Raw genomic sequence first — 55,778 nt, 5'->3', positions numbered from 1 at the left:
CGCACCACGGCGGCGATCCGTGCGTCGGCCTCGTCGAGGGCGTCCGCGGCGTGCCGGGTCAGCTCCCGTACGGTCTCGAACTCGCCCAGCACCTGCTCGGCGGCCGTACGGACCTCGCCCAACGGGCCGGCCAGCTCACCCAGTTCCGGATCGGCGAGCCAGTGATGGGCGTCGGCGGCCCGCACACAGGCGGCCACCAGCGCCCGGTACCCCTCGCTGGTCTCGATGCCGTCGGTGACCAGCCGGGCCACGGACAGACAGTCGGCGAGCCCGCGCACGAGGTCCGCGTTGCCGACCCGGGCGAACGCGCCGGTGCCGGTGCGCAGCGCGGCGGCGTGCGTGTCGGAGACGTACGGCGAGGTCCACCACTGCACCGGATGGGTGTGCGCCGGCTCCTCGCCCGCGTCGCGCAGCACGGCGAGCGCGCCGTCCTCGAACAGCGCCCAGCCCCGGCACGGCAGCGGGTTCGCGACCTCCTTGCGCAGGGTGTTGTACGACAGCAGCAGCGCGCGCCCGCCGGCCCGGGACCGGAAGGCGTACAGCACGTCCTCGCCGTTCGGCGCGCGGACCTCCCGCTCGAACTCCAGGCCGTCCACGTCGAGGTCGTACGTCTTGTGGGTCCCGCCCGCCAGGCAGTACCCGCCCGGGAAGACGATCCCCTGCTCCTCCGGCAGCCGCCGGCACGCCTGCCCGATCCCGTCGAGCCGGACGACGGTCCGGGACAGCGTGTCGAACACGAGGTACCGGTCGTCCTCCTCCTTGTACGGCCGCACCCGCAGCAGCACCAGCGCACCGACCCGCGCATGCCCGACCTCCGCGTCCGCGAGTGCCTGCAGCGGCTCCTGCACGGGTTCGGCGTACAGTTCCTCCCCTTCCGGGGTGCGCACGGTGAGGGAGCCGCCGACGGTGGTCACCCCCAGTCCCCCGGGTACGGCCACGTACTGGTCCCGGCCGAGGACGTGATCCTCGCGGGTGGTCTCCGTCCAGGTGACGTCCTGGGCCGGCGGGAAGACGTCGTCGCGGTCGCCGCGCGCGTCCAGGAACGTCACGCGGCCGTCCTCGGCGAGGCTCCAGCGCAGCACACGGACGTCGTCGGCCTTCTCGCCGGTGCGGAACACCGCCAGCAGCCGGCCGTCGACCCGGCGCAGCCGCAGCAGGCTCGCTCCGCGGTAGTAGCGGTGCAGCGCGCTGAACTCTTTGCCGAACGCCGGGTCGTCCAGGAGTCCGGGTACGGCGTCCTCGGGCAGCCGCGCCCCCTCACGGTCGTACAGCGCAAGTACGTCTGTGGCTCCGCCGGTTCCGCCGAAGAGCAGGGCGTTCCCTACGGCCACGATGTCGCTCGGGGCGCAGGGGTGCTCGGTGCGGAGGCGAGCGGTGCGCGCGAGGTCCAGCCGCGCCGAGCCGAACTCCTCGGCACGGCGGGCGTTGAGAGCGTCCGCCCTCCGGGCCAGGTCGGCGGCGTGCGCAGCCAGCCGGTCACGCAGCACCTCGTAGGTGCCGACGTCTACGGCACCATCGGTTGCCATGGCGGATGCGTTTCCCTTCGTGGGCTGTGCGGCTACGAGCTCGGGGCTGCGCGTCGTCTGCCGGGTGCGGGTGCGTCGTGGCCGGTCGCGCAGTTCCCCGCGCCCCTGGGGAACTGCAGCCGACCACGCCCGCATGCCGCCGTCAGTTCAGCGCACTGCCTCCGTTCAGGGCCGTCACCGGGGTGTCCGACAGGCCCAGTTCGCTCGCCCGGTCGAGGAGTTTCTGGAGCTGTCCCGTCTGCGGGCCGCCGTTCTTGATCTGCTTCATCAGCAGCGCCGACACCGTCAGGTTCCGCACGTCCGCCGAGCCGAGCGAGCCGAGGATGTGGGAGAGGTCGTCGGTGAAGCTGCCCGAGCCGTCCAGCCAGGGCTTCACCAGCTCCTGCGCGGTGCGGGAGTTGGCGACGAAGCCGTCCACGCCCTTGCCGAGGGAGATGGAGGACACCAGGCGGTCGAAGAAGACGGACTCCCCGCCGACGATGTCGATGTCGGCGTTCTCCAGCCCGGTCGCCAGCACCGTCGCCTGCGCCTCGGCCACCTGCCGCTGTGTCTCCAGGCCGGCCAGCCGGATCTCCTTCTCCGCCTGGAGACGGAGCCGGTACTCCTCGTGGCCCCGCGACGCCTCGTCCAGCGCGGCCATCGCGGCCGCCTTCTCGGTCAGACCGGCGGCCTCGGCCTTCAGCTTCTCGCCGATGGCGGTGGCTTCGGCGAGCGCCTTCGCCTTGGTCCCCTCGGCCTCGGCCAGGCCCTTGGCCCGTGCGCCCTCCGCCTCGGCCTTCAGCCGCGCCTCGGTGGCCTCCGCGGCCGCCCGCGCACCCTCGGCCTCCGCGAGGCCCTTCGCCCGTGCGCCCTCCGCCTCGGCGAGCGCCTTGGCCTGGGTGCCCTCGGCCTCGGCCCGCAGCCGTGCCTCGGTGGCCTCCGCCGCCGCGCGGCCGGCCTTCACGGTGACCTCGGCCTCCTTGTCGCGGACCTGGACGGCGGCGAGCCCCTCGGCGGCGGCCTCGGCCTGCACACCCTCGGCGAGCCGCAGCTTGGCCCGTGCGTCGAGGTCGGCGGTCTTGAGTCGGGCCTCGGCGAGGGTCAGTTCCTCGGCGGCGCGGTGCGTGGCGGCCTGCTCGGCGGCCTCGGCGGCCTTGATGTCCTTGACCAGCTTCTCCTGCGCCTCCGCCTCGGCGGCGATGACGAGCGCCTGCCGCTCGCGCTCCGCCTCCTCGACCACGCGCAGCTTCTTGATGGACTCCTCCTGCTCGGCGACCGTACGGTCCACCGCGACCCGTTCCCGGATGACCTCGGCGATCTCCCGCTTCTCCGCCTCGACCTCCTTCTCGGCGGCGATCTTCGTCAGCTGGGTCTCCCGCTCCCGCGCGATGACCTCCAGCAGGCGGTCCTTCTCGATGCGCTCGTTCTCGACGGCGATGACCCGCTCGCGGTTCTTCGCGGCGACGGCGATCTCCCGGGCCTGGTTCTCCCGCTGGACCCCCAAGTGCTCCTCGGTGCGCAGGAAGGCGCCCTGGGCGCGCAGCCGTTCCTCCTCCACCACGCGGGCGGTCTCGGCCTCCTCGCGGGCCCGGGAGGTCTCGATCTCCCGCTTCTGCTTGATCTCGGCGTCCGCCTGCCGGCGCTCCAGCTCCAGGATGGCCTCGCGGGCGTCGACGTCCTGGCGGGTGATCTCCTTCTGCTCGTTGCGGCGGGCCTCGTTGGTGCGCACGTGCTCGATCGCCGTCAGCTCGGTGATCTTGCGGATGCCCTCGGCGTCGAGGACGTTGGCCGGGTCCATCTGGGAGAGCGGGGTCTGCTCCAGGTAGTCGATCGCCGCGTCCTCGAGGTGGTAGCCGTTGAGGTCGATGCCGATCAACTCGATGATGTGGTAACGGAGTTCCTCACGCTTGGTGTACAGGTCGGTGAAGTCCATCTGCTTGCCGACGGTCTTCAGCGCCTCGGAGAACTTCGCGTGGAACAGTTCCTGCAGCGTGTCCTGGTGGCTGGCGCGCTCGGTGCCGACGGTCTGGGCGACCTTGATGACGTCCTCGACGGTCTTGTTGACCTTGACGAAGAACAGGATCCGGATGTCGGCGCGGATGTTGTCCCGGCAGATCAGACCGTCCCGGCCGGAGCGGCTGATCTCGATGGTCTTCACCGAGATGTCCATGACCTCGGCCTTGTGCACGATCGGCAGCACGACCTGTCCGGTGAAGGACACGTCGACCCGCCGCGTCTTCGACACGATCAGGGCCTGGCTCTGGTCCACCTTGCGGTACAGCCGGGAGAACGCGAGCACCGCGAGCACCACGACGACGAGGCAGACGGCGGCGAGCACGCCGAGGACTTCCATGACACACGTCCTTGCGTCAGACGATGAGGTACGGAGCCCCCCGGGATCGCGGTGCCGGACCGTGTACCGGACCCCCGTGCCGGTACTGACGTACCGGCCGTCCGCCGGCGTCCGGCACCGCGACCCTCCGTAGTGCTCCCCGCGGAAGATGGTGCGGCCAGGGCATACACCCGCGCATTGCCGGTGTCCGGCAGTGTTCACTAGGGTCTGGATGCCGGACAGGCGTTAGGAAAACGTCACCGGCACGTCAAGATCGCGGGAACACGGGGGACGGGGGCCGGTACCGGCATGGGGGACAAGCACGACATACACGATGCGCCCGAGCACTATCTGGACGGTTTCTCCCGGACACTGGCCGAGGTCTCGGCCACCGGCCGGCGGCTGACCAGGGAGGAGCTGAAGACCCGGCGGACCCTGGGCGAGCAGGCCGCCGAGGCCGGGCACGGACTGCGCGCGCTGATCGTGGCTCATCTGGCCGCCACCCGCGCCGCGTGGCCGGCCGTGCCCGGCTCGGCCGAGAGCAGCCTGGCCACGCTGGCAGCCGTCGAGCAGGCCGTCGACGCGTTCGCCGAGGGCTACGAACGTGCCCAGCGGCTCACCGTACGCCGTGAGGAGGCCGCACGCCGGGAGTTCATCGACGACCTGCTCTACGGCCGCAGCGACCTGGGCCGCCTCGCCGAGCGCGCCGAACGCTTCGGCCTGCACCTGTCCCGGGCGCACGCGGTGGCCGTCGCCGAGGGCCCGTCCGCCTACGTCGAGGGCAGCACCGTCGCCCGCCGGGTGGAGGCCGGCGTGCTCGCCCGCTTCGACTCCCGCAGCATCCTGCTCACCACCAAGAACGGCCGGCTGCTGTGTGTCGCGCCCGGCGACGAGGACGAGATCCTCCTCCACTTCGCCAAGCAGGCGTACGCGGCGACGGGCGCCGCCGGTGCAGCACCGCGGATCGCCATCGGCCGCCCGCAGCACGGCGCCGGCGGGGTGGTGCAGTCGTACGAGGAGGCCCTCGCCGCGCTGGAGATGGCCGGCCGGCTCGGCCTGGCCGGGCCGGTGCTGCGGGCTGCCGACCTGCTCGTCTACCCGGTGCTGGCCCGGGACCGGCAGGCGCTGGTCGACCTGGTGTCGCACACCCTCGGCCCGCTCACCCGGGCCCGCGGCGGTGCCGTGCCCCTGCTGGACACGCTCGCCGCCTACTTCGACTCCGGCTGCGTGGCCGCCGAGGCCGCCCGCCGGCTCTCCCTCAGCGTCCGCGCGCTCACCTACCGTCTGGAACGCATCCACAAACTCACCGGCGCGGATCCCGCCGAGCCGGCGCATCGCTACATGCTCCAGACGGCCGTGATCGGCGCCCGCCTCCTGGACTGGCCGAACCGACCGCTGTGACCGCCGTCGCGTTTCCGCGGGCGGGGGCTACTCCTCGTCGGTGGTGCGCACCGCGGTCGCCCGCCCCGGCTCCGGCGGCTCGGCCAGCTCGGTCCGGACCAGCAGGACGTCACCGATGAACAGGTCGTACACGACGATCCCGACCACACCGCCGATCAGCGGCCCGACGACCGGGATCCACCAGTAGCCGCTGTACACGCCGGACACGCTGCCCGGGAAGGCGAGGCTGCCCCAGCCCTCCGCGTAGGTGAGCAGGCGCGGCCCGAAGTCACGGGCCGGGTTGATGGCATAGCCCGCGTTGGCGCCGTAGGACATGCCGATGGCGGCGACGACGAAGCCCACGACCAGTGGTGCGAGGTTGGCCTTCACGGCCTGGTTGCGCACGTCGAGGACGGCGGCGATCAGCATCAGCAGGAACGCCGTACCGACGATCTGGTCGATCAGCGGCCCCCAGATGCCGCCGTGGAAGTACGCCGCCGGGAAGGTGGCGAAGATCGAGAAGGTGGCGTTCGTGTGCCCGTGGACCTTCGGCGCGGTCGAGGCGGCGTCATAGGCGTGGATCGCGTCGTGATAGACGAGGTACACCAGCGCCGCGCCGGTGAGCGCGCCGACCACCTGCGAGCACCAGTACGGCAGGACCTTGGCCCAGGAGAATCCGCGGCGTGCCGCCATGGCCAGGGTGACCGCCGGGTTCAGATGGGCACCGCTCACACCGCCGCCGACGTAGACACCGAAGACGACGCCGAACGCCCAGCCCCAGGTGATCAGCAGCCAGTCGCCGGCCGCCAGGAAGATCGTGGTGGGCGTCGCGGCACGGCCCGAACCGGGCAGTGCCGCGACCGCCATCGCGACCACACCGCAGCCGAAGGAGATGAGCACGAAGGTCCCGAGGAACTCGGCCAGACACTCGCCCAGCAGTCCGCCCCGGCTCCTGAGCCGGGACGGCTTGATGATCGCGGGGATTTCGACAGCCACGGTGGCCCCCTCGAAGAGAGCAATACGGCCAACATCACCATATTGGCGTACAACCCATGGCACCGCAGGGTGACCGTGGCCCGCCGGCGCAGGGACGACGGGTCAGGCGTCGAGATCGTCGGCGAAGTGCCGGAACCCGTGCCGGTCCCGGTGCATGCCCCACAGCGTCTCCGCCAGCACGGCCGGATCCTTGCGCGCGTGCCCGGGAGTGATCGCCCCCGGGATCACCAGCTGCCCGACATGGATCCCCTCGCGGGCCAGCCGCTCGTGCAGCAGATGGCCGTACGCGCTCTCCGCGGCGAAGGCGATGGACGTCCCGGCCCGTTCGGTGTGCGGTACGACGGCGGTTCCGCCGTTGACCAGGAGGATCGTCCCGCGCCCCAGCCGGCGCATCCCCGGCAGCACCTGCTGCACGGCGGCGACGGGTCCGTACACGGAGAACTCGATGGGCCCGACGAGCTCCCGGTGCCCGGTCTCCAGCACCGGCCGCATGAAGTCCCGGTGCGGCACCGGGCTGTACTGCAGCACCTCGATGGTCCCGACCTCGGCCGCCGCCCGCCCCAGAGCCGCGGCCAGCTCGTCCGGCCTGCGCACGTCGGCGACGAACCCCCGGGCCGTCACCCCGCTGCCGCCGAGGTCCCGCACCAGCGCGTCGAGCCGCTCCCGCTCCCGCGCGAAGAGGGCCACGGCGAACCCCTCCCGCCCGAACCGCCGCGCAACGGCGGCCCCGAGCCCCGGCCCGGCCCCCACAATGGCGATACTGCTCATGCCCGCATCCGTACCGCACCCACCGCCACCCCACACACGCCGGCTCCCCGCCATGACGACTCACCCGGTCTGCCCCTGCTGCGAGCAGGACTGGCTGGCGGGGCGCCTGGGCGTCCCGGGCGCCCCCTGGGCGGACCGCATGTGGGCGGACGTGATCGAGCCGGTGCGCCGGACGACCTCGACCTCGCCGACGGCGGCCCCCACCGAGGTCACCAAGTGATACGACTCCTCCAGGGAGTTGAGCGGCCGGTGCACCCCGTTCCCCTGGTCCGGCGGCCCGTCGCCCGGCTCACTCGCGACGGCGAGCCGCACCTCCCGCACCCCGCGCACCAGCCGAGCCGGCCCGGGCGAGGGCGCCGCTAGGCCGTCCGGGTGCATCCGTCACGCGGTCGGCCGCGCGTCGGGCGGCGCGTACGCCGTCCCGCGGCAAAGGATGACCAGTAGCCGACGTATGGCGTGCGCGGATCGCGACCATCAGGAGACAGACGACTTGTGAGCATCCTCAACGAACCCCATGGTGCCGCCGCGGCCGAGGACGCCTACGAGAGCGAGGTGCCGGTCCGGGGCAGGCAGCCCGGCAGTGTCGTGGTGAAGTGGCTGACGACCACCGACCACAAGACGATCGGCACGCTGTATCTGGCGACGTCCTTCGCGTTCTTCCTGATCGGTGGCGTGATGGCCCTGATCATGCGCGCCGAGCTGGCCAGGCCGGGCCTGCAGATCGTCTCGAACGAGCAGTTCAACCAGCTGTTCACCATGCACGGCACCGTGATGCTGCTGATGTTCGCGACGCCGCTGTTCGCCGGCTTCACCAACTGGATCATGCCGCTGCAGATCGGCGCGCCCGACGTGGCGTTCCCGCGGCTGAACATGTTCGCCTACTGGCTGTACCTGTTCGGCTCGCTCATCGCGGTGGGCGGCTTCCTCACCCCGCAGGGCGCGGCCTCCTTCGGCTGGTTCGCCTACTCACCGCTGACGGACGCGGTCCACTCGCCGGAACTCGGCGGCGACCTGTGGATCATGGGTCTGGCCTTCTCCGGCTTCGGCACCATCCTCGGCTCGGTCAACTTCATCACCACGATCATCTGCATGCGCGCTCCCGGCCTGACCATGTTCCGCATGCCGATCTTCTGCTGGAACGTGCTGCTGACCGCCGTCCTGGTCCTGCTGGTCTTCCCGATCCTGGCGGCCGCCCTGTTCGCGCTGGAGGCGGACCGCAAGTTCGGCGCCCACGTCTTCGACTCCGCCAACGGCGGAGCGTTGCTCTGGCAGCACCTCTTCTGGTTCTTCGGCCATCCCGAGGTGTACATCATCGCGCTGCCGTTCTTCGGCATCATCAGCGAGATCATCCCGGTGTTCTCCCGCAAGCCCATGTTCGGCTACATGGGCCTGATCGCCGCGACCATCTCCATCGCCGGCCTGTCCGCGACGGTGTGGGCCCACCACATGTACGTCACCGGCGGTGTGCTGCTGCCGTTCTTCTCCTTCATGACCTTCCTGATCGCCGTGCCCACCGGTGTGAAGTTCTTCAACTGGATCGGCACGATGTGGAAGGGCTCGCTGTCCTTCGAGACGCCGATGCTCTGGGCGGCGGGCTTCCTGGTCACGTTCCTCTTCGGCGGCCTGACGGGAGTCATCCTCGCCTCCCCGCCCATGGACTTCCACGTCTCCGACTCGTACTTCGTGGTGGCCCACTTCCACTACGTGGTCTTCGGCACGGTGGTCTTCGCGATGTTCGCGGGCTTCCACTTCTGGTGGCCGAAGTGGACCGGCAAGATGCTGGACGAACGCCTCGGCAAGATCACCTTCTGGACGCTGTTCATCGGCTTCCACACCACCTTCCTGGTCCAGCACTGGCTGGGCGCCGAGGGCATGCCGCGCCGCTACGCCGACTACCTGGCGGCCGACGGCTTCACCACCCTGAACACCGTCTCCACCATCGGCTCGTTCCTGCTCGGCCTGTCGATGCTGCCGTTCCTCTACAACGTCTGGAAGACGGCCAGGTACGGCAAACCGGTCGCCGTGGACGACCCCTGGGGCTACGGCCGCTCCCTGGAATGGGCGACCTCCTGCCCGCCCCCGAGGCACAACTTCGTCACCCTTCCGCGCATCCGCAGCGAGTCCCCGGCGTTCGACCTGCACCACCCCGACATCGCGATGCTGGAACACGAGCACCAGGTCCCGGCGCGGCCCGACCGGGGACGGGGGTGAGCGGCCTGCCGAGGCAGGGAGCCGACGACGCGCTCGCCAACGAGGTGGAGGGATACCTGCTCTGGCAGGCCCGCATCGCCGACGCGGAGCAGCGCGCACGGGAGTTCACCGGACCCCTGGAGTGGCTGACGACGGCCCAGCGCGAGGACATCGAACACCGCTACACCGCCGACGCCCTGGCCCGCTCCCGAGCCGACCTGGAACGCATCGCGGCCCGCTGCATGTCGCTGCGCGCCGAGTACGAACACCGCTACCAGGACCTGAAACGCCGCTGCCTCGCCGTGACCCTCGCGGTGTGCGCGGGCTGCATCACCGTGGCGACGCTGTTGCTGCTCCTGTGACCCGTCAGGCCATCCAGAAGAACACCGCCGTCATGCGCTTGTCCTCCAGTTCCTTGCCGCAGTAACCCGTCGCGCTGTGCACCAGGTTGGCGTTGTAGAGGAGGAGGCGGTTGTACTTGTGGGGGACGCGGACGTCCTCCTCGAAATGGTCGGCCGGGACGAACCTCGTGCCGAGGGCCTCGACGAGGTTGTTGTGCGGGGCCTGGACGATGTTGCCGCCGAGCCGGCCACCGGGCAGTGACTGGCGGTAGAAGGCGGTGCCGCAGTTCTTGGGGACACCGGGGTTCAGGTACAGCACGGCGGCGTACCGGCACAGAGCGCGGGAGTCGGTGTGCGGGCGGGGCTCGCTCTCGCCCTCGCCGACCACCTGGACGCAGTTGTGGTTGAGGGTGCCGCCGCCGGGCGCCTGCTGCACCCACAGCTTCTTCGCGCCGGTGGCCTGCTTCACCAGGGCCTCGACGCGGGCGAGTTCAGCGGGTTCCAGGCCGGGCATGGCGCGCAGGCCGGGCCAGGTCTCGGAGGTGTAGGGGTAGCCCTTGACCCAGTCGTCCTTGGCCAGGCACCGCTCCCGTACGGCGTCCACCTCGGGCAGGACGTCGTCGAAGACCCAGTAGTCGCGACCCTTGGTGGGCTTGCGGTACGGCAGGACGGGCAGGGCAGCGGGCATGCGGGGCGGTGGCTGTGGGGGCATGCGGCGAATCTATGCCAGCGTTTGGTCTCGCCTCTCCCGAGGAATGGTCAACTCTTCTTTACCTGCACCACAGATACAAATCTTTACCCGCCGCACCGATACGAACGGCCGCCCCATCCGTACTGCTGTGCGTCCGAACCGCCCGGCACCGTCACCCTGGGCGGGATCCACGACCGGGCAGGAGGCACGGTGCGCTTTTCGCGGAACGCGACGGGAACGCTCTTCGTGGGCGGTGCGATGGCCGTCACCCTGGTGTCACTCGCCTACCCGAGCATGCTCGGTCTGAGCAAGGTGACCACCGCGCAGGACCGCGTCATCGCCAACACCCAGTGGGGGCCGCTCACCGAGCAGGACCGGGACTTCGTGGTGAAGGTGCGAGCCGCCGGTCTGTGGGAGTACCCGGTGGGGCAGATGGGACTGCAGAAGGGCACCACACCGTCGGTCATCACGGCCAGCAAGCACCTGGTCGACGGGCACGCGGCGCTGGACACCACCTGCCGCAAGATCGCGCCGATGCTGAACATCACGCTGCCCAACCTGCCGAGCCCCCAACAGCAGGGCTTCGTCAGCCAGTTGAAGGCGGACAGCGGGAAGAAGTTCGACAGCGACTTCGCCAACATCCTGCGGATGACCCACGGCTCGATCTTCAACACGATCTCGAAGATCCGGTCCACCACCAAGAACTCGCTGGTGCGCGCCCTCGCCGACCAGGCCAACAACACCGTGCTGGACCATATGACGGTGATGGAGAAGACCGGTCTGGTCGACTTCGACCAGACACTCTTCCAGCAGACCACCCCGCCCAAGCTGCCCGCCTCCGACCTGACCCCGCCGCCCCCGGCCGCCGGCCAGCCGGAGGTGGTGCTCACCCCGCCGCCGAACGCCACGTCGACGCCCGTCGACCTCGGCGGGCTGACCGGCGGCAACGCCTCGCCGGGGCCGAGCCCGTCGGCGGGTTAGGCCGGCCGGACGGTGGTGTCCGGCGTCCAGGTCGGTGTCTCGCACCCTAAAGGCGCTCCACCGTCTCCAGGTACAGCTTCACATAGCGGTCCACGTCGACCCCCAACGCCACGTCCACCAGGGTCTGTTCGCGCCTGCCCTCGTGGATCTCGGACTCGCCGGGGCGGGGGCGGCGGTCGACGATCGTCTGGCCCCGGGTCGGGCCGGGGGCCAGGGACACCTCGACGGGCAGCAGGCGGGTGGTGATGCCCTGCGGGTCGGCGACCGCGCACACCGCGCCCGCGTCACCCAGGCCGCCCGCCTCCTCCGCCTCCGGGGCCTCGCCCTGTGCGGTCGGCCGGTGGGCGAGCAGTTCACCGGCCAGCCGGGTGCCGGGGTCGCTGCTGGTGCGCAGCCGGTGGACCTCCGGGGCGGGCACGACCACCTGCATGAAGACGTCGAGGCCGTACATCGTGACGGGCACCCCGGCCGTGAGCAGGATCGCCGCCGCCTCCGGGTCGTGCCAGACGTTGAACTCGGCGACCGGCGTGGCGTTCCCGACGGTCACCGCGCCGCCCATGAAGACGATCCGCTCGATGTTGCGGGTCACCTCCGGGTGGGTGCGCAGCAGCAGGGCGATGTTCGTCAGGGGCGCGGTGGGGATCAGGGTGACCGGGCGCGGCGAGGCCAGGATCTCGCGGCGCAGGAGTGCCACGGCGTCCAGCTCGGACGCCGTGCGCTGCGGCGCGGGAAGGCCCAGGTCGCCCATGCCGTCGGCGCCGTGCACATGCTGTGCCGGGCGGGCCGGTTCGATCAGCGGGCGTTCGGCGCCCCGGCCCACCGGGATGTCCGGGGCGCCCGCCTGCTCCAGCACGGTCAGGGTGTTGCGGACCACGCCGTCGACGTCCGTGTTGCCGGCCACGCAGGTGACCGCCCGCAGATCCAGGTCCGGGTGGCGCACGGCCAGCAGCAGGGCGAGGGCGTCGTCGACCCCGGTGTCGCAGTCGATGATCACGGGGATGGGCTGACCGGTCACGGCGGACTCCTTCCGTCAAGCCGACCTTAGTTCAGTTCCGACCTCGGCTCACGGCGGTCACTCCCACAGGGCGGTGCCGCGTGCGGCCACCCGCGCGGCGATCCGGGACAGCAGCTCCGGCACCGGCAGCTCGCCGGGCCGGCGGCCGTCCCGCAGCCGCACGGCGGCCAGGCCCGCCCCGGCCTCCCGGGCGCCGACCACCGCCTGGTACGGCACCAGACGCCCCGCGCGGATCCGGGCGCCGAGGGTGCCCTCGGCGGGGCCCAGGAGTTCGGCGCGCAGGCCCAGCTCCACGGCCTGGCGCACGATCGCCGCCGCCTGCTCCAGCTGCTCCTCGCCGACCGGCAGGACGGCCAGCTGCACCGGGGCCAGCCAGGCCGGGAAGGCTCCGGCGTGCGCCTCGATCAGGTGGGCGACGGCCCGCTCGACGCTGCCGATGATGCTGCGGTGCACCATGACCGGCCGGTGCCTGGCACCGTCCGCACCGATGTAGTGCAGGTCGAAGCGGGCCGGCTGGTGGAAGTCGATCTGCACGGTGGACAGGGTGGACTCGCGGCCGGCCGGGTCGGCGATCTGCACGTCGATCTTCGGGCCGTAGAAGGCGGCCTCGCCCTCCGCCTCCTCGTACGCCACGCCGGACGCGTCCAGGACCTCCCGCAGCAGTTCGGTGGCCCGGCGCCACAGCTCCGGATCGGCGACGTACTTCCCGCCCTCGCCGGGCAGGGACAGCCGGTGCCGTACGGCCTCGATGCCCAGGTCGGCATAGGCGCGGGCGATCAGCTCCAGCGCGCCGCGGGCCTCCTGAACCGCCTGGTCCAGGGTGCAGAAGATGTGCGCGTCGTTGAGCTGGATGGCGCGGACGCGGGTCAGACCGCCGAGGACGCCGGAGAGTTCGGCACGGTGCATGCCGCCCAGCTCGGCGATGCGCAGCGGCAGTTCCCGGTAGCTGTGGGAGCGGGAGCGGTAGATCAGGGCGTGGTGGGGGCAGAGGCTGGGCCGCAGTACGACCTCCTCGGACTCATGGGGGCCCAGTTTCATCGGCGGGTACATGTCGTCGCTGTAGTGGTCCCAGTGCCCGGAGATCTCGTACAGCTCCCGTTTCCCGAGCGCGGGCGAGTACACATGCCGGTACCCGGCCCGGCGTTCGGCCTCGCGGATGTACTCCTCCAGGGTGTGCCGTACAACCGCGCCGTCGGGCAGCCAGTACGGCAGGCCCGCGCCGATCAGCGGGTCGGTGTCGAACAGGCCGAGCTCGCGGCCGAGGCGGCGGTGGTCGGGAAGTGCGTCGTTCATGGGTGGATCTCCTCGCTGGGGGGAGGCGAACACCCACGGCACGCCGAAGCCCCGGGGCGCTCGCCCCGGGGCTTCGATGCTGGTCAGGTGTCAGCGCGCCGGGACGGTCTCCGGCGTCGTCGTGCTCTTCGGGCACGAGTGGTACTGCTGGGCGCGCTGCATACGGCGACCGTAACAGCCCCCGAAACCCAAGGTCGAGGCATTTTCCCCGCACCCTCACCCGTACGGCCCGGAGCGCTGGTGGGGCGGGCGGGGCGGTGGTGCCGTGAGAACAGGCACGCCAACAGGCACCACGGGCCCGCACCCCAGGAGGCACCTCAATGCCGTCGATGACCTCGTTGACCGCGTTGATCGAGGCGATACGCTCGCGCCCCCGCCTCCAGCTCACCCTGACAGCCGCCGGCCTCATCGCGATGGGCGCCTGCGCGGCCCTCGGCCTGAAGCACCCGGCGACCGCGCCCCAGCCCCTCCCCACGATCGACAAGCCGACCCCGATACCGCGTGCGTCCGGCCAGGGGAACGGCGCCACGCTCACCGACGAGCAGGCGCGGGCCGCGCTCATCACCCAGGCCGACCTCGGCGCCCCCTGGACGGCGACCCGCGGGGCGGCCACCTGGCGGGACGGCCTGCTGAAGGCGACCAGCACGGCGGCGGAGTGCGGGCGCCTGATGGACGTGCTCTACACCGACGAACTCCTCGGCGGCCCGCCCCGCGTCGCGATCGGCCTGGACGACGCCGACACCGACGCCCAGCTGCGCTACCAGATCGGCGCCCGCCGCCCCGCCGACGTGGACGCGGCGCTCGCCTGGCTGAAGACGATGCCGGCGCACTGCGCGCGGTTCACGGCCACCACGGATACCGGGATCACGGAGGACGTCCGGGTCAACGACGCCCCGCTGCCACAGGTCGGGGACGCGCGCCAGGGCCTGCGGATCAGCCTCGCCGCCACGAACGAACAGGGACAGCACGCCGTGCTCACCCTGGACGTGGCCGCCGTCCGGGTCGGCCCGGACGCCTTCGCCCTCACCAACGGCAGCCTGGGCGACGTACCGAACGACGCGACCCAGGCCGCCGTCCAGATCGGCGCCCTGCGCCTGACGGACATCCGCAAGCAGGGGCGGGCACAGGTGTGATCCGCGGGGCGTCACAGCGGCGGCTGGGCCGGCGCCGGGCCCAGGGTCGTGGTGCCCGGGGTCGTGCGGTGGCCGAGGCCGGTGCGGTAGGCGTCCAGGGCGGCGTCGATACGGCCCGTGCGGCGCAGCAGGTCGCCGAGGAGCCGGCACAGGTCGGCCAGGTCGCCGGCGGCGCCCGCGCGTTCCAGCAGGCTGAGTGCGCGGACGTAGTGCTCCTCGGCGGCCTCGGTGTCCCGGGCGTCCTCGGCGATGATGCCGAGCAGCCGGTGTGCCGCTGCGGCGTGGACCGCGCCGCGCTCGGAGGAGAAGTCGCCGAGGACGCCCTCCAGGAGTACGGCGGCCTCCTCCGGCTTGCCTCGGCGGTGCAGCACGTCGGCCAGTTCCACGGCGGCCTGGCTGCGGTACAGGGCGGCCCGGCTCTCCGAGAGCATGGTGTACGCCTGGCGCAACTCGGCCTCGGCGCGTTCCAGTTCGCCGTTCTGGGCGCAGACGTATCCGCGCATCCAGTGGCAGTTGGCCAGCTCGGTGCGCAGCCGCAGCCGGCGGTACAGCTCGGCCGCCTTGGCGAGGGATGCATCGGCCTCGGTGACCCGGCCCTCGGCGATCAGGGTGCGGGCCACCGAGCGGTGCATCCGGGCGATCAGCGCGGGATCGCCGGCCTGCGGCGCGAGCGCGAGGGCGAACTCGGCGGCCTGGGCGGCACGGGCGTGCGCGCCCATGTCCATGTACGGGCCGATGACGCTGGCGTAGAGCAGGAGCAGGGCGTCGGGGTCGTGCAGTCCTCCTCGGTTGAGCTCGTCGAGGGTGGATTCCAGGAGGTATACGGCGTACCTGAGTTCACCGGCGAGGTAGTGCGCGACCGCGCGACCCCGGACGGCAGGCACCCGCGCCGGCAGGGACTCGTCCGCCAGGTGCGCCTCGGCACGCTCGAAGAACTCCCGGGCCGCCGCCAACTCACCGGTCTCCAGGGCGCATTCGCCGAGGCCGAGCAGCGCGGTGACCTGCTCGCAGGCCAGCCCGTGGGTCTCCGTCTCCGCGAGCAGCGCCGCGTACCGGCCGGCGGCCTCCTCCGCCCTGCCGTCGGCGAGGACCCGCTGGGCCTCGGTGAGGCGTAGCCGCAGGTCGGTGGCGAGGTGGGCGGGCCGCCCGACGGCCAGCTCCTCGTACTCCACTCCGAGCCGGCCGGCGATGTGCCGCAGCGCCTCGTCGGAGGGCCGCACCCGGCCGGCCTCCACGGTGGAGATGTAGGCGGGTGTGTAGGCGGGCTCCGCCAACTGCCGCTGTGTCAGTCCGCGTTGGGTGCGCAGTTGCTGTACACGCTGTCCGATGACCGCAGGGTCGTCCCGTTCCCGCATTGCGCCGATCCCCCAACTCCCATGGTGCCTCTTGCCGTTGGACCCGTACAGCCCCTAGGTTAAACGGCGGATTAAGTCTGCTTAATAGGTCGCTGTTGTGTTGCGAGGTCACCGTGCCCGGACGTACATCCGCACCCTATGGAAACACCACCGCGCGCAGGGCCGTCGCCGCCGCGGTGATCGCGGCAACAGCCCTGATCCTCGCGGCGAACGCCGGCCCGGCCCGGGCGGCGGAGCCCGGACCGGGCGCACGGACACAGCAGGCGATCAGCACGTCCAGGTAGCCCAGGTCGCCCCGGGATGCCCGAGACACGCATCCGCCCTAAGCTCCTTACATGCCCCACTCATCCCATCGAGGGGCTCTCCGGCCCCGGTGGGACGACGTCATCGCGCTGTTGACCGCGGCAGTGCTGGCACTCTCCCTGTCCGTCTGGGCACCCGCACGGGCCGCAGCGCGGCCTCCTGGCGATTTCGTGGACTGCCGGGAGGCGAAGTGCGTGGCTCTCACGTTCGACGACTCGCCGAGCGCGCGCACCCCACAGCTCCTGCACATCCTGCACCGCTACCGCGTGCACGCCACGTTCTTCACCCTGGGCAAGCACCACGTCGTGAGATATCCGGGGACGGTCAGGAGGATGGCCGCGGAAGGCCACGAGCTGGAGACCCTCACCTGGTCCCACCGGATCCTCACCGGCATCAGCCCGGCCGACGTGCGCAAGGAGATCGTCCAGGGCCGCGACGCCGTGGCAAAGGTCATCGGCCGCCGACCGGTCCTGCTGCGCCCACCGCAGGGCCGCACCGATCCGGCCGTCACGGCGATCTGCCGGAAGCTCGGCACGGCGCAGGTCCTGTGGAGCGCCAGCGCGTCCGACTACCGGACGACCGACTCCGCACTGATCACCGCCCGGATCCTGGACCAGACCCGTCCCGGCGGGATCATCCTGCTGCACGACCTGGTGGACCCCACGAACCGCGGGTACAACGGAACGATTCCCGCGGTCCCCGGCATCATCTCCGCCCTCAGGGCCCGCGGCTACACCTTCGTCACGGTCACCCAGCTCCTCGCCCCGGCGAAGCCCCGGCCGGGCGAGATCTACAGGTAGCGCACGAACGCCGCGAAGGCCTCCGGCGTGAGGGTGAGCATGCCGTGCTCGGGGTTCTTGGAGTCGCGGACGGCTATGTGGGTGGGGAGGTCGGCGATTTCGATGCAATCGCCGCCGCTGCTGCTGCTGTAGCTGGACTTACGCCACGTCGCGCCGTTCAGCTGTCGGCTGGTCTCCATAGCGCTCCTCCATCACGTGGGCGATCAGTTCGGCAGAGTCCCGCACCGAGAGCGCGGCAGCCTGTAGCTGATCGTAGTAGAGCCAGCCGTTACCAACGCTCTCTGGATCGGCGGTCATGTGCCCCTGGACGAAGTCCTCCGTGTAGACGATGTCCGGATGGTCGTTGAAGCGCAGGAGGTTGAATGCCCCTGGCAGACCGGGGTGTTCGCCCGCTGAGTACGGCAGCACCTGGATCTTGAGCCGACGTTGATCGCGGAAGCTCAACAGATGCGCGAGTTGGCCCCGCATCACCTCCCGGCCACCCATCGGGCGGTGGAGCACCGCCTCGTCCAGCACCACCCACACCAACGGCGGCTTCGCCTTCTGCAGAAGGCGCTGCCGCTCCAGCCGAGCGGCGACCAACTCGTCGAGGCTCCCCGGCTCCGGAGCGCCGAGCACCGCACGCGCGTACCCCTCGGTCTGCAGCAGCCCGTACACGACCTGCGCTTGATACGTCGAGATGTACGTCGCCTTCGCCTCCATGTCGGCGTACGGCTGGAACCAGGTCGGCAACTGGCTCCGTAGAACCAGGCCCACCAGCCGCGAGAACAGCCCGTCCGTCATCAGCGCCGCGTCCACGCGCTCGGCGAACTCCCGCGTCGGCACCTTCAGGGCGGTCTCGATCTGACCGACCAACGAGCCCGTACAGAAGACGATGGCGCCCAACTCCTTCTGCGTCAGCCCCGCCGCCTCCCGCTTCCTGCGCAGCTCATAGCCGAAGTAGTCCAACGGCGAGGCACTCGGATCGAGTTCGCGAATGTTCACCATGTAGCCGAGAGTAACGGTTCGACTCCGCACAGGTGGGGGTGTCGGCGAAACCTCCGGAGGCCTACGCTCCCGCCATGACCTCTGCCGCCGCCCGTACCGCCCTGGACCTGACCTGCGACCTCCCGGTGCCGGACCTGGAGGACCTCTACCGCGACCTGCACCGCAACCCCGAGCTGTCCCTGCGCGAGCACCGCACCGCCGGGAGGCTCGCCGAGCGGCTGGAGCAGGCCGGGTTCGAGACCGCCGAGGGCGTCGGCGGCACCGGGGTCGTGGGCCGGGTGGCCAACGGCGACGGGCCGACCGTGCTGCTGCGGGCCGACATGGACGCGCTGCCGGTCCAGGAGGCCACCGGGCTGCCGTACGCCTCGCAGGCGGACGGGGTGATGCACGCGTGCGGGCACGATCTGCACGTCACCTGGCTGACCGGCGCCGCCGAGGCCCTGGCCGCCGGCCGGGAGACCTGGCGGGGCACCCTGCTGGTGGTGGGCCAGCCGGCCGAGGAGACCGGGCAGGGCGCGGCCCGGATGGTCGCGGACGGGCTGTACGAGCGGTTCGACCGGCCGGACGTGCTGCTCGGACAGCATGCCGCTCCGGGCCTGGCGGGCCTGTACCCGCACGCGCCGGGCCTGATCATGTCGGCGGCGACGGACGTGGACATCGTGGTGCACGGCCGGGGCGGGCACGGCTCGCGCCCGGAGGCGACCGTGGACCCGGTGGTGACCGCCGCCTACCTGGTCACCCGCCTCCAGACGGTCGTCTCCCGGGAGCTGGCCGCCGGCGAGTCCGCCGTGCTGACCGTGGGCCGGATCGAGGCCGGCACCCGGCACAACATCATCCCGTCCGAGGCCCGCATCTCGCTGAACCTGCGCAGCAAGTCCGAGGCGGTACGGCAGCGGATGCTGGCCGCGATCCGGCGCATCGCGCACGGCGAGTGCCTGGCCGCGGGCTGCCCGCGCGAGCCCGACATCACCATCGGCAACACCTTCCCGGTGACCGTGAACGACGCGCCCACCGACAGCGCGGTGGCCGCCGTGCACGGCGAGGTCTTCGGCGCGGGCACGGTGTTCGACCCGGGCCCGGCGATGGGCAGCGAGGACTTCCCCGCGCTGGCGCTCGACGGCGCCATCCCGTACTCGTACTGGTTCGTGACCACCACCCCGGCCGAGGTGTGGGACAAGGCCCCCGGGGACACCCTCCCGGAGAAGTTCGCGGCCGTACCGAGCAACCACAGCCCGCACTTCGCACCCGACCTGTCCGTGATCGCCCCCGGAGTCCGCACGCTCGTCTCGGGGGCCCTGGCGCTGTTGTCGGCGGCGTGATGGGGCCTATCGAGGCCTATCGAGGCCTACTGAGGCCTACTGAGCAGCCTGCAGCTGTCGCAGCTGCCGCTGGACGTTCTCCAGCGCACCCTGCCGGCGGCCCGGCACCCGCAGCCGCAACTCCGCGAGCGCGAGCCCGAGTTCACGGGCCCGCGCCGCGTCCGTGATCCGCCCCCACTGGTGGTGCGCCCGGTCCACGGCCGCCTCCACGGCAGGCGCGTCCACCGCCTGCCCGGCGGCCAGCCGCACTCCGGCCACGGCGAGCCAAGCCCGGCAACTACGCACCGCGTCCCCCGCGAACATCGCGAGATCGGCACGGACTTCGGCCCAGTGCAGCGCTTCGTCGGAGGCCGGCCCACAGGCACGCACGGCCAGTTGCTCCTGCTGAGCGGCGAGCACATCGGCATCACCGTGCCGCCCGTCCTGCACGGCCGCGCTGATGGCGGCGTGGGGGTCCTGGCCGATGACACCGGGGGCCCGCTCGACGGCGTCGGGGGCGTGGTTGGGGGCCGGCGGGAGCTGGGGTCTGGGGGCGGAGCCCCGAGGAACGGCCAGCACCAGGTCGCGGCCCGCACTGGAGTCGGCGATCCGCCCCAGCGCCTGCTCGTGCAACTGAAGAAGCGGCGGCCGGTACCCACTGCGCAACAACGTCGCCACGGCCTTCATGTACGCCGGCTCGGCCACCCCCCGCCGCCCGCCCACCGGCGCGACACGCCCGTAAACGGCGGCATTCGGACCGCAGTCCAGCCCCCGCTCGGCCACGTACCGCCACGCCTCCGCATCCGCATGCAGATCCACGACCAGCGCCGTGTCCACGGCGGAGCGCAACCGCAGCTCCTCCCGTATCCAGTGCCACGGCAGCGCCGTGTAGCGAACCGTCGCCGCGGTGGTGCGGGCCAGCGCCAGGTGCGGCAGCCGCTGCCGGCGGTCCAGTTGCAACTGACCGGCGATGTACAAGGTCAGCGGCCCGGGCGCGGCCGCCGCGGCGCGCAGCCGGGTCAGCACGGCCTGCGGCTCCAGCGGATCGGCGAGTTCGACGACGTTGGCGGTGTCGGTGCCGGACAGCACGGCCGGGGCGACGGCGGCCAGCACCGGCAGCACACCGGCCGCCTCCACCAGCCGCCCCCGGCCCAGCGGCGAGGCCGCGAGCAGCAGCACGGTTCCGGGCATCGGTCCTCCCCCTGTAGCCCCTGTCGGCCCTGCCGACCTGGCCGGCTCTCCACGCTCTCCAGCCAGCACCGTAACCGCTGCGCCTGCAAACGCGCGCCTCAGGAGAGGAGGAGGACGGCGTCAGGACCGCAAACGTCCCTCTTCGCCGTCTTCGCCCGCAGCCTCCCCCCGCATCCGCCGCACGGCGAACACCGTGGTGTCGTCGACCAGCCGGCCCCCGCTGTGCCGCAGGACGCCGTCGCGGACCAGCCGGACCAGCCGCCGGGGATCGGCGTTGTCCGGCCCCCCGCCGGCGACCGCGGGCGCGAGCTCCCGGATGAGCGGATAGAAGGTGCCCCGCCGGTCGCGGGCCTCGGTCACCCCGTCGGTGACCAGCAGCAGGGTCTCGTCGGCGGCGAGCGGCACCCGGTGCACGGGCGGCAGACCGCCCGCGAGGTCGCCGAAGCCGAGCGGCAGCCCGTCGCCGCTGGGCAGCTCACGGACTCCGCGCGGGCCGACGGCGAGCGGCGCCTCATGCCCGAAGTTGACGACGTCGATGCTCTCCGGCGCGTCCTCGGGGAAGCCGATCAGCACGGCGGTGGCGAACCGGTCGCCGTCCGTGCGGCCGAGCGCGGTGGTGTGCCGGCGGTGCCGCAGCATCCGGATCTCCAGGCGCTCGGCGACGGTCGCGAGGTCCTCCTCGTGGTAGCCGGCCTCACGGAAGGTGCCGAGCAGCGCGGCGGCGGTCTCCACCGCGCCGAGCCCCTTTCCCTGCACATCGCCGACGAAGAGGCGGGTGCCGTGCGGGCCGGGCTGGATGTCGTAGAAGTCGCCGCCGACCCGGGCCTCGACGTCGGCCGCCAGGTACACCCCGGCGTGCTCCAGCCCGCCCCAGCGCGCCGGCAGCGGGCGCAGCACGGTACGGCGGGTGGTCTCGGCGATGTCCTGGATGTGCAGGGTCTGCCGCTCCTTGCGCAGGCGTACGGCGCAGGCGAACACGGCCAGCAGGCCGCCGACGGCGACCAGGATGAAGTCGCCGAGTCCGGCCCGGTACTGGTCGGGCCAGGCGTTGTCGACGGCGACGTACGTCACCACCGCCAGCACGGCGAAGGCGCCCGTCGTCCACACCCCGCAGATCGCGGCGGCCGTGCCGGGGACCAGCACGATCCAGGTGACGATCCGGAACTGCTCGGTCGTGTTGAAGTCCAGCAGCACGATGCCGACGAGCAGCAGCAGAGGCGGCACCCAGGCGACGTTCCGGCCGCGCACGCGCAGCAGCTGGCGCCGCCGGCCGTACTCGATGTCCGTCACGGCGGACAGCCCTCCATGTCTCTCGGCGTTCCCAGCGAAACACGGGAGAGAAGCGGCCGCATCCGGGCACCCGTCACTCTCCTGGCCGACTTGCCAGGCCCTGTCCTCAGGTGTGCTCTGGAAGGCGGGGGCGAGGAGAGAGGAGTGCTCTCATGGCTCAAGCGGCACCCGCGCCCGGCGGCATCTCCCGCGCCGGCCGCAGGGAGATCGGAGCACGGGTTTCCGGTCGGCGCGCCCGTCCGCCCGACGTGTTCGACGCGCGCACCCATCGCATCGCCCACTTCGCCGGCCCGGTCGTCCTGGGCCTGATCTACGGCTACTGGGTCGCGGCCGACGCCCGCCAGGGCGGCGCCGTCACCGGCGGGAACCTGCTGCTCGGCTGGCTCAGCGCACTGGTGTTCGCGGTGGTGTCCATCGCCCTGCTGACGCTGGCCCCGCGGATGGCGAGGGAGTTGCACGCGCTGCTGTGGTCGGCGTTCGCCGGCATCGCGTTCGGCTTCCTGTACGTCCAGACGCCGCACTCGGTCTGGCGGTCCGTGATGATGTCGCTGGTCATCGCGGGATGCACCTTCGGCACGTTCTTCTACCGCTATTACACGCGCGAGGACGCGTTCGGGCGCCGCGTCCACTGACCGCGTGGTCCACCGGCCGCGCGCGCCGCGAGCGGGCGAGCGAGCGTGGGAGTGGGTCCCGGCGGGCCGGGACCCACGCCTCCCCCGTGTTCCCCACTTCCCTCACCCGGCCTTGCACCGGCCTCCTCCCCCCAACACCAGGAAACACCCGTTCGGGTGAACCCTCCACCGGAGGTCGAAGTGCCCAGGTCCACCAAGGGGTGCGGGTCTTCGCCCGAATGCACCCGCCCCGCTCGCGTCCGCGCCCCGCAGACCAAAGCCTGGAAGCGTGCCCCCACGCCTCAGGAGCGCCCTGTCGGCCGTACTGCTCGCCCTGTCCTGCCTCCTCGTGCCGTTCGGCGCGCTGGCGGCCTGGGCGGCGTACGGGCTCGCCGACACGGGCCGGTACGTCACCACGATGGCGCCGCTGGCCGCCGACCCGAGGGTCCGGGAAGCCGTCGCGGACACGGTCGGTGACGGCATCGTGCGCGCGGTGGACCAGCATCTGGACGTACGCCCGGCGGGTGGTTCCGTCCGCCCGTTCGTGCGGGACGCGGTGCGCTCCTTCACCCGGACCGAGGCCTTCCGGCTGGCCTGGGACACCGGCAACCGGGTCACCCACGACGCGGTGCTGCGCGCCCTGCGCGACGAGGAGGACGACGCGGCGGCCGGGCGGCCGGTCACCGTCGACTTCGCCCCCGTCACCGACCAGGTCAAGCGCCAGCTGGCCCGGGACCATGTGCCGCTCGCCGCACGCATCCCGGTGCAGCACACCGCGGTCTCCGTGCTCCCGGCGGGCGAACTGGCCTCCTTCCGGAAGGGGTTCCACGTGCTCGAAGTCGCCGGTTTCTGGCTGCCGGTGGCGGCCGTCGCGTTCGCGGCCACCGGGATCGCCCTCGCCGTCCGCCGCCGCCGCGCGGTCGCGGCGACCGCGCTGGGCACGGCCCTGGGCGGCGGCCTGCTGGTCCTGGCCGTGGCCGTCGGCCGCAACCTCACCCTGTCCGGCCTGCCCGCCGACGTACCCCATCCGGCCGTCGCCGCGGTCTACGACGCCCTGACCGCCACCCTGCGCACGGCCGCCTGGCTCCTGCTCGCCCTGGGCCTCACGGTGGCGCTGACCACATGGCTGACCCGCCGTCTGAACCGACGCCGCCCGACACGCCACCGCACCACACCGGTCACGACCACACAGGCCACGCCCCTTCCTCCGTCCCTGGGGATGAGCCGGGCACCCCGAGGGGCGCGGGGAACCGCGCGACCAACCACAACGCCCCGCAGCCGGGCGACGGCCGCGAACTCGGCAGGCTCCGCGCCTTCGCGGCCGCCGCCCCCCGTACGCCCACCATCCTGGCCGGCGACTTCAACGCCACCGAGGACCACGCGGCCTTCCGCCGCATCCTCGGCACCGGACTGACCGACGCCGCCGTCTCGCCGGACACGCCCGCGCCGCCAGCCGGCCCGCGCCCACCGCCTCGGTCGTCGGCACCCAGGTCGTGGACCTCGCCCTTCACCAGCGGGGACGAACCGGGCGGTCGGAACGGACCGGCGATAATGACCGCATGTCGCGAGAGTTCCCCATCGGCCTCACCCCTCCCGACTGGTTGGTCCGGAACCTCCGCCCCCAGCAGGCCCCCGTCAACAAGGCCGCCATGGCCCGCGCCGCCGTCGCCATGGCCCTGCCCCTCGCCGTCGGCCTCACCACCGGCTACCCGGCGTACGGCGCCCTGGCCTCCATGGGAGCCCTGTCCGGCGTCATCGGCGACACCGCCGACGCCTACCGCATGCGCATCCTCAACATCGCCGTCCCGCAGCTCTTCGGCGCGGTCGGGGTGACGCTGGGCGCGCTGGTGTACGGCCACGGCTGGTACGCGGTGGCTGCGGTGACCGGGATCGCCCTGCTCTCCGGCATGATCTCGACGATCGGCGCGGTGGCCTCGGTCTCGGGTCTGCTCCTGCTGCTGAACTGCGTGATCGGCGCGGGCCTCCCGCTGCCCCGCCCCTGGTGGCTGGCTCCCGCCCTGATGACCGGCGGCGGCCTGCTGGTCCTCCTCCTCGCCCTGCTGGCCTGGCCGTTGCGCTCGGGCGTGCCCGAACGCGCGGCGGTGGCGGCCGCCTACCGCACCGTCGCCAGGCTCCTCACCGTCTCCGGCACGGACCACACCGAGGAGTACGACGAGGCCCGCCGGATGGTCACCCAGTCCCTCAACCAGTCCTACGACCTGATCCTGGCCCGGCGCGCCCGCCACCACGGCCGCAGCCGTGAACTCACCCGTCTCCTCGCCCAGTTGAACGCCATCATCCCGGTGGTGGAGGCGGCCCCCGCGGCCCATCTGGCGGCCCGCCCCCTGCCGGCCCGGATCCCCGAGACCGTCCACCACCTGGCCCAGGCGGTCGAAACGGGCTACACGGGCCCGATAGCCCTGGACCTCCCGGTGCCGGCGACGGAGACGGCCCGCGCGGTGGACCACGCCCTGCGCCACGCGGCGGAGGTCGTCACGGCCCCCGACGTGGACCCCCGGGGCATCGACGACCGCCTGGGCCGCCCCGCGGCGCTGGGCATCCGCACGGCAAGGGCGGCCCGCAACGTCGTACTCTCGGCCAACTCCTGGCGCTACGGCCTGCGCCTCGCGGTCTGCATCGGCATCGCCCAGGCCCTGGTGTCGCTGATCCCCGTTCCCCGCTCCTACTGGGTGGCCCTGACGATCACCTTCGTCCTGAAGCCCGACTTCGGCTCGGTCTTCTCCCGCGCCCTGCTGCGCGCCCTCGGCACGGTGGCGGGCCTGGTGATCGCGGCGGTGGTGCTGGCGGAGGTCCCGCTGGGTTGGTGGGACGTGGTGGCGATGCTGGTCCTGGCCCCCTTGATCCCGGCACTGACGCCCCGGGGCTACGGCTACCAGACGGCAGCGATCACCCCGGTGATCCTCCTCCTCTCGGACATCCTGAACCACCAGGGCACGGCGTTGCTCCTGCCCCGCCTGACGGACTCGCTCCTCGGCTGTGCGATCGCCCTGACCGCCGGCTACCTCCTCTGGCCGGAGAGCTGGCGCACCAGGGTCGGCGACCGCCTGGCCGACGCGGTGGCGGACACGGCGCGGTACGTGGAGAAGGCGTTCGCCCCCGACTGCGACCCGGCCGCCCGCGCCCGCATGCGCCGCCGCCTCTACCGGGACCTGTCGGTGATCCGTACGGAGTTCCAGCGGGCCCTGACCGAACCACCGCCGACCGGCCGCCGCGCGGCCGCGTGGTGGCCGCTGGTCGTGGCGGTGGAACGTATCGTCGACGCGACGACGGCGGCGCGCGTCCGCGTACGACACGGGGCGGCGCCCCCGTCCGCGGCCGAGATCACCCAGGTGGTCCTGCAGCTCCGGGAGCTTTCGGAGGGCGTACGGGACGCGAAAACCCTGACCCCGGTCCGCACTGACCTCACCGGTCCAGCGGACAGTGTCCTGGAGCCGCTCCGCCAGGAGGTGGCGGCGGCCCGGTCGATCGCTTCCCCCCGCTGAGTGCTTCGCTAACCTTACGTGTCCGTCCTGGCCAGGGATCGACGTGGATCAACTCACGCGAAGGGTTGCACACATGGGCATTCTCACTCTCCTGCGGAACGCATTCAGCCGCTCCCGCAAGGGACGAGCCACCGAGGCAGAGGGTGCCGACCGCCTGCCGGCGCAACCGGAGACCCCCCAGCCCACGGCCGACGCCACCGTCCCCGAACCCCGCCGGTCCTCCCCCGGGGAACACGACCTGGTGGCGGCGGCCTTCAACAACGTAAAGGTCCCCCGCCCGGCGGAGGGCGAGCCGGATCAGCCCGAGACCACCGCGGAGCCGAAGCCCGAGTCCGAGCCGACGCCCACCAAGCCGGCCGAGGCCGAGAAGCAGCCCGAGCCGGAGCCCACGGAACCGGCCGAGGCCGAGAAGCAGCCCGAGGAGGCGGCCGAGGCCGAGAAGCAGCCCGAGCCGCAGGCCGAGGAGGCGGCTGGAGCTGAGGAGCAGGCCGAGCCGGAGCCCGCGAAAACGCCCGAGACCGAGAAGCAGCCCGAGCTTGAGGCCGCGGAAACGACCGAGCCAGAAGAGCAGCCCCAGCTTGCCGAGGCTGTAGAGACCCCAGAGGCCGAAAAGCAGCCCGAACCGCAGGCCATGGAGACAGCTGAGGCCGAAGACCAGCCCGAGCTGCCAGAGGCCGAAAAGCAGCCCGAGCCGCAGGTCGCGGAGGCGGCCGGAGCTGAGGAGCAGGCCGCGACCGACGAGACGACGGCCCCGCAGGCCGCCGACGGCGAGGACGCCCCACAGGGGCCACCCGCAGCCGACGACGAAAGCCGCACGGGTGGTGCGGGTGGGAACATCGACGCCGAAGGCGAAGCCGAGGCGGACGAACCGGCCCCCACGCCGGAGGCCGAGGCCGAGGCGGACGAACCGGCCCCCACGCCGGAGGCCGAGGCAGAGACGGAGGCCAAGACCACCCCCGCCACCACCCTCGCCAAGGTCAAGTCCCGCACCCCCTCCCTCGCCGCCGCCTACAAGGCAGCCACAGCCACCCTGAAGAAAACCGACCTCACCGGCACCCGCGCCAAGATCTACCTCGTGCTCGACCGCTCCGCGAGCATGCGCCCGTACTACAAGGACGGCTCCGCCCAGGCCCTCGCCGACCAGACCCTCGCCCTCGCCGCCCACCTGGACCCCGAGGCCACGGTCCACACCGTCTTCTTCTCCACGGAGATCGACGGCACCACCGACCTCACCCTCACCCCGGACCACGAGACCAAGATCGATGACGTCCACGCCGGCCTCGGCCGCATGGGCCGTACCAGCTACCACGCCGCCGTAGAGGCCGTACTCGCCCACTACGACGAGTACGAGAAGGACACCACCCCCGCCACCCCCGCCCTCGTCGTCTTCCAGACCGACGGCGCCCCGGACGCGAAGACCCCCGCCACCCAGGCCCTCACCGCGGCAGCGACCTCGCACCCCGCCGTCTTCTTCTCCTTCGTCGCCTTCGGTGAGCACGACAACAAGGCCTTCGACTACCTCCGCAAACTGAAGACCGACAACACATCGTTCTTCCACGCGGGCCCCACCCCCCGCGAGCTGACCGACACGGAGCTGTACGAGGGCATCCTCGCCACCTGGCGCCCGTAACCCGGACGACCCGCGACGCACAGTCACCCTCCGTGACGCCGGGCCGCCCGCTTCCCACCCTGCAAAACGGGAAGCGGGCGGCCCACCCATGTCGGCTACGATTTCAAGGTTCGAAACCGCAGAAAAGCAGCGACCTGGGAGCAGCCACGATGGCTCGACACCTCATCACCAGCGCCCTTCCGTACATCAACGGGATCAAGCACCTGGGCAACATGGTGGGGTCCATGCTCCCGGCCGACGTGTACTCCCGGTACCTCCGCCAGCGCGGCCACGACGTCCTGTACATCTGCGCCACCGACGAGCACGGCACCCCGGCCGAGCTGGCCGCCAAGGAGCAGGGCCTGCCGGTCGACCAGTTCTGCGCCCAGGCGCACGACGCGCAGAAGGCGGTCTACGACGGCTTCCACCTCGCCTTCGACTACTTCGGCCGCAGCTCCTCCGCGGAGAACCGCGACATCACCCAGCACTTCGCCCGCAAGCTGAACGAGAACGGCTTCATCGAGGAGCGGGCGATCCGCCAGGTCTACAGCCCCGCCGACGGCCGTTTCCTGCCCGACCGCTATGTCGAGGGCACGTGCCCGCACTGCGGCTACGACAAGGCCCGCGGCGACCAGTGCGAGAACTGCACCCGGGTGCTCGACCCGACCGACCTGATCAACCCGCGTTCGGCGATCTCCGGCTCCACGGACCTCGAGGTCCGCGAGACCAAGCACCTCTTCCTCCTCCAGTCCAAGCTGGAGAACGAGGTCCGCGAGTGGGTCGCCCGGCACGACAAGGACTGGCCGCAGCTCGCCTCCTCCATCGCCCACAAGTGGCTGACCGAGGGCCTGCACGACCGCGCGATCACCCGTGACCTGGACTGGGGCGTCCCGGTCCCGGCCGACACCTGGCCGGAGCTGGCCGCCGAGGGCAAGGTCTTCTACGTCTGGTTCGACGCGCCGATCGAGTACATCGGCGCGACGAAGGAGTGGGCCGACCAGGACCCGGAGAACCGCGACTGGAAGTCGTGGTGGTACGACGCCGACGAGAGCGTCCGCTACACGGAGTTCATGGCGAAGGACAACGTCCCCTTCCACACCGTCATGTTCCCGGCCACCGAGCTGGGCGTGCGCGAGCCGTGGAAGAAGGTCGACTACGTCAAGGCCTTCAACTGGCTGACGTACTACGGCGGGAAGTTCTCCACCAGCCAGAAGCGCGGTGTCTTCACCGACCAGGCCCTGGACATCCTCCCGGCCGACTACTGGCGCTACTTCCTGATCGCCAACGCCCCCGAGTCCGACGACTCGTCCTTCACCTGGGAGCACTTCACCGCCACGGTCAACAAGGACCTCGCCGACACCCTCGGCAACTTCGTCAACCGCGTGCTGTCCTTCTCGAAGAAGCGCTTCGGCGAGGAGGTCCCCGCGGGCGGCACCCCGGGCGAGGCCGAGACGAAGCTCGGCGAGCAGATCGCCGAACTCCTCGCCGAGTACGAGGGTCACATGGAGGCCATGCAGTTCCGCAAGGCCGCCGCGGCCCTGCGCGCCCTGTGGTCGGCGGGCAACTCCTACCTGGAGGAGAAGGCCCCCTGGCTGCAGATCAAGACCGACAAGGACGCCGCGGCCCTCACCCTGCGTACGGCGATGAACCTGATCCATCTGTACGCGGTGGTCTCCGAACCGCTGATCCCGGCGACGGCCGCCGCCATGCGCCAGGCCTTCTCCCTCCAGGACACTGCGTCTGATCAAAAGCGTGCGACCTGGATCACCGAGGCCGAGGCCAAGTCCCTCACCGCCGTCCCCGCCGGCACGCCCTTCACGGTCCCCCCGGTCCTCTTCGCCAAGCTGACGGACGAGGACCTGGCAGCGTACAAGGAGCGCTTCGGCGGCGAGCAGGGCTGACGACTCCGACAGCTTGGGCGGGCCCGGGAAGACGTTCGATGGTGCCCTTGACCTTGATGATCCGGGGCGTGGTGTCGGAGGCGGAGCCCAGGGCCTTCACCAGCTGAGCGCGGGTGGAGACGGTGACGGTGTGCGCGGCGTCGGCCTTCGAGCCGCCGGTGGTCCCGGTACCGGAGGCGGCCCAGCCGTCCTTGGCGGCGAGTGTCTGGTGGTAGAGGTCGGGGGCGGTCGCGTTCGCGTTCATCACGAACACCCCGGCACCGACGCCCGCGGCCACGACGGCGGCGGACACGGCGAGGATGCGCCGCTTGCGGAGGGACCGGCGGTGGGAGGAAGCAGCCACGGAGGAGTCCTTGAAAGTGTGCTGTACATGCCTTACGACTCCTCAGTGGCCGCCGCGGAGAAGGAAGTTGCCGCCTCACGGTGAGAATTTCGGCTCAGGCGGCGTAGCGCAGGACGAGCGCGCCGACCACCGGTGCGGCGTAGACGAGGGGGAACGGGATGTGCGAGTACCAGCGGGCCCGCGTCACGGTGACGGCGGCCCCGAGGAAGTAGACCACCAGCCCGGTCCCGGCCAGCACCCCGATCACCGGCACGAACAGCCCGACCACCAGCCCCACGGCCCCGGCGGCCTTGGCCACGCCGAGCAGGGTCCACCACGACTGCGGCACCCGGTAGTCGGTGAGCGCCTTGACGATCCACTGGGCCCGCAGCAGCAGCACGGCCCCGGAGAAACCGGCCATCAGCGCGGCGAGCAGGGTGACGACGATCTGAGCGGTACGCATAAGAGGCTCCCATCGAGCACTCGACTGAAGTGCGGACACCGCTCTGACACCGGTGCTCGCCCCCATGTGACAGAGCACCGAAAAAATCTCCGCCCAACATGAACGTTGCTGGTCACCGGGCCGTAGCCGCGACAGTGACGTCATACTGGAAGCGCTCGACCGCGCCCTTCGGGAGGTCCGGGCCGGCAGCCCGGCCGGAGAGAAGTGGAAGGACATCATGTCTTCTTTCGTCACCTACCTTGAGGTGCGCGGCCTGGCCGTCTCCGACGCCGTCCGGGAGCGCGTCACCACCTGCACCGACCTCGACCGCCTCAACGACTGGCTCGACCGGGCCGGCACGGTCAAACGCGCGGAGGACCTGTTCACCGAGGCGGCGGACGCGCCGGAGAACACCACCGAGCTTGCCTGACCCGCCTCCGTCATGACCCCGCCCGGCCGTCCCGCGAACCTCCCCGAAGCCCATCTCCGCCTCATCGGGGCCGCCCTGACGCTGGGCGCACCCTTCTCCCTGGTTCTGGCCGGAGGGTATGCGCTCCAAGCCCATGGACTGGTCGAACGGCCGCACGGGAACGTGGACCTCGCGACGGAGAGCCCGGAGCCAACCGACCGGATCGCGTACGCCGTCGGTGCGGCCCTGGAGGCACGGGGTCGGCAGGTGCGGGCCGGAGCATTCACCCCGCTCACCGCGCAGCTGACGGTGACGGACCCGCCGACCGGCGAGCCGTGCGTCCTCACCCTGCACAAGGAGACGTTCTGGCAGCCGCCGGAGCTGACCGAGTACGGTCCCGCGCTCTCCCTGGAGGACGCCGTAGGGACGAAGATCCGTGCGCTGTACGACCGTGGCGCCGCCGTCGATCTGGTCGACGCGCAGGCCGCGGCCGCCCGGTTCTCCTTCCCTGATCTGGAGGAGCTGGGCCGCCGACACGCCCATGATCCCTTCGATCTGCCCACGCTGCAGTCCCGGCTGACGGGGACGGACTTCTACTCCGACGTGGACTTCATCCGGTACGGCCTGACGCAGGAGCAGGTCACCGCCCTGCGTGCCTGGGCCCAGCACTGGTCCGACGACATCGCCGAGCGCCTGCTGGAGGACGGCGCTTCCCCGGACGGAGAGGACGGAGGGGACGGGGACGACATGGAGGACTGAGGCTGAAGAGGAAAAGGCCCGGAACCCCCACCGAGGGTCCGGGCCTTCACCGTTCGCCGTACTACTTCGGCTGCGGCTTCCTGATGTTCAGGTGCAGCTCGCGCAGGCGGGCCTCCTCCAGCTCGGTCGGCGCGCCCATCATCAGGTCCTGGGCGTTGCCGTTGAGCGGGAAGGCGATCGTCTCGCGGATGTTGGGCTCGTCCGCGAGGAGCATGACGATGCGGTCCACGCCGGGGGCGATACCGCCGTGCGGCGGGGCGCCGAAGCGGAACGCGCGGAGCATGCCGGCGAACTTCTCCTCGACGGTCTCACGGTCGTAGCCCGCGATCTCGAAGGCCTTGAGCATGATCTCCGGCTCGTGGTTCCGGATGGCGCCGGAGGACAGCTCGACACCGTTGCAGACGATGTCGTACTGCCAGCCCAGGATGTCCAGCGGGTCCTGGGTCTGAAGGGCCTCCAGACCGCCCTGCGGCATGGAGAAGGGGTTGTGCGAGAAGTCGATCGCGCCGGTCTCCTCGTCCTTCTCGTACATCGGGAAGTCGACGATCCAGCAGAAGCGGAAGACGCCCTCCTCGAAGTGGCCGGCGCGGCGAGCTGCCTCCACCCGCACCGCGCCCATGATCTTGGAGACCTCGTCGAACTCGCCCGCGCCGAAGAACACCGCGTGACCGGGGGCCAGCGACAGGCGCTTGGTCAGCTCGGCGACGTTCCCCTCGGTGAGGAACTTCGCGATCGGGCCGGACAGCGCGCCGTCCTCGCCGACGCGGACCCAAGCCAGGCCCTTGGCGCCCAGCGAGACGGCGAACTCGCCGAGCTGGTCGAAGAACTTGCGCGGCTGGTCCTGGACCGCCGGGACGGGCAGCGCGCGCACGTGCTTGCCGGCGAACGCCTTGAACTCCGAGCCCTCGAAGACATCGGTGATGTCGACCAGCTCCAGCTTGGCGCGCAGGTCCGGCTTGTCGGAGCCGTACTTCAGCATCGCCTCGCGGAACGGGATCCGCGGGAAGGGGGAGGTGACGTGGCGGCCGTTGCCGAACTCCTCGAACAACTCGGTCATCAGCTTCTCGACCGGCTGGAAGATGTCCTCCTGCTCGACGAAGGACATCTCGATGTCGAGCTGGTAGAACTCGCCCGGCGAGCGGTCGGCGCGGGCGTCCTCGTCGCGGAAGCAGGGCGCGATCTGGAAGTAGCGGTCGAAACCGGAGATCATCAGCAGCTGCTTGAACTGCTGCGGGGCCTGCGGCAGCGCGTAGAACTTGCCGGGGTGCAGGCGCGAGGGGACCACGAAGTCACGCGCGCCCTCGGGGGAGGTGGCGGACAGGATCGGCGTCGCCATCTCGTTGAAGCCCATCGCCGTCATCTTGTGGCGCATCGCCGAGATGACCGCCGTACGCAGCATGATGTTGCGGTGCATGCGCTCGCGGCGCAGGTCCAGGAAGCGGTACTCCAGGCGCCGCTCCTCGTTGACCCCGTCCTCGGTGTTGATCGTGAACGGCAGCGGCGCGGCGGCGCCCAGCAGCTCGACCTCGGCCACCTCGACCTCGATCTCGCCGGTGGGCAGGTCGGGGTTGATGTTCTCGGTTCCACGTGAAACAACGCGGCCGTCGACGCGGACCGTGGACTCCTTGGAGATCTTGTCCAGGGCCTCGTACGCGGGCGTGCCGGGGCGGGCCACCAGCTGCGTGATGCCGTAGTGATCGCGCAGATCGATGAAGAGGATGCCGCCCAGGTCGCGCCGATTGTGCAGCCAGCCACTCAGCCGGACGTCGGTGCCGACGTCAGAGGCGCGGAGCTGGCCGCAGGTGTGGGACCTGTACCGATGCATCGTCGTTCATCGTCCTTCGTGTGTGGGTCTGCGGGGGAGGGGTGCTCTCCCCGGCGAGAACGGGCACGGGGCCCGGACCCATCAAGGGTACCGGGCACGCCAAGATCGGCTCCCCACCTTTTGCCGCGCCTTCCCCGCGCCGCACTGGAGGATCCTCCGAGTCTCCGGGTCCGGGATCCTCTGTTCCTACGGTGGCAGCTATCGGTCAGACATTCCTAAAGTGGGCGAATGCGCACAGGCGAGCCCCTCCCGTCCGTCGGGGACGTCCTCGCCGCCCTCGCGACCGGGCTGTGGCACTGGGACACGGCCGCAGGACTGGTCACCGTGGACGCGGAGGCGGCGCGGCTGCTCGGGCTGCCCGCGGAGCCGACCACCCTCACGGAGGTCCAGACCCGGGCCCGACTGCACCCGGAGGACTGGAACGAGATCACCGGTGTGGTCCCGCTGGCGGTCGACGAGGGCACGCTCGCCGAGGTGCGCATCCGGATCGTGGACGGGCAGGGGGACGTCCTGCGGGTGGTCCGCAGCCGGTCCAAGCCGTCCTTCGATCCCGAGCGGCGGGCGTACGAGCTGATCGGCACCCTCCAGGAGGTCACCGAGCCGACCCCGGGCACCCGGGCCGCCCGCAGCGCGGTCACCGGCGACTGGCGCCGCTCGCGGGAGGCGTTCCTGCTGGACGCGGGCCGGGCGCTGGCGGAGGCACGGTCCACCGCGGAGGTGCTGCGGGTGGCCGGCGGCCTGTCGATGCCGGGGTTCTCCCCGGACGGGCTAGTGGTGTTCGGCGCGGAGGGCGACCGGCTGACGATCACCGGCCAGCACGGGCACCAGCCCGGCGACATGAACCCCTTCTCGCACATGTCGCTGAGCACCGACTATCCGGCGGCCGAGGTCGTTCGCACGGGCCGCGCGGTGTATCTGTCCTCCCCCCAGGAGTACAAGGCCCGATACCCGGCGACCTGGCCGCTCGCCCGCCACTTCGGCCGCCGCTCGTGGGCCTTCCTGCCGCTGACGGTGGCCGGACGCACGATGGGCGCCTGGATGGCGGCCTTCGCCTATCCGGTGGCGTTCACGCCCGACGAGCGGGCCGTGCTGACCACGGTGGCCCGGATGCTCGCCCAGGCGCTGTCCCGGGCGGAGGTCACCGAATCGGAGCGGGAGCTGACGGACGGCCTGCAGCGCTCCATGCTGCCCTCGCTCGGCCCGGAGATCCCCGGCATGCAGGTGGCCGCCCGCTACATACCGACCGGCGGCGGCCTCCAGGTCGGCGGCGACTGGTACGACATGATCCCGCTGCCCTCCGGCCGCTTCGCGCTGGCCATGGGAGACGTCCAGGGCCATGACGTACGGGCCGCGGGCCTCATGGGCCAGCTGCGCATCGCCCTGCGCGCCTACGCCGCCGAGGGCCACCGCCCGGACGCCGTGCTCACCCGCGCCTCCCGGTTCCTGCACGGCATCACCCACGACGACCAGATGACCGACATCCGCTTCGCGACCTGCGTGTACGTGGAGGCCGACCCGGCGACCGGGATGCTGGAGATCGCCCGTGCCGGGCACCCGCACCCGGCGATCCGGATGGCCGACGGCACGGTGATGATGCGGCCGACGGCGGGCGGGCTGCCGCTGGGCGTGGACCCGGACGCGGACTATCCGACGACCCGGTTCACCCTCGAACCCGGCGAGACACTCATGCTCTGCACCGACGGCCTGATCGAGACCGGCGGACACGACCTGGACAGCGGCTGGAGCCGGCTGCGCGCGATCCTGGAGGCGCATCCGGGAGACACCGGGGTAGATCTGGAGTCACTGGCCGACGCGCTGGTGCAGGGCGTGCACGGGCCGTCCTCGCACCACACCACCGGTCCCCTGGCCGACCGCCGCGAGGACGACATCGCGTTGCTGCTGCTGGGCCGGCCGCTGGAGGGCGCCGTGCGGGCCGCGGTACGGCGCACCCTGCTGTCGGTGGCGCAGGACGAGCCGGACCGGATCGCCGAGGCCCGCCGGCATCTGCGCGAGCTGCTGCACGACTGGGCCTCGCCCGAGCAGGTCGACTCGGCGGTGCTGCTGGTCTCCGAGATGGTCACCAACGTCCTCGTGCACACCGACACCGACGCGCTGCTGGTCGCCCAGGTGACCGGCGAGGCGGGGGTGCGTGGGCTGCGGGTGGAGGTCACCGACGCGGGCGACGACCTGCCGCACAAGCGCCACCCCGGCGAGCTGGCGTCCTCGGGCCGCGGCCTGATGCTGATCGAGCTGCTCGCGGACGCCTGGGGGGTGAACCCGCGGGGCGAGGGCAAGAGCATCTGGTTCGAGCTTTACGAGTCGGCGGGCGCGTCGGGGGGTGTGTCGGCCGACGGCTCGGGGGGCGTGTCGGAGGGCGGCGCGTCCGGGGGGCGCGTGGCGGGAGGCGGCGCGTCCGGCGGGCGCGTGGCGGAAGGCGGCGCATCCGAGGGACGCGCGGCGGAAGGCGGCGCATCCGAGGGGCGCGTGACGGAAGGCGGCGTGCTGGTCGGCGATGCCCCCGACGGCGGTGAGTCGGAGGGTGCGCCGGACGGCGGTGAGTCGGAAGGTTCGCTGGAGGGCGGTGAGTCGGAAGGTTCGCCGGAGGGCGATGAGGCGGAGGACACGGAGCCGGAAGGTGATGAGGGCGCTGCGTAACGCGTCCGCAGCTCCTGTACGACCCCGAACGCGGCCGCGGTCAGCGGGACCGCGAGCAGCATCCCGAGGATCCCCGCGACGGACGCCCCGGCGGTGATGGCGAGCATCACCACGGCCGGATGCATCTGCACGGTCCGGCTCTGGATGACCGGCTGCAGCACATGGCCGTCCAGCACCTGCACGGCGAGGACGACTCCGACCACCCACAGCGCGATGACGAAGCCACGGTCGGCGAGCGCGACCAGGACGGCCACCGTGCCGGAGAGGAAGGCGCCGAGGTAGGGGATGTAGGCGCCGACGAAGACGAGCGCGCCGAGTCCGACCGCGCCGGGCACCTGGAGGATCAGCAGGCCGAGGGTGATGCACACAGCGTCGATGAGCGCGATGAGGGTCGTCCCGCGCATGAACCCCTCGACCGCCTCGAAGGCCCGCCGGGCGACGGCCTCCAGGGTGTCGGCGGTGCCGCCGGGCGCGACGGCCCGCAGGGACTCCACGGCCCGATGGGAGTCGCGCAGGAAGAAGAAGACGAGCAGCAGGGCGAGCACGGCCATGGCGATGGACTCGCCGACGACGCTGACCCCGCTGATGACGTTGGACGCGGCCGTGCCCCCGAACTTGCTCAGCAGCTTGCGCGAGTTCGCGGCGAGGTCGTCGAGCCCGGTGCCGGCCGCCCCGAAGTGCTGTGCGACCCCCTTGGCGGCGTCCCGCAGCGAGGCGATGATCTGGTCGCCGGTGTCGATGAGCGCGGCGACGACGATGTACACGGCACCGCCGACGACGGCCACGACGGCGACGCAGGTGAGCCCGGCCGCCACCGACGCCTGCACCCCGGTCCGCACGAGCCGCCGGTACAGCGGGCCGAGCAACGCGGTACCGAGCAGGGCGAGCAGCACCGGTGTGACGGCCGTACGGAACTCCCCGCACAGCCGCACCCCGACCCACCCCACCCCGGCGACGAGCAGCAGCACTGCGCACCAGGCGGCGAGGCGTCGAACGGGGTCGGGCAACAGCTGCACCCGTCCAGCGGATCATGGGCGCCGACCGGTGTCCTGCCGCGCGGGGCCGGGCGGGTGAGATGCGGCTCCGGCGGGCAGGGAGGCTCGTATCCTCGCCCCATGCGTATCGGAGAGCTGGCGCAGCGCACGGGAGTCCCGGTTCCGACGATCAAGTTCTACGCACGGGAGGGCCTGCTGCCGCCCGGTGAGCGCACCAGCCCCAACCAGGTCCGGTACGGCGAGACCCACGTCCGCAGGCTGAAGCTGATCCGGGCGATGCTGGAGGTCGGCGGCATGTCCGTGACCACGGCCGGCCAGGTGCTCGCCCGGATAGACGCCCCGGACCGCACCGTCCACTCGATGCTCGGTGTCGCCCAGTCCGCGGTCAGCCGGACCGCCGGGGAACGGGGCACCCCGCAGGACCGCGAGCGGGCCGAAGCGGACGTGGCCGAGCTGGTGCGCCGGCACGGCTGGACGGCCCGGCCGAAGAACCCCGGCTGGACGGCGCTGGTCCAGCTCATCGTGACGTACCGGGACCTGGGCCGGGACGATCTGCTGGCGCTGCTCGACGAGTACGCCGCGGCGGCCGGCCGGCTCGCCGAGGCCGAACTGGCCACCGTGGCCCGGGTACCGACCGTGGACGGCAAGGTAGAGGCCGTGGTACTGGGCACGGTGCTGGGCGACACCGCAATGGCCGCACTACGCCGCATCGCCCAGGAGAACGCCTCGGCGAGCACACTGACGCCCAGCGGAAGGCCGTAGCGGCACGGGGTGCCGAATCGGCGGTACCGCAGGTACAACTCGCCTGCGGTACCGCTGGGACGTGTCAGGCCCGCGGCCCCTCGCCGGTCATGCCGTGCACCGCCGGGATCGTCCCCAGCCGGCCCTTCTGGAAGTCCTCGAAGGCCTGCATCAGCTCTTCCTTGGTGTTCATGACGAACGGGCCGTAGTGGGCCATGGGCTCACGGATCGGCTGTCCGCCGAGCAGGACGACCTCCAGGTCCGGCGTGTGGGAGTCCTGCTTCTCGTCCGCGCGGACGGTCAGCGAGGACCCGGCGCCGAACACCGCGGTCTGCCCGAGGTGGATCGGCCGGCGGTCCGTACCGACGCTGCCGCGGCCCGCGAGGACGTAGGCCAGGCCGTTGAAGTCCTCCCGCCAGGGCAGGGTGACCTCGGCCCCCGGGGCGACGGTCGCGTGGATCATCGTGATCGGGGTGTGCGTGATGCCGGGACCCTTGTGGCCGTCCAGCTCGCCCGCGATGACCCGCAGCAGCGCCCCGCCGTCCGGAGTCGTCAGCAGCTGGACGTTACCGCCGCGGATGTCCTGGTAGCGCGGGGCCATCATCTTGTCCTTGGCCGGGAGGTTCACCCACAGCTGCAGGCCGTGGAAGAGACCGCCGGACACGACGAGGGACTCCGGCGGCGCCTCGATGTGCAGCAGACCGGAGCCCGCCGTCATCCACTGGGTGTCGCCGTTGGTGATGGTGCCGCCACCACCCTGGGAGTCCTGGTGGTCGAAGACGCCGTCGATGATGTAGGTGACGGTCTCGAAGCCGCGGTGCGGGTGCCAGGGGGTGCCCTTGGGCTCGCCCGGCGCGTACTCCACCTCGCCCATCTGGTCCATCATGATGAACGGGTCGAGGTGGCGGTAGTTGATCCCCGCGAACGCCCGGCGCACCGGGAAGCCCTCACCCTCGAAACCACTCGGAGCGGTCGTGACGGCCAGCACCGGACGCGCCACCGCGTCAGCGGGAGCGGGAGCGGTCACGCGGGGCAGCGTCAACGGGTTCTCGACGGTCACTGCAGGCATGGTCGGTACCTCCTTGTGCGCTCACTTTAGTTGAGCGTTGAACTTTCTGCCACCCCCAACAGAACGAGCCCGGAGGGAATTCCCTCCGGGCTCCAGGCGAGGTCCCGCACGGGTCAGGAGAAGGCGAACGTCACGGCGATCACGGCCGCCCCCAAAGCGCCCACCAGCACCGGAATCCCGAACACCAGCGGCAGGACGACACCGAAGACGAACACACCCAGCGTGTCAGGGGGCCGTTGTCGGTGCTGAGCTCACGGAACGACTCCAGCCGCCCTTCCGCCGTGACCCCCCTCGCGCGCAGCACCCACACCGCGCGTATCAGCCGGAAGCCGCCCCGCGTGGTCGGACAGCCGCAGGCGACCCGACCCCCAGCACCCCCGCCGTCAGCGCGAAGACCCCACCCCCGGCCCACCACAGCCGGCGTCCGCGCAGCACGGTCGGCTAGCCGTACATCCGCCGCATGGCGAAGTCGACCATCTGCTCGACCGCCTTCGCGTCGAAGACCATCCGGTGCTCGCCCTCCATGTCGAGGACGAAGCCGTATCCGGTGGGCAGCAGGTCGATCACCTCGGCGCCGGTGATCACGAAGTACTTGGACTCCTTGCCCGCGTACCGGCGCAGCTCCTTGAGCGAGGTGAACATCGGGATCACCGGCTGCTGGGTGTTGTGCAGGGCGAGGAAGCCGGGGGTGTCGCCACGCGGGCAGTACACCTTCGACGTGGCGAAGATCTGCTGGAAGTCCTCGGCGGACATCTGCCCGGTGGTGAAGGCACGCACCGCGTCCGCGAGGGAGGGCGGGGACGGCTCGGGATACAGCGGCGGCTGCTGCCCGTAGCCGCCGGCCATCGGCTGCTGGGGCGCGGCGTACTGCTGCTGAGCACCGACGTTCTGGTCGTAGCCGTACATGCGCGCAAGCGTACCGAGCGGAAGCGGCGCGGTGGCGTCCGGGAGAATTTACGTAGCGGTCGCTAGCGGCACCGCGCGGGTATGGCGGTCGCTCGCCGAGGCGGGGGAGCCCGGCTGGTGGAGATACCAGGGGGGTCACCTTGCTTTCGCCGAGTACGCGGAGCGCTGGGCGGCCCTGCTCACGGACCGGCCCGAGGGCACCCCGGAGTAGACCCTTCTCACACTTGGACCGGTAGGGGTTGCTTCTTATTACCGACGGGTAGCATCATCGTGGCTACTTGTTGGTACGTGAACTAGGTGCGAGGAGTCAGTGCCTCGCCGATCCCTCTACGGAGCCGTCGCCATGGGGCACTACAAGTCGAATCTCCGCGACATCGAGTTCAACCTCTTCGAAGTACTGGGGCGCGACAAGGTGTACGGCACCGGCCCGTTCGAGGAGATGGACGTCGACACCGCGAAGAGCATCCTGGAGGAGATGACCCGCCTCTCGGAGAACGAGCTGGCCGAGTCCTTCGCCGACGCCGACCGCAACCCGCCCGTCTTCGACCCCGAGACCAACACCGCACCGGTCCCGGCGTCCTTCAAGAAGAGCTACCAGGCCTTCATGGACTCCGAGTACTGGCGGCTCGGCCTGCCCGAGGAGATCGGCGGCACCACCTCGCCGCGCTCCCTGATCTGGGCCTACGCCGAGCTGATCCTGGGCGCCAACCCGGCCGTGTGGATGTACTCCTCGGGCCCGGCGTTCGCCGGCATCCTCTTCGAGGAGGGCAACGAGGTCCAGAAGCACATAGCCAAGATCGCCGTGGAGAAGCAGTGGGGCTCCACGATGGTGCTCACCGAGCCCGACGCGGGCTCCGACGTGGGCGCCGGCCGCACCAGGGCGATCCAGCAGGAGGACGGTTCCTGGCACATCGAGGGCGTGAAGCGCTTCATCACCTCCGGTGAGCACGACATGTCCGAGAACATCCTCCACTACGTGCTCGCGCGTCCCGAGGGCGCCGGCCCCGGCACCAAGGGCCTGTCCCTCTTCCTCGTCCCGAAGTACCTCTTCGACTTCGAGACCGGCGAGCTGGGCGAGCGCAACGGCGTCTACGCCACCAACGTCGAGCACAAGATGGGCCTGAAGGCCTCCAACACCTGCGAGATGACCTTCGGCGACCAGCACCCCGCCAAGGGCTGGCTGATCGGCGACAAGCACGACGGCATCCGCCAGATGTTCCGCATCATCGAGTTCGCCCGCATGATGGTCGGCACGAAGGCGATCTCCACGCTGTCCACCGGCTACCTGAACGCGCTGGAGTACGCCAAGGAGCGCGTCCAGGGCCCCGACCTCGCGCAGTTCATGGACAAGGCCGCGCCCAAGGTCACCATCACCCACCACCCGGACGTGCGCCGCTCGCTGATGACGCAGAAGGCGTACGCGGAGGGCATGCGCGCCCTGGTGCTGTACACCGCCTCGATCCAGGACGCGATCCAGCTCAAGGAGGCGGCCGGCGAGGACGCCTCCGCCGAGCACGCGCTGAACGACCTGCTGCTGCCGATCGTCAAGGGCTACGGCTCCGAGAAGGGCTACGAGCAGCTCGCCCAGTCGCTGCAGACCTTCGGCGGCTCCGGCTTCCTGCAGGAGTACCCGATCGAGCAGTACATCCGGGACTCCAAGATCGACACCCTCTACGAGGGCACCACCGCGATCCAGGGCCAGGACTTCTTCTTCCGGAAGATCGTCCGCAACCAGGGCGCCGCGCTGAACTCCCTCGCCGAGGACATCAAGAAGTTCCTGGCGCTCGGCACCGGCGGCGAGGAGCTGGCCGGCGCCCGCGAGCACCTGGCCAAGGCGGCCGTGGAGCTGGAGGCGATCGTCGGCCTGATGCTGACCGACCTCGCCGCCACCGAGCAGGACACCAAGAACATCTACAAGGTGGGCCTGAACACCACCCGGCTGCTCATGGCCTCCGGTGACGTCGTCGTCGGCTACCTGCTGCTGAAGGGCGCCGCGATCGCCGCCGAGAAGCTGGCCACGGCCTCCGCCAAGGACCAGGCGTTCTACACCGGCAAGATCGCCGCGGCGAAGTTCTTCGCGGCCAACGTGCTGCCGGGCGTCACCCTCGCCCGCAAGGTCGCCTCGGGTGTCGAGCTGGACCTGATGGAACTGGACGAGGCCGCGTTCTAGGACCAGGCCACGTTCTAGGACCAGGCCGCTTCTGGAAGGTCCTTGCGGATTCCTGCGGATTCCCTGTGCGGGCCCGCTCCCTTTCCGGGAGCGGGCCCGTGCACGTCGTTAAGGTGAACCCATGAGCGCACCAGCCCGCTTCGACCGCGGCCACACCGACGACCTGATGTCCTTCCTGGCGGCGAGCCCGACGCCGTACCACGCCGTGGCGAACACCGCCGAGCGGCTGGAGAAGGCGGGCTTCCGGCAGGTCGCCGAGACGGACGCCTGGGACTCCGCGAGCGGCGGCAAGTACGTGCTGCGCGGCGGCGCGATCATCGCCTGGTACGTCCCCGAGGGCGCCGAGCCGCACACGCCGTTCCACATCGTCGGCGCGCACACCGACTCCCCGAACCTCCGTGTCAAGCCGCGTCCGGACAGCGGGGCGCACGGCTGGCGTCAGGTCGCCGTCGAGATCTACGGCGGCCCGCTGATGAACTCCTGGCTGGACCGCGACCTGGGCCTGGCCGGCCGGCTGAGCCTGCGGGACGGCTCCACGGTCCTGGTCAACGTGGACCGGCCGCTGCTGCGCGTGCCCCAGCTGGCCATCCATCTGGACCGCTCGGTCAGCACCGAGGGGCTCAAGCTCGACAAGCAGCGTCATCTGCAGCCGGTCTGGGGCCTCGGCGACGAGGTGCGCGACGGCGATCTGATCGCCTTTCTGGAGCAGGAGGCGGGACTTACGGCCGGCTCGGTCACCGGCTGGGACCTGATGACGCACCCGGTGGAGGCCCCGGCCTACCTCGGCCGGGACCGGGAGCTGGTCGCCGGCCCGCGCATGGACAATCTGCTGTCGGTGCACGCGGCCACGGCCGCACTCGTCTCGGCCGCGGCCTCCGGCGCCCCGCTCAGCCGCATCCCGGTGCTGGCCGCCTTCGACCACGAGGAGAACGGCTCCCAGTCGGACACCGGCGCGGACGGCCCGCTGCTCGGCAGCGTGCTGGAGCGCTCGGTCTTCGCCCGCGGCGGCTCGTACGAGGACCGGGCCCGGGCCTTCGCCGGCACGGTGTGCCTGTCCTCCGACACCGGCCACGCCGTGCACCCCAACTACGCCGAGCGGCACGACCCCACGCACCACCCCCGGGTCAACGGCGGCCCGATCCTCAAGGTCAACGTCAACAACCGCTACGCCACGGACGGTTCGGGCCGGGCCATCTTCGCGGCGGCCTGCGAGAAGGCGGACGTGCCCTTCCAGTCGTTCGTCTCCAACAACTCCATGCCGTGCGGCACGACGATCGGCCCCATCACCGCCGCCCGCCACGGCATCCGCACGGTCGACATCGGCGTCGCGATCCTCTCCATGCACAGCGTGCGTGAACTGTGCGGCGCCGACGACCCGTTCCTGCTGGCGAACGCCCTGACGGCGTTTCTGGAGGGCTAGCCGGGACCTCGCCGGGTACCCGGCCGGGACCGGAGATTCCGGCACCGGAAGGGGAGGCGAGGTCTCATGGGGCTCGGCGGATGCATCATCCTCATAGCCGTGGGAGCAATCCTCACATTCGCGACCGACTGGCACATGCGCGGCGTCAACCTCGACGTCGTAGGCGTGATCCTGATGGCCGTGGGCCTGATCGGCATCGCGACGTTCAGCGGCATCGCACGGCGCCGGCGGGTCGTGGTCCCGCCGACGCCGGTGGTGGAGGAGGACCCGCACCATCACCACCACTACCGCGACGACGGCTACACCGACGGGTACGGCGTCTGACGCGGGCGCCTGATCCGACGGGTGCTCCCGGGTCCGTCGCGCCCTCAGTCCTGGTGGATCACATCCGTGCCGGGGCCGCCGGAGAGCATGTCCCGGCCGGGGCCGCCGTACAGCCTGTCGTTGCCGCTGTTGCCGTAGAGCTTGTCGTTGCCGCTGTTGCCGTACAGGACGTCGTCGCCCGTGCCGCCGTACAGGAGGTCGTCGCCGGTTCCGCCGGTGATCGCGTCCTTGCCGTCGTCGCCGGACAGGTACTGGGCGCCGGAGCCGCCGTGCAGCACGTCGTCGCCCTTGCCGCCCTGGACGATGTTGTCACCGCCGCTCGCGCCGATCGTGTCGTTGCCGTCACCGCCCCAGGCCAGGCCCTCGGCGCCGACGGTGATGGTGTCGTTGCCGGCGTCGCCCGAGACGTGGGCGCCGTCGAGGCGGCCGGAGTCGGCCGCCTTGTCGTTGCCCGCGCCCAGCGAGATCTGGGCGTAGGAGTAGACCTGGTCGGTGGCGTTGTCGTAGGCGAGCGTGTCGTCGCGGTCGCCGAGGTTCATGATCAGGGCGGCGTACGGGTCCTGGCTGTCCACGAGAGTGACGGTGCAGGAGACCTTCGTGCGGTCCGCGCGGTCGGGGTGGGCGCAGTCGTGGCCCGCCTTGATCGGGACGACGTCGTCGATCACATAGGTGATGCCGGCGCGGTCCGCGGTGCGGGAGGCGGTGACGCTGGCCTGATTGGTCTGGCCGGGGGCGGCCTGGTAGGTGAGCTGCCAGTCGTACTGGTTGACCGCGGCGGTGGCCGCCGGCGTGGCCGCGCCGGCCGTACCGGCGAACGTGAGCGGTATGGCCAGGGCGGCGCCGAGGGCCAGGGCGAGGGCACGTGCCGAGGGCATGCGGGTCATGACGGGTCCTCCGGGAGGAGCGTGGGGAGTGGTGTCCTTACGCGACGTCCGACTCGCCGCCACCGTCATTGGTTGGCCAACTCCCTTGCCAGCACCGGATGTTCACCCGCCCGACACCCCACGGCACATGGCACTCCAGCGGCCGGTCAGGTCAGCGCGTGGCCCGTGGTCACGTCCACGTGGCCGGGAACCTCCTCGTGCCGGTCGCCGACCGAGAGCGTGCCGGTGGGCTCGAAGAGGAGGACCTGGGCGCGGCGGGGCGCGGACGGCTTGTGATAGGTGCCGCGTGGGACGGTGAACACCGAGCCCCTGGTCAGGACGAGCGTGCGCTCCCCGGCCGGCTCGCGCAGACCGAGGTGCACCTCGCCGTCGAGGACCAGGAAGAACTCGTCCGTGTCCTCGTGCACATGCCACACGTGTTCGCCCTCGAACTTGGCGATACGGACGTCGTAGTCGTTGACGGCGGCGACGATGCGCGGGCTCCAGCACTCGGTGAAGGAGGCGAAGGCCTTGTCCAGGGCGATGGGTTCGGAGATGGGTTCCATGGGGTCATCGTGCGGGGTTCCGGTACCTCCCCACGAGTGCTAGGAATCGCATATGCCGCAAGGATCCTCTCAGGCACCGCACCGGGTCGTGCCGCCGCACCGGGTCGTCGTGATCGTGGACGCGGGCACCAACCCCTTCGAGGTGGGTGTCGCGACCGAACTGTTCGGACTGCCCCGGCCCGAACTGGGCGACCGAGGACCGCTGTACACGGTCACGCTGTGCACGCCCACCCCGCGGATCCGGATGAACCACGGCTTCTTCACCCTCACCGGCGTACCCGGCCTGGAGGCGGTGGACGAGGCCGACACCCTCGTCGTCCCCGGACGCCCCGACAACGTCGTACCGCGCGGCGCCGACGTCCTGGAGGCCATCCGGCGCAGCCACGCGCGCGGGGCGCGCATCGTCAGCTTCTGCACGGGCAGCTTCGCCCTCGCCGAGTCCGGACTGCTCGACGGGCGCCGGGCCACCACCCACTGGATGTGGGCGGACACCTTCCGGGACCTGCATCCCAAGGTGCTGCTGGAGCCGGACGTCCTCTTCGTGGACGAGGGCGACATCCTCACCGCCGCCGGCAGCGCGGCCGCACTCGACCTCGGGCTGCACCTCTGGCGCCGCGACCACGGCGCCGAACTCGCCAATGCCGTCTCCCGGCGCCTGGTCTTCGCCGCCCACCGCGACGGCGGCCAGCGGCAGTTCGTGGAGCGCCCGCTGCCCGAGGTGCCCGACGAGTCGCTCGGCCCGCTGCTGGCCTGGGCGCAGGGGCGGCTGGGCGAGCCGCTGACCGTGGCGGACCTCGCCGCCCGTGCGGCCGTCAGCCCCGCCACCCTGCACCGCCGCTTCCGCGCGCAGCTGGGTACGACCCCGCTGGCCTGGCTCACCGGGGAGCGGGTGGCGCTGGCCTGCCGGCTGATCGAGCGGGGCGAGGAGCGCCTGGACGTCGTCGCGGCCCGCAGCGGCCTGGGTACGGCGGCCAACCTGCGGGCCCGGCTGCGCCGCGAGACGGGGCTCAGCCCATCGGCGTACCGCAGGCGGTTCGGGTCCTGACGAGCGCGGTCGGCGGGCGCTTCGGCCGAGCGGACCGTGACGATCAACGCGCGGCGGGGAACGGTACCCGCATGAGACTCCTCGTACACGACCGGCTGCTCGGCATCGGCGACGACTACTGGATCGAGGACGAGCACGGCCGGAAGGTCTTCCTCGTCGACGGCAAGGCCATGCGGCTGCGGGACACCTTCCAGCTGAAGGACGCGCACGGGCGCGTGCTGATCGACATCCACCAGAAGATGCTGGCGCTGCGCGACACCATGGTGATCGAGCGGGACGGCGAGGGCCTGGCCACCATCAAGCGCAAACGGCTGTCCCTGCTGCGCAACCACTACCGGGTGGCCCTGGTCGACGGCACCGAGCTGGACGTCAGCGGCAAGATCCTCGACCACGAGTTCGCCATCGAGTACGACGGCGAACTCCTGGCCGTGATCTCCCGCCGTTGGCTGACCCTCCGCGACACCTACGGCGTCGACATCGTGCGCGAGGACGTGGACCCGGCCCTGCTGATCGCGGTGGCGGTGTGCGTGATCCATCTCGCGCAGAAGGAGCGGGAAGAGGACTGAGGCCGGCCGGGAGGCCCTCAGCGGCGCGGCGGTTCCAGGCCCAGCACGCGGTCCTTCAGCGCCGGGAACTGCTCGCGGGTGGTCGCGACCTTCGCCGGGTCGAAGTCGACGGTGAGGACCTCCTCGTCCGGGCCCGCCTCGGCGAGCACCTCGCCCCATGGATCCACCACGATCGAGTGACCCGCCTGCGGAACTCCGGCATGCGTCCCGGCCGTTCCACACGCGAGCACGAACGCCTGGTTCTCCACCGCCCGCGCCTGAGCCAGCAGCGTCCAGTGCGCGCGTCGCCGCTCGGGCCAGCCCGCCGGGATCACCAGCGTCTCGGCGCCGGCGTCGACCAGTGACCGGAAGAGTTCGGGGAAACGGAGGTCGTAACAGGTGGCCACGCCGAGCGTGGTCCCGGGCAGCCGCACCGTCACCAGATCCCGCCCCGCGCCCATCAGCACGGCCTCGCCCTTGTCGAAGCCGAAGCGATGGATCTTGCGGTAGGCGGCGGCAAGCTCACCGGAGGGGGAGAAGACGAGAGAGGTGTTGTAGAGGGGCCCGTCAGGGTCACGCTCGGGAATCGAGCCCGCGTGCAGCCAGACGCCCGCGTCGCTCGCGGCCTTGGCCATCGTCTCGTACGTCGGCCCTTCGAGCGGCTCGGCCTCGCGGCCGAACTCCTCGTAGGCGAAGGCGCCGGTGGTCCACAGCTCGGGCAGGACCACCAGATCGGCACCGGCCTGTTCCCCGACCAGCGCGGCCACCCGCTGCCGCCGGGTGTCGACCGATTCGTCCTCGTTCACAGCGATCTGGATCAGCGAGGCGCGCACACTACCACCGTCCTGGCATTCGAGTCGTCCACACGGGCCTACGATCGTCACACGAAAGCACTGCCGGGGTGCCTGAAGGCAGCGTAACTTGGGGGTCCCTCCCGGTTCGAGCGAAGCCGAGAACCAGGGGGACTCCCAGACGCCCGCCGAAGTGCAGCCGCCGCCCGCTGGCAACGCCGCCACAACCTGCCCGTGTACCGATCGCCGAGGGGTCCCGTTCCGTGAGTCTGCATCCCACCCTCCAGCCCTACGCCGACGCCTGGACGCACTCCATCGACGCGATATCCGAGATGGTCCAGTCGCTCGCGGAGAGCGAGTGGAACCGGCGGACCCCCTGCCCCGGCTGGTCGGTCCGGGACATCGTGTCGCACATCATCGGCATGGACTGCGAGATGCTCGGCGACCCGCGCCCGATCCACACCCTCCCCCGTGACCTCTTCCACGTCACCAACGAGCACCAGCGGTACATGGAGATACAGGTCGACGTCCGCCGCCACCACACGGCGCCGGAGATGACGGCCGAGCTGGAGTACACGGTCATCCGCCGCAACCGCCAGCTGCGCAACGAGTCGCGGGACCCCGGCACCACGGTCCGCGGCCCGCTGGGCACGGAGATCACGGTGGAACAGGCCTACCGCGCCCGTGCCTTCGACGTATGGGTGCACGAGCAGGATCTGCGTACGGCCCTCGGCCGCCCCGGCAACCTGGACTCGCCGGGCGCGTACGTGGCCCGGGACGTCCTCCTGGAGGCACTCCCCAAGGTCGTGGCGAAGGACGCCGACGCACCGCGCAGTTCGGCCATCGTCTTCGACGTGCACGGTCCGGTGGAGTTCCTGCGCACCATCCGCGTCGACATCCAGGGCCGCGGCACCCTGGAAACCGTCCCGGCCCTCGGCCCCGCCGCCGGCCTCACCCTCGACTGGGAGACCTACGTCCGCCTTGCCTGCGGCCGCGTCACCCCGGAGGCCGTGGCGGACCGGGTGAAGACCGAGGGCGATCCGGAGCTGACGGCGGCGATCCTGCGCAACTTCACGGTGACGCCGTAGTGCCGGTGGGTGTGGGGTCTGGGGGCGGCAGCCCCCAGTGAGGCCCGCACCGGCACAGGGCACCTATGCGGGAACGTGCACCGTCTCCACCCGGCTGGCGACCAACCGTTCACGCTCACGCCGGGCTGCCCGCCCGCGGAGCCGCAGTATCTGGGACACCCCGAGGGCCTGCAGCACGAACACCGCCGAGAACGCCACGGCGTAGTCGTCCCCGGTGGCGTCCAGCAGCACCCCGACCGCGAACAACGTCGTCATCGAGGCGATGAAACCACCCATGTTGGTGATACCGGACGCCGTCCCCTGCCGCTCGGGCGGATTGGCCGGCCGCGCGAAGTCGAACCCGATCATCGAGGCCGGCCCGCACGCCCCCAGCACCGTGCACAGCACCACCAGCAGCCACATCGGCGCATGCGCACCGGGATACAGCAGCGTCGAGGCCCACAGCAGCGCGGTCGCCCCGACCGTGCCCAGCGCCAGCGGCAGCCGCGCCGCGTGGTGCCGGGCGATGATCTGGCCGTAGACCAGCCCGATCATCATGTTGGACAGCACGACCAGGGTGAGCAGCTCACCGGCCGTGGCCCGGCTGAGCCCCTGCGCCTGGACCAGGAACGGCAGGCCCCACAGCAGCAGGAACACCATCGCCGGGAACTGGGTGGTGAAGTGCACCCACAGCCCGAGGCGGGTCCCCGGCTCCCGCCAGGCCGCCGCGATCTGCCGGCGCACATACGCCACGCCCTGGTGCGGCGCCGGCTCCGGCTCGTGCCCCTCGGGATGGTCCTTCAGGAACAGCAGCGTCAGGACGAGGACGACGACACCCGCGAGCGCGCTCCCGGCGAACGCCGGAGTCCAGCCGACGCCGTGCAGCATCCGGGCGAGGAGCAGCGTGGAGACCAGGTTGCCCCCCATGCCGGCCAGCCCCGCGAGCTGCGCGACCAGCGGCCCGCGCCGGGCCGGGAACCAGCGGGTGCCGAGCCGCAGCACGCTGATGAAGGTCATCGCGTCACCACAGCCCAGCAGGGCACGGGAGGCGAGAGCGGTGCCGTACGAGGGCGAGAAGGCGAAGCCCAGCTGACCGGCCGTGAAGAGGATTGCCCCGATGCTCAGCACCTTCTTCGTGCCGAGCCGGTCGACCAGCAGGCCGACGGGTATCTGCATGCCGGCGTAGACCAGCAGCTGGAGGATGGAGAACGTCGACAGGGCGGACGCGTTCACATGGAAGCGGTCCGCCGCGTCCAGCCCCGCCACGCCCAGTGACGTACGGAAGATGACGGCGACGAAGTAGACGGCGACGCCTATGGACCACACGGTGACGGCGCGTCGGCCGCCCGGTGGATCACCCGGAAGGGTGAGGTTGCGCGCCGGACCGCTCATCGGACCTCACCCCGCGCGAGGTGCTCGAACCAGCTCACATGCCGGTGCACGACCCCGACGGCCGCCTCCGCGTCCCCGGCGCGCAGCGCGTCCAGGATCTCCTCGTGCTCGGTGAGCGTCTTGGCGATCCGGTCGGGGTGGGAGTGCATGACGGCGACGCCCATCCGCAGCTGCCGGTCGCGCAGTTGGTCGTAGAGCCGGGACAGGATCTCGTTGCCGCCGCTGCGCACGATCTCGGCGTGGAAGTTGCGGTCGGTCACCGCGGCCGCGGCCAGATCACCGGCGGCGGCTTGCGCCTTCTGCAGCTCCAGCAGCTCGGTCAGCCGTTCGAGCAGGCCGGGCGGGGCGGGTACGGCCTTGCGCGCGGCGTGCTCCTCGACCAGCTGGCGGGTCTCCACCACGTCCGCGATCTCCTGCGCGGAGACCGGCAGTACCAGCGCGCCCTTCTTCGGGTAGAGCCGGATCAGGCCCTCGGCCTCCAGTCGCAGCAGCGCCTCCCGCACGGGCGTGCGCGAGACCCCGACGGCCTCGGCCAGCTCCCCCTCGGTGAGCAGGGTGCCGCCCTCGTAACGGCGGTCGAGAACGCCCTGCTTGACATGGGCGTACACGCGGTCGGCGGCGGGCGGGGGCTTGGGGTCTCGACGGGTGGGCTGCTGTACGGCCGTCTGCATGTCCACAGGATAGATACAACACGTACGCATGCGGCCGCGGCGTCCAACATCCGGACGCCGCGGCGGACATGGCGGTGGATGTGACGAAGATCGCACACAGCGGCCGCACAACCTTCTGTGCTACTTACGTGTCTCACGCATGCGGCCCTCTGCTCTTGCCACCTCAACTCGGCCGCATTTTTGGGGAATTCACGACAATCGGGGTACATCACTTTGATTACCGGCATTAAGGGCACCCGCAGCACCCGCATCCGCAGAGCCGTCGCCGTCGCCGTCACCTCCGGCGCGCTGCTCGCGACCGGTGCCCTCACCGCGACGCCCGCTCAGGCCCTCACGACGCCCACGATCGTGGCCAAGGGCGGCTACGTGATGAACAACGCGAGCAAGACGACGCTCTACACCAAGGCAGCGGACACCCGACGCTCCACCGGCTCCACCACCAAGATCATGACCGCCAAGGTCGTGCTCGCACAGTCGAACCTCAACCTCGACAAGAAGGTGACGATCCAGAAGGCGTACAGCGACTACGTCGTCGCGAACAACGCCTCCCAGGCGCACCTGATCGTCGGCGACAAGGTCACCGTCCGCCAGCTGCTGTACGGCCTGATGCTGCCGTCCGGCTGCGACGCCGCCTACGCGCTCGCCGACACGTACGGCACCGGCACCACCCGTGCCGCGCGCGTGTCGAACTTCATCAGCAAGATGAACGCCGCCGCCAAGAGCCTCAATCTCACGAACACGCACTTCGACTCCTTCGACGGCATCGGCAACGGCAACAACTACTCGACGCCGCGCGACCTCACGAAGATCGCCAGCAGCGCGATGCAGAACTCCACGTTCCGCACGATCGTCAAGACGAAGTCGTACACCGCGAAGACGATCACCTCGACGGGCAGCATCCGCACGATGGCCCCGTGGACCAACACCAACGGTCTGCTGAGCAGCTACAGCGGCACCATCGGCGTGAAGACGGGCTCCGGCCCGGAGGCCGGCTACTGCCTGGTCTTCGCCGCCATCCGCAACAACAAGACGGTCATCGGCACCGTCCTCGCCTCCACCTCCATCCCCCAGCGCGAGTCGGACGCGAAGAAGCTCCTCGACTACGGCTTCGCCAAGCTCGGCTGACGCCTCACCGGACACCGACGGGCCCGTCGCACGCCAGCGGCGGGCCCGTTCTGCTGCCCGGGCGCACAATGAAGCCGATGGTGCTAGTGTCATTGGCACCATGCTGCTGCGTCTGGACAAGACCGACACCCGCCCCCTGCACGAGCAGGTCGCGGCGGCGATCCGGCGGGCCATCGCCGAGGGCGAGTGCCGCACCGGCGACCGGCTGCCCTCGGCCCGCGATCTCTCCACGGCCCTGGACATCAACGTCAACACCGTCCTGCGCGGCCTGCGTGAACTGCGGGACGAGGGCCTGCTGGAGTTCCGCCGCGGCCGCGGGATCACCGTCGCCGAGGGGGCGGCCCGGCGCTCCGGACTGCAGATCAGAGTGCGGGAGCTGGTCGTGGAGGCATCCCGGCTCGGCTACAGCCGCACCGACCTCATCGAGATGATCCGGGGGACGACGACATGACCGACGGGGACGAACGGGACCGGGACGACCGGGACCAGGACGAGGACGACCGGGACCGCGACGCGTACGAGCGGACAGGTGCCCGAAGTCGCGCCGGACGCTGGGGGCTCGCGGGGTGCACGGTGGCCGTCGCCGCGCTGCTCGCGGGCCTGCCCTGGGCCGCGCACAGCCGACTGCCGGACCGGCTGGCGACCCACTGGAGCGGGGGTGCCGCCCCCGACGGCTCGATGCCGCTGTGGGCGGCCTCCCTGTTCCCGGCCGGTATCTGGTTGCTGATCGCCCTCGCGCTGAGCGTGCGATGGCGTCGTTCCTGGCCGGCCGCACGCCCCTGGCGGGCGATCGCGCTGGCGCCCACGGCGGCGGTGCTCGTCGGCGCACAGGCCTCCGTCGTCCGCGCGAACCTCGACCGCACCGACTGGCACGAGGCCCGCGAACCGGCGCTCGGGGTCCTGCTTCCCCTGGCCCTGGCGGCGGTCGCCGGGGTGCTGGCCTGGTGGCTGACCACCCGCACCGACTCCACCCCGCCGACCGCCCCGACCCCCGCGCTGAACCTGCCCGAGGGGGAGCGGCTGGTGTGGTTCTCCCGCGCGGCCAACCCCTGGCTGCAACTGCTGGCCGCGCTGACCGGTCTGATCGCCGTCGGCGCGCTGGTGGCACTGGTCGCCGGTCTGGCGGATACCGTCGTGCTGGTCCCGCTGTGCGTCGGCTGCGCCACCGTCTCGCTCACCGGTGCCCTCTCCTCCTCCGTCCAGGCCAAGGTGTCGGAAGCCGGCCTGGAGGTGTCGTTCGGCCCGCTCGGCTGGCCCGCCCGCCGCTGGTCGCCGACCGCCATCGAGTCCGCCCGCGCCGAGCGCCGGCAGCCCTCCCAGGTCGGCGGCTGGGGCTACCGCCTCAGCGGCCTCGGCACGACCGTCATGCTCCGCGCCGGCGACTGCCTGGTCGTACGCCCCCGGGGCCGCCGCACGGACTTCGCCGTGAGCGTGGACGACGCCGAACGGGGCGCGGCCCTGCTGAACGCGCTGCGGTCGCGGGACTGAGCCGACCATGGACATCCAGGGGGAGGACGACGGCCGGCCGGCACCCTGGGACACGGCCGCCGCACTGGTCCGGGCCGCACAGGACGGGGACGCCCTGGCCATGGACGAACTGCTCACGCTGGTCACCCCGTACGTGACCCGGCTCTGCCGTCCGATCGCCCCGCACGACGTGGCCGACGCCGTACAGGAGTCGCTGCTGGCCGTCTTCAAGGGCCTGCGCACACTCCGCGACCCACAGGCCTGCTACGGCTGGGTGCGTACGACCACGGTGCGCGAGGCGGTACGGGTCGCCCGCCGCACCGCCGCCGAGGAACCGGCCGACCCCGCCGACCTGGCCCGCCTCGGCGGACTGCGCACGGACGCCGACGGCGAGTTGCCGGCCGACGTGCGGGACGCACTGGCCCGGCTGCCGGTCCGGCACCGCGCGGTGCTCGTCCTGCGCGAGCTGGAAGGCCTGGACGAGGCCACCGTCGCCGCCCTGCTCGGCGTACCCCAGGGCACTGTCAAGTCCCGGCTGAGCCGGGCCCGTTCCTCCTTCCGGAAGGCGTGGTCACGATGAGTTCCTCCGATCCGGTGCTGCGGCTGCGGGTGCTGGCCGCGGGACTGCACGCCGGTCTGTACACCGAGGAGCATCTGGCGCTGCCGTTCGACCGGGTGTGGACGGTGGCCGCCGACCTGGAGGCGGAACTGCCCCATCTGGTGCCGTTCCTCCGCGAGTTCCGCGTGCCGCCCGGCGACGCGGACCGCAAACGGGGGCTTGCGGTGGGCCGTTCGGGTCTGACGGAGTCCTTCGAGGTACGGCTCTCTCCCGGCTGGTGCCTGATGCAGTCCCGGCTGATCGTCGGCGGCATGGCGGCCGCCCCCGAGGCCGGCGGCACCCGCTTCGCCGTCCTCGGCGCGACCCGCCCCACCGCCCTGCGCCCCGCCCAGTGGCTCTACGGCCGCCTGCTCGGCGAACGGCGCGGGCGGGCGTTCGTCGACCGGGTCGCCGAGCGGGCGGCGCTGCGTTAGACCTCCTGGGCCTCTCGGGCGAAGGGGGCGAACCGTTCGCGGATCGCCGCCGCCACCTCCTCCGGCCGCTCCTGCGGCAGATAGTGCCCGGCCCCCGGGACCAGCCGCACACGCAGCTCGTCGGCGTACGGCTCGGCGCCCGCCAGCATCGACGGCACGACCACGTTGTCCCGCTCCCCGCCGAGCAGCAGCGTCCGCACGGTCAGCCGCTGCCGCCGCGCGGTGCCCCGTAGCAGCGCGGGAATGTCGTGCCGGACGTACTGCCAGAACAGGGACTGGACGGCTCGGGCACTCTCCGAGGTGGCGGTGGCGTACTCGACGATCTCCGTCTCCGTCCACACGGCCGCCGGCTCGGCGACCTGGTGGCGCAGCAGGAAGCGGGTGAAGCCGGGCCAGTGCCGCAGCACGGCCCGCCCGAGCACCGGGTACTCGACGAACGCGGTGAACCACAGCCGCCACAGGTTGGGCAGGACCGCGCGGTGCCGGGGCCAGGGGTGGGTCATGTTCAGCGCGAGGTAACCGCTGAACCGCTCCGGCGCCCTCAGGCACAGCCGGAAGCCGAGGTGCGCTCCCCAGTCGTGCCCGACCAGCCCGACCCGCTCCAGCCCGAGGGTGTCGAGCAGCGCGAGGGCGTCGTCCGCCAGGCTGTCCATGTCGTAGCCGCCCCGCGTGATCTGCGACCAGCCGAAGCCGCGCAGGTCCGGGCAGAGCAGCCGGTATCCGTCGCGCCGGTGTGCGCCGGACAGCTGCCCGGCGACCTTGTGCCAGGCATACCAGTGCTGCGGGAAGCCGTGCAGCATCAGCAGCGGGGTGCCGGTGCCGCCGTACTCGGCGAGATGCAGCCGGGTGGAGCGCACGTCCAGCAGACAGTGCTCGGCACGCTCGTCCTTCGGCAGTGGACGGTGTGGACGGTCGGTGTGCGATGCCATGCCTGACCCCTCTCAGGCCGGTGCGGTCCCCCGTCGGGCCCGCGTCGCCGGGTCAGGAGTCGGCGTCAGCGCGAAAGGTTCCCTCGGTTTCCTCCCATCTGGTTCTCGTCCTCGTCCTGTGCGGGGAGCTGGTCGTAGATCTTGAAGGTGTAGGAGGCGTCGTAGGAGAGCAGGTTGCCTTCGGCCGCCGGCAGGCCGAGGCGTCGGTTGAGGGCTGCGGTGAGGGGCCCGCAGTGTTCGGCGGCCGGGGCGGTGAAGGTGTCGTCGTAGGCCGAGAACTCGATCACCGGAGGGTCCTGGGAGACCCACTTGGAGGGACCGGAGCGCTTCAGCTGGAAGTCGACGGGTTCGCCCGCGCCGATGGTGCAGCCGTCCGCCACCAACGGGCCGAGGAGCCGGAAGCGGAGACTGAACTGCCCGGTGTAGAAGTCGGACCGGCCGCCGTACTCCGGTTGTATCGCCAGCCCCAGGACGGCCGCACGATCCCCCGCCGGTGTGCCGGTCAGTCCCCCGGGTATGGCGGTGGGGGAGCTGTGCATCGCGCCCCACACCTGGCCGTTGCTTCCGTCCGGCATCGGGCCTTCGGCGTGCGTCATGGTGATCGGGGCGAGGTTCACCGTGACCTTGCCGATGGTCAACCGCGGGGCGGCGGTGTGCACTTCGCACCTCCACCGGGCCGGGTCGACGCCGTCGGGCAGGCGCGGGCAGTCACCGAAATCGGTCGTGGTCGCCGCGATGACGCGCGGCGCGGAGTAGGCGGCACCCGACGCGCCCA

The 55,778-nt window shown here is 71.5% G+C and carries 51 protein-coding genes and 3 pseudogenes (2 of these 54 running past the window's edge); 28 read left to right on the top strand and 26 right to left on the bottom strand.

Annotated features, from left to right (window positions below):
* A protein-coding gene (locus tag ACZ418_RS16730; protein ID WP_468362920.1) for a DNA repair ATPase crosses the window boundary here: on the bottom strand, positions 1-1,526 show its 5' end (the start). Its footprint begins 3,280 nt before the window's first position; the window shows 1,526 of its 4,806 coding nt (coding positions 1-1,526); the start codon lies at positions 1,524-1,526; its stop codon lies beyond the left edge, outside the window.
* A gap of 142 nt (positions 1,527-1,668) precedes the next feature.
* Positions 1,669-3,858, bottom strand: a complete 2,190-nt coding sequence (locus ACZ418_RS16725) for a flotillin family protein (RefSeq protein WP_468362918.1) — start codon at positions 3,856-3,858, stop codon at positions 1,669-1,671.
* A 288-nt stretch (positions 3,859-4,146) separates the two neighbouring features.
* Here ACZ418_RS16725 and ACZ418_RS16720 point away from each other — a divergent pair, with 288 nt between their 5' ends.
* A complete protein-coding gene (locus ACZ418_RS16720) occupies positions 4,147-5,238 on the top strand; it encodes a PucR family transcriptional regulator (protein WP_468362916.1) in 1,092 nt (363 codons plus the stop codon).
* A gap of 27 nt (positions 5,239-5,265) precedes the next feature.
* Here the strand turns inward: ACZ418_RS16720 and ACZ418_RS16715 are convergent, their stop codons facing one another.
* On the bottom strand, positions 5,266-6,213 hold the full coding sequence (locus tag ACZ418_RS16715; RefSeq protein ID WP_468362914.1) for an MIP/aquaporin family protein: 948 nt from the start codon (positions 6,211-6,213) through the stop codon (positions 5,266-5,268).
* Between the two features lie 102 nt (positions 6,214-6,315).
* Positions 6,316-6,981 (bottom strand): SDR family NAD(P)-dependent oxidoreductase, encoded by a 666-nt coding sequence (locus ACZ418_RS16710; protein WP_468362912.1) that lies wholly within the window; start codon positions 6,979-6,981, stop codon positions 6,316-6,318.
* Positions 6,982-7,033: 52 nt separating this feature from the next.
* Between ACZ418_RS16710 and ACZ418_RS16705 the strand changes: the two genes are divergently transcribed.
* From ACZ418_RS16705 to ACZ418_RS16695, 3 genes are all read left to right on the top strand, one after another.
* Positions 7,034-7,201: a hypothetical protein gene (locus tag ACZ418_RS16705; protein WP_468362910.1), complete on the top strand. Its 168-nt coding sequence runs from the start codon at positions 7,034-7,036 to the stop codon at positions 7,199-7,201.
* A 272-nt stretch (positions 7,202-7,473) separates the two neighbouring features.
* A complete protein-coding gene (gene ctaD / locus ACZ418_RS16700; RefSeq protein ID WP_468362908.1) occupies positions 7,474-9,192 on the top strand; it encodes an aa3-type cytochrome oxidase subunit I in 1,719 nt (572 codons plus the stop codon).
* A complete protein-coding gene (locus ACZ418_RS16695) occupies positions 9,189-9,533 on the top strand; it encodes a cytochrome C oxidase subunit I (RefSeq protein WP_468362906.1) in 345 nt (114 codons plus the stop codon). The genes ctaD and ACZ418_RS16695 overlap by 4 nt, the downstream gene beginning before the upstream one ends.
* Before the next feature lie 4 nt (positions 9,534-9,537).
* Here ACZ418_RS16695 and ACZ418_RS16690 read toward each other — a convergent pair whose 3' ends face one another.
* The gene (locus ACZ418_RS16690) at positions 9,538-10,224 is read right to left on the bottom strand and encodes a DUF6445 family protein (protein WP_468362904.1); all 687 of its coding nucleotides are present in this window, start codon (positions 10,222-10,224) and stop codon (positions 9,538-9,540) included.
* 237 nt (positions 10,225-10,461) lie between these two features.
* Here ACZ418_RS16690 and ACZ418_RS16685 point away from each other — a divergent pair, with 237 nt between their 5' ends.
* Positions 10,462-11,184: a DUF4142 domain-containing protein gene (locus ACZ418_RS16685; protein ID WP_468363214.1), complete on the top strand. Its 723-nt coding sequence runs from the start codon at positions 10,462-10,464 to the stop codon at positions 11,182-11,184.
* A 46-nt stretch (positions 11,185-11,230) separates the two neighbouring features.
* On the opposite strand, the gene ACZ418_RS16680 is transcribed toward ACZ418_RS16685, so the two are convergent.
* The gene (locus ACZ418_RS16680) at positions 11,231-12,199 is read right to left on the bottom strand and encodes a nucleoside hydrolase (protein WP_468362902.1); all 969 of its coding nucleotides are present in this window, start codon (positions 12,197-12,199) and stop codon (positions 11,231-11,233) included.
* Between the two features lie 57 nt (positions 12,200-12,256).
* Entirely contained in the window at positions 12,257-13,492 is a 1,236-nt protein-coding gene (thrS, locus tag ACZ418_RS16675; RefSeq protein ID WP_468362900.1) for a threonine--tRNA ligase, read from the bottom strand.
* 329 nt (positions 13,493-13,821) lie between these two features.
* Between thrS and ACZ418_RS16670 the strand changes: the two genes are divergently transcribed.
* Positions 13,822-14,625, top strand: a complete 804-nt coding sequence (locus ACZ418_RS16670) for a hypothetical protein (protein ID WP_468363212.1) — start codon at positions 13,822-13,824, stop codon at positions 14,623-14,625.
* Positions 14,626-14,636: 11 nt separating this feature from the next.
* Here the strand turns inward: ACZ418_RS16670 and ACZ418_RS16665 are convergent, their stop codons facing one another.
* Together ACZ418_RS16665 and ACZ418_RS16660 are read right to left on the bottom strand one after the other, a co-directional pair.
* The gene (locus tag ACZ418_RS16665) at positions 14,637-15,980 is read right to left on the bottom strand and encodes a helix-turn-helix domain-containing protein (RefSeq protein ID WP_468362898.1); all 1,344 of its coding nucleotides are present in this window, start codon (positions 15,978-15,980) and stop codon (positions 14,637-14,639) included.
* 136 nt (positions 15,981-16,116) lie between these two features.
* A complete protein-coding gene (locus tag ACZ418_RS16660; RefSeq protein ID WP_468362896.1) occupies positions 16,117-16,293 on the bottom strand; it encodes a hypothetical protein in 177 nt (58 codons plus the stop codon).
* A gap of 22 nt (positions 16,294-16,315) precedes the next feature.
* Here ACZ418_RS16660 and ACZ418_RS16655 point away from each other — a divergent pair, with 22 nt between their 5' ends.
* The gene (locus ACZ418_RS16655; protein ID WP_468362894.1) at positions 16,316-17,083 is read left to right on the top strand and encodes a polysaccharide deacetylase family protein; all 768 of its coding nucleotides are present in this window, start codon (positions 16,316-16,318) and stop codon (positions 17,081-17,083) included.
* On the opposite strand, the gene ACZ418_RS16650 is transcribed toward ACZ418_RS16655, so the two are convergent.
* Both ACZ418_RS16650 and ACZ418_RS16645 read right to left on the bottom strand, forming a co-directional pair.
* On the bottom strand, positions 17,074-17,262 hold the full coding sequence (locus tag ACZ418_RS16650) for a DUF397 domain-containing protein (protein WP_468362892.1): 189 nt from the start codon (positions 17,260-17,262) through the stop codon (positions 17,074-17,076). The genes ACZ418_RS16655 and ACZ418_RS16650 overlap by 10 nt on opposite strands.
* Positions 17,222-18,070, bottom strand: a complete 849-nt coding sequence (locus ACZ418_RS16645) for a helix-turn-helix domain-containing protein (protein WP_468362890.1) — start codon at positions 18,068-18,070, stop codon at positions 17,222-17,224. Before ACZ418_RS16645 ends, ACZ418_RS16650 begins: the two co-directional genes overlap by 41 nt.
* Positions 18,071-18,144: 74 nt before the next feature.
* Between ACZ418_RS16645 and ACZ418_RS16640 the strand changes: the two genes are divergently transcribed.
* Positions 18,145-19,389, top strand: coding sequence for an amidohydrolase (locus ACZ418_RS16640; RefSeq protein WP_468362888.1), 1,245 nt, complete (start codon positions 18,145-18,147; stop codon positions 19,387-19,389).
* 36 nt (positions 19,390-19,425) lie between these two features.
* Here the strand turns inward: ACZ418_RS16640 and ACZ418_RS16635 are convergent, their stop codons facing one another.
* Together ACZ418_RS16635 and ACZ418_RS16630 are read right to left on the bottom strand one after the other, a co-directional pair.
* Entirely contained in the window at positions 19,426-20,559 is a 1,134-nt protein-coding gene (locus tag ACZ418_RS16635; RefSeq protein WP_468362886.1) for a hypothetical protein, read from the bottom strand.
* A 120-nt stretch (positions 20,560-20,679) separates the two neighbouring features.
* Entirely contained in the window at positions 20,680-21,849 is a 1,170-nt protein-coding gene (locus tag ACZ418_RS16630; protein WP_468362884.1) for a PP2C family protein-serine/threonine phosphatase, read from the bottom strand.
* 152 nt (positions 21,850-22,001) lie between these two features.
* Between ACZ418_RS16630 and ACZ418_RS16625 the strand changes: the two genes are divergently transcribed.
* The 5 genes and pseudogenes from ACZ418_RS16625 to metG all read left to right on the top strand — a co-directional run bounded on the left by ACZ418_RS16625 (position 22,002) and on the right by metG (position 29,473).
* Positions 22,002-22,481 (top strand): hypothetical protein, encoded by a 480-nt coding sequence (locus ACZ418_RS16625; RefSeq protein WP_468362882.1) that lies wholly within the window; start codon positions 22,002-22,004, stop codon positions 22,479-22,481.
* 268 nt (positions 22,482-22,749) lie between these two features.
* Positions 22,750-23,637, top strand: a pseudogene (locus tag ACZ418_RS16620) (hypothetical protein); the annotation flags it as partial.
* A 382-nt stretch (positions 23,638-24,019) separates the two neighbouring features.
* Positions 24,020-25,963: an FUSC family protein gene (locus tag ACZ418_RS16615; protein WP_468362880.1), complete on the top strand. Its 1,944-nt coding sequence runs from the start codon at positions 24,020-24,022 to the stop codon at positions 25,961-25,963.
* Positions 25,964-26,036: 73 nt separating this feature from the next.
* Positions 26,037-27,593: a VWA domain-containing protein gene (locus ACZ418_RS16610; protein WP_468362878.1), complete on the top strand. Its 1,557-nt coding sequence runs from the start codon at positions 26,037-26,039 to the stop codon at positions 27,591-27,593.
* Positions 27,594-27,742: 149 nt separating this feature from the next.
* Entirely contained in the window at positions 27,743-29,473 is a 1,731-nt protein-coding gene (metG, locus tag ACZ418_RS16605) for a methionine--tRNA ligase (protein ID WP_468362876.1), read from the top strand.
* A 34-nt stretch (positions 29,474-29,507) separates the two neighbouring features.
* Here the strand turns inward: metG and ACZ418_RS16600 are convergent.
* Together ACZ418_RS16600 and ACZ418_RS16595 are read right to left on the bottom strand one after the other, a co-directional pair.
* A pseudogene (locus ACZ418_RS16600) lies at positions 29,508-29,816 on the bottom strand (pectate lyase family protein); the annotation flags it as partial.
* 94 nt (positions 29,817-29,910) lie between these two features.
* Positions 29,911-30,258 carry a DoxX family protein gene (locus ACZ418_RS16595; protein ID WP_468362874.1) on the bottom strand — a complete coding sequence of 116 codons (348 nt, stop codon included), beginning with the start codon at positions 30,256-30,258 and terminating at the stop codon, positions 29,911-29,913.
* A 217-nt stretch (positions 30,259-30,475) separates the two neighbouring features.
* On the opposite strand from ACZ418_RS16595, the gene ACZ418_RS16590 reads away from it, so the two are divergent.
* On the top strand, positions 30,476-30,667 hold the full coding sequence (locus tag ACZ418_RS16590) for a hypothetical protein (protein ID WP_468362872.1): 192 nt from the start codon (positions 30,476-30,478) through the stop codon (positions 30,665-30,667).
* Positions 30,668-30,679: 12 nt separating this feature from the next.
* On the top strand, positions 30,680-31,405 hold the full coding sequence (locus ACZ418_RS16585) for a hypothetical protein (RefSeq protein WP_468362870.1): 726 nt from the start codon (positions 30,680-30,682) through the stop codon (positions 31,403-31,405).
* Positions 31,406-31,466: 61 nt separating this feature from the next.
* Here the strand turns inward: ACZ418_RS16585 and aspS are convergent, their stop codons facing one another.
* The gene (gene aspS / locus ACZ418_RS16580; protein ID WP_468362868.1) at positions 31,467-33,230 is read right to left on the bottom strand and encodes an aspartate--tRNA ligase; all 1,764 of its coding nucleotides are present in this window, start codon (positions 33,228-33,230) and stop codon (positions 31,467-31,469) included.
* 228 nt (positions 33,231-33,458) lie between these two features.
* Here aspS and ACZ418_RS16575 point away from each other — a divergent pair, with 228 nt between their 5' ends.
* Positions 33,459-35,885, top strand: coding sequence for an ATP-binding SpoIIE family protein phosphatase (locus ACZ418_RS16575; RefSeq protein ID WP_468362866.1), 2,427 nt, complete (start codon positions 33,459-33,461; stop codon positions 35,883-35,885).
* Here the strand turns inward: ACZ418_RS16575 and ACZ418_RS16570 are convergent.
* Positions 35,840-36,901, bottom strand: a pseudogene (locus ACZ418_RS16570) (AI-2E family transporter); the annotation flags it as partial. The gene ACZ418_RS16575 and the pseudogene ACZ418_RS16570 overlap by 46 nt on opposite strands.
* Positions 36,902-37,000: 99 nt before the next feature.
* Between ACZ418_RS16570 and ACZ418_RS16565 the strand changes: the two are divergent.
* Entirely contained in the window at positions 37,001-37,642 is a 642-nt protein-coding gene (locus ACZ418_RS16565; RefSeq protein ID WP_468362864.1) for a MerR family transcriptional regulator, read from the top strand.
* A gap of 64 nt (positions 37,643-37,706) precedes the next feature.
* Here ACZ418_RS16565 and ACZ418_RS16560 read toward each other — a convergent pair whose 3' ends face one another.
* Positions 37,707-38,690 (bottom strand): pirin family protein, encoded by a 984-nt coding sequence (locus ACZ418_RS16560; protein ID WP_468362862.1) that lies wholly within the window; start codon positions 38,688-38,690, stop codon positions 37,707-37,709.
* 441 nt (positions 38,691-39,131) lie between these two features.
* Positions 39,132-39,596 carry an SseB family protein gene (locus tag ACZ418_RS16555; protein WP_031172737.1) on the bottom strand — a complete coding sequence of 155 codons (465 nt, stop codon included), beginning with the start codon at positions 39,594-39,596 and terminating at the stop codon, positions 39,132-39,134.
* 343 nt (positions 39,597-39,939) lie between these two features.
* Here ACZ418_RS16555 and ACZ418_RS16550 point away from each other — a divergent pair, with 343 nt between their 5' ends.
* The 3 genes from ACZ418_RS16550 (at position 39,940) to ACZ418_RS16540 (ending at position 43,510) form a co-directional block, all read left to right on the top strand.
* Entirely contained in the window at positions 39,940-41,766 is a 1,827-nt protein-coding gene (locus ACZ418_RS16550; protein WP_468363210.1) for an acyl-CoA dehydrogenase, read from the top strand.
* A 121-nt stretch (positions 41,767-41,887) separates the two neighbouring features.
* Entirely contained in the window at positions 41,888-43,186 is a 1,299-nt protein-coding gene (locus tag ACZ418_RS16545) for a M18 family aminopeptidase (RefSeq protein WP_468362859.1), read from the top strand.
* 66 nt (positions 43,187-43,252) lie between these two features.
* Positions 43,253-43,510 carry a DUF6458 family protein gene (locus tag ACZ418_RS16540; protein WP_468362857.1) on the top strand — a complete coding sequence of 86 codons (258 nt, stop codon included), beginning with the start codon at positions 43,253-43,255 and terminating at the stop codon, positions 43,508-43,510.
* Between the two features lie 44 nt (positions 43,511-43,554).
* Here ACZ418_RS16540 and ACZ418_RS16535 read toward each other — a convergent pair whose 3' ends face one another.
* Positions 43,555-44,394 (bottom strand): calcium-binding protein, encoded by an 840-nt coding sequence (locus tag ACZ418_RS16535; protein ID WP_468362855.1) that lies wholly within the window; start codon positions 44,392-44,394, stop codon positions 43,555-43,557.
* 146 nt (positions 44,395-44,540) lie between these two features.
* On the bottom strand, positions 44,541-44,939 hold the full coding sequence (locus ACZ418_RS16530) for a cupin domain-containing protein (RefSeq protein ID WP_468362853.1): 399 nt from the start codon (positions 44,937-44,939) through the stop codon (positions 44,541-44,543).
* A gap of 52 nt (positions 44,940-44,991) precedes the next feature.
* Here ACZ418_RS16530 and ACZ418_RS16525 point away from each other — a divergent pair, with 52 nt between their 5' ends.
* Together ACZ418_RS16525 and ACZ418_RS16520 are read left to right on the top strand one after the other, a co-directional pair.
* Complete coding sequence (locus tag ACZ418_RS16525) at positions 44,992-45,984, top strand: helix-turn-helix domain-containing protein (RefSeq protein ID WP_468362851.1); 993 nt, start codon at positions 44,992-44,994, stop codon at positions 45,982-45,984.
* Positions 45,985-46,055: 71 nt separating this feature from the next.
* A complete protein-coding gene (locus ACZ418_RS16520; RefSeq protein WP_468362849.1) occupies positions 46,056-46,550 on the top strand; it encodes an LURP-one-related/scramblase family protein in 495 nt (164 codons plus the stop codon).
* A 17-nt stretch (positions 46,551-46,567) separates the two neighbouring features.
* On the opposite strand, the gene ACZ418_RS16515 is transcribed toward ACZ418_RS16520, so the two are convergent.
* A complete protein-coding gene (locus ACZ418_RS16515) occupies positions 46,568-47,362 on the bottom strand; it encodes a carbon-nitrogen family hydrolase (RefSeq protein WP_468362847.1) in 795 nt (264 codons plus the stop codon).
* A gap of 221 nt (positions 47,363-47,583) precedes the next feature.
* On the opposite strand from ACZ418_RS16515, the gene ACZ418_RS16510 reads away from it, so the two are divergent.
* Positions 47,584-48,408 carry a maleylpyruvate isomerase family mycothiol-dependent enzyme gene (locus ACZ418_RS16510; protein WP_468362845.1) on the top strand — a complete coding sequence of 275 codons (825 nt, stop codon included), beginning with the start codon at positions 47,584-47,586 and terminating at the stop codon, positions 48,406-48,408.
* 63 nt (positions 48,409-48,471) lie between these two features.
* Here ACZ418_RS16510 and ACZ418_RS16505 read toward each other — a convergent pair whose 3' ends face one another.
* Positions 48,472-49,779, bottom strand: a complete 1,308-nt coding sequence (locus tag ACZ418_RS16505) for an MFS transporter (RefSeq protein ID WP_468362843.1) — start codon at positions 49,777-49,779, stop codon at positions 48,472-48,474.
* Positions 49,776-50,450, bottom strand: a complete 675-nt coding sequence (locus tag ACZ418_RS16500; protein ID WP_468362841.1) for a GntR family transcriptional regulator — start codon at positions 50,448-50,450, stop codon at positions 49,776-49,778. Before ACZ418_RS16500 ends, ACZ418_RS16505 begins: the two co-directional genes overlap by 4 nt.
* A gap of 213 nt (positions 50,451-50,663) precedes the next feature.
* On the opposite strand from ACZ418_RS16500, the gene ACZ418_RS16495 reads away from it, so the two are divergent.
* From ACZ418_RS16495 to ACZ418_RS16475, 5 genes are all read left to right on the top strand, one after another.
* Positions 50,664-51,575, top strand: a complete 912-nt coding sequence (locus ACZ418_RS16495; RefSeq protein ID WP_468362839.1) for a D-alanyl-D-alanine carboxypeptidase family protein — start codon at positions 50,664-50,666, stop codon at positions 51,573-51,575.
* A 100-nt stretch (positions 51,576-51,675) separates the two neighbouring features.
* Positions 51,676-52,026 (top strand): GntR family transcriptional regulator, encoded by a 351-nt coding sequence (locus tag ACZ418_RS16490; protein WP_468362837.1) that lies wholly within the window; start codon positions 51,676-51,678, stop codon positions 52,024-52,026.
* A complete protein-coding gene (locus ACZ418_RS16485; RefSeq protein WP_468362835.1) occupies positions 52,023-53,063 on the top strand; it encodes an SdpI family protein in 1,041 nt (346 codons plus the stop codon). Before ACZ418_RS16490 ends, ACZ418_RS16485 begins: the two co-directional genes overlap by 4 nt.
* 7 nt (positions 53,064-53,070) lie before the next feature.
* Complete coding sequence (locus ACZ418_RS16480; protein ID WP_468362833.1) at positions 53,071-53,622, top strand: RNA polymerase sigma factor; 552 nt, start codon at positions 53,071-53,073, stop codon at positions 53,620-53,622.
* Positions 53,619-54,074, top strand: a complete 456-nt coding sequence (locus ACZ418_RS16475) for a hypothetical protein (RefSeq protein WP_468362831.1) — start codon at positions 53,619-53,621, stop codon at positions 54,072-54,074. Before ACZ418_RS16480 ends, ACZ418_RS16475 begins: the two co-directional genes overlap by 4 nt.
* Here the strand turns inward: ACZ418_RS16475 and ACZ418_RS16470 are convergent.
* Together ACZ418_RS16470 and ACZ418_RS16465 are read right to left on the bottom strand one after the other, a co-directional pair.
* Positions 54,071-55,003, bottom strand: coding sequence for an alpha/beta fold hydrolase (locus ACZ418_RS16470; protein WP_468362829.1), 933 nt, complete (start codon positions 55,001-55,003; stop codon positions 54,071-54,073). The genes ACZ418_RS16475 and ACZ418_RS16470 overlap by 4 nt on opposite strands.
* Before the next feature lie 65 nt (positions 55,004-55,068).
* A protein-coding gene (locus ACZ418_RS16465) for a hypothetical protein (RefSeq protein WP_468362827.1) crosses the window boundary here: on the bottom strand, positions 55,069-55,778 show its 3' portion. 94 nt of this gene lie beyond the right edge of the window; 710 of the gene's 804 nt are visible here — the last part of the coding sequence; its start codon lies off the right edge, out of view; the stop codon is at positions 55,069-55,071.

Source organism: Streptomyces sp. NPDC030820 (assembly GCF_055572075.1).
The sequence above is the reverse complement of the archived record's forward strand: the minus strand, read 5'-3'. Positions and strand labels throughout refer to the sequence as shown.

Excerpts from the sequence above, each read along its gene's own strand:
- ACZ418_RS16720 (WP_468362916.1), top strand. The coding sequence starts at position 4,147 with ATGGGGGACAAGCACGACATACACGATGCGCCCGAGCACTATCTGGAC.
- ACZ418_RS16490 (WP_468362837.1), top strand. The coding sequence starts at position 51,676 with ATGCTGCTGCGTCTGGACAAGACCGACACCCGCCCCCTGCACGAGCAG.
- ACZ418_RS16525 (WP_468362851.1), top strand. The coding sequence starts at position 44,992 with ATGCCGCAAGGATCCTCTCAGGCACCGCACCGGGTCGTGCCGCCGCAC.
- ACZ418_RS16595 (WP_468362874.1), bottom strand. The coding sequence starts at position 30,258 with ATGCGTACCGCTCAGATCGTCGTCACCCTGCTCGCCGCGCTGATGGCC.
- ACZ418_RS16505 (WP_468362843.1), bottom strand. The coding sequence starts at position 49,779 with ATGAGCGGTCCGGCGCGCAACCTCACCCTTCCGGGTGATCCACCGGGC.
- ACZ418_RS16500 (WP_468362841.1), bottom strand. The coding sequence starts at position 50,450 with ATGCAGACGGCCGTACAGCAGCCCACCCGTCGAGACCCCAAGCCCCCG.
- ACZ418_RS16535 (WP_468362855.1), bottom strand. The coding sequence starts at position 44,394 with ATGACCCGCATGCCCTCGGCACGTGCCCTCGCCCTGGCCCTCGGCGCC.
- ACZ418_RS16640 (WP_468362888.1), top strand. The coding sequence starts at position 18,145 with ATGACCTCTGCCGCCGCCCGTACCGCCCTGGACCTGACCTGCGACCTC.
- aspS (WP_468362868.1), bottom strand. The coding sequence starts at position 33,230 with ATGCATCGGTACAGGTCCCACACCTGCGGCCAGCTCCGCGCCTCTGAC.
- ACZ418_RS16645 (WP_468362890.1), bottom strand. The coding sequence starts at position 18,070 with ATGGTGAACATTCGCGAACTCGATCCGAGTGCCTCGCCGTTGGACTAC.
- ACZ418_RS16475 (WP_468362831.1), top strand. The coding sequence starts at position 53,619 with ATGAGTTCCTCCGATCCGGTGCTGCGGCTGCGGGTGCTGGCCGCGGGA.
- ACZ418_RS16545 (WP_468362859.1), top strand. The coding sequence starts at position 41,888 with ATGAGCGCACCAGCCCGCTTCGACCGCGGCCACACCGACGACCTGATG.
- ACZ418_RS16550 (WP_468363210.1), top strand. The coding sequence starts at position 39,940 with ATGGGGCACTACAAGTCGAATCTCCGCGACATCGAGTTCAACCTCTTC.
- ACZ418_RS16560 (WP_468362862.1), bottom strand. The coding sequence starts at position 38,690 with ATGCCTGCAGTGACCGTCGAGAACCCGTTGACGCTGCCCCGCGTGACC.
- ACZ418_RS16615 (WP_468362880.1), top strand. The coding sequence starts at position 24,020 with ATGTCGCGAGAGTTCCCCATCGGCCTCACCCCTCCCGACTGGTTGGTC.
- ACZ418_RS16540 (WP_468362857.1), top strand. The coding sequence starts at position 43,253 with ATGGGGCTCGGCGGATGCATCATCCTCATAGCCGTGGGAGCAATCCTC.
- ACZ418_RS16485 (WP_468362835.1), top strand. The coding sequence starts at position 52,023 with ATGACCGACGGGGACGAACGGGACCGGGACGACCGGGACCAGGACGAG.
- ACZ418_RS16480 (WP_468362833.1), top strand. The coding sequence starts at position 53,071 with ATGGACATCCAGGGGGAGGACGACGGCCGGCCGGCACCCTGGGACACG.
- ACZ418_RS16670 (WP_468363212.1), top strand. The coding sequence starts at position 13,822 with ATGACCTCGTTGACCGCGTTGATCGAGGCGATACGCTCGCGCCCCCGC.
- ACZ418_RS16710 (WP_468362912.1), bottom strand. The coding sequence starts at position 6,981 with ATGAGCAGTATCGCCATTGTGGGGGCCGGGCCGGGGCTCGGGGCCGCC.
- ACZ418_RS16530 (WP_468362853.1), bottom strand. The coding sequence starts at position 44,939 with ATGGAACCCATCTCCGAACCCATCGCCCTGGACAAGGCCTTCGCCTCC.
- ACZ418_RS16590 (WP_468362872.1), top strand. The coding sequence starts at position 30,476 with ATGTCTTCTTTCGTCACCTACCTTGAGGTGCGCGGCCTGGCCGTCTCC.
- metG (WP_468362876.1), top strand. The coding sequence starts at position 27,743 with ATGGCTCGACACCTCATCACCAGCGCCCTTCCGTACATCAACGGGATC.
- ACZ418_RS16690 (WP_468362904.1), bottom strand. The coding sequence starts at position 10,224 with ATGCCCCCACAGCCACCGCCCCGCATGCCCGCTGCCCTGCCCGTCCTG.
- ACZ418_RS16470 (WP_468362829.1), bottom strand. The coding sequence starts at position 55,003 with ATGGCATCGCACACCGACCGTCCACACCGTCCACTGCCGAAGGACGAG.
- ACZ418_RS16565 (WP_468362864.1), top strand. The coding sequence starts at position 37,001 with ATGCGTATCGGAGAGCTGGCGCAGCGCACGGGAGTCCCGGTTCCGACG.
- ACZ418_RS16635 (WP_468362886.1), bottom strand. The coding sequence starts at position 20,559 with ATGCCCGGAACCGTGCTGCTGCTCGCGGCCTCGCCGCTGGGCCGGGGG.
- ACZ418_RS16610 (WP_468362878.1), top strand. The coding sequence starts at position 26,037 with ATGGGCATTCTCACTCTCCTGCGGAACGCATTCAGCCGCTCCCGCAAG.
- ACZ418_RS16705 (WP_468362910.1), top strand. The coding sequence starts at position 7,034 with ATGACGACTCACCCGGTCTGCCCCTGCTGCGAGCAGGACTGGCTGGCG.
- ACZ418_RS16585 (WP_468362870.1), top strand. The coding sequence starts at position 30,680 with ATGACCCCGCCCGGCCGTCCCGCGAACCTCCCCGAAGCCCATCTCCGC.
- ACZ418_RS16725 (WP_468362918.1), bottom strand. The coding sequence starts at position 3,858 with ATGGAAGTCCTCGGCGTGCTCGCCGCCGTCTGCCTCGTCGTCGTGGTG.
- ACZ418_RS16665 (WP_468362898.1), bottom strand. The coding sequence starts at position 15,980 with ATGCGGGAACGGGACGACCCTGCGGTCATCGGACAGCGTGTACAGCAA.
- ACZ418_RS16650 (WP_468362892.1), bottom strand. The coding sequence starts at position 17,262 with ATGGAGACCAGCCGACAGCTGAACGGCGCGACGTGGCGTAAGTCCAGC.
- ACZ418_RS16575 (WP_468362866.1), top strand. The coding sequence starts at position 33,459 with ATGCGCACAGGCGAGCCCCTCCCGTCCGTCGGGGACGTCCTCGCCGCC.
- ACZ418_RS16555 (WP_031172737.1), bottom strand. The coding sequence starts at position 39,596 with ATGTACGGCTACGACCAGAACGTCGGTGCTCAGCAGCAGTACGCCGCG.
- ACZ418_RS16685 (WP_468363214.1), top strand. The coding sequence starts at position 10,462 with ATGGCCGTCACCCTGGTGTCACTCGCCTACCCGAGCATGCTCGGTCTG.
- ACZ418_RS16520 (WP_468362849.1), top strand. The coding sequence starts at position 46,056 with ATGAGACTCCTCGTACACGACCGGCTGCTCGGCATCGGCGACGACTAC.
- thrS (WP_468362900.1), bottom strand. The coding sequence starts at position 13,492 with ATGAACGACGCACTTCCCGACCACCGCCGCCTCGGCCGCGAGCTCGGC.
- ACZ418_RS16655 (WP_468362894.1), top strand. The coding sequence starts at position 16,316 with ATGCCCCACTCATCCCATCGAGGGGCTCTCCGGCCCCGGTGGGACGAC.
- ACZ418_RS16625 (WP_468362882.1), top strand. The coding sequence starts at position 22,002 with ATGGCTCAAGCGGCACCCGCGCCCGGCGGCATCTCCCGCGCCGGCCGC.